At 34.4% G+C, this 40,461-nt stretch carries 35 protein-coding genes, 1 tRNA gene and 3 pseudogenes; 36 read left to right on the top strand and 3 right to left on the bottom strand.

Annotated features, from left to right (window positions below; translation table 11 throughout):
* The first annotated feature begins 93 nt into the window (after positions 1–93).
* The 22 genes and pseudogenes from HMPREF1252_RS04180 (at position 94) to HMPREF1252_RS04070 (ending at position 24,410) form a co-directional block, all read left to right on the top strand.
* Positions 94–169, top strand: a tRNA-Arg gene (locus tag HMPREF1252_RS04180).
* 20 nt (positions 170–189) lie between these two features.
* Positions 190–654: a rhodanese-like domain-containing protein gene (locus tag HMPREF1252_RS09250; protein WP_023059486.1), complete on the top strand. Its 465-nt coding sequence runs from the start codon at positions 190–192 to the stop codon at positions 652–654.
* On the top strand, positions 651–1,811 hold the full coding sequence (locus HMPREF1252_RS04170) for a CaiB/BaiF CoA-transferase family protein (RefSeq protein WP_023059507.1): 1,161 nt from the start codon (positions 651–653) through the stop codon (positions 1,809–1,811). The genes HMPREF1252_RS09250 and HMPREF1252_RS04170 overlap by 4 nt, the downstream gene beginning before the upstream one ends.
* 599 nt (positions 1,812–2,410) lie before the next feature.
* Positions 2,411–2,995 (top strand): annotated as a pseudogene (locus HMPREF1252_RS04165) (type IV toxin-antitoxin system AbiEi family antitoxin domain-containing protein).
* Between the two features lie 336 nt (positions 2,996–3,331).
* Entirely contained in the window at positions 3,332–3,565 is a 234-nt protein-coding gene (locus HMPREF1252_RS04160) for a helix-turn-helix transcriptional regulator (protein ID WP_036746871.1), read from the top strand.
* A gap of 110 nt (positions 3,566–3,675) precedes the next feature.
* A complete protein-coding gene (locus HMPREF1252_RS04155; RefSeq protein WP_023059503.1) occupies positions 3,676–4,647 on the top strand; it encodes a hypothetical protein in 972 nt (323 codons plus the stop codon).
* Between the two features lie 774 nt (positions 4,648–5,421).
* Entirely contained in the window at positions 5,422–6,318 is an 897-nt protein-coding gene (locus HMPREF1252_RS04145) for an alpha/beta hydrolase (protein WP_023059508.1), read from the top strand.
* Positions 6,319–6,507: 189 nt separating this feature from the next.
* Positions 6,508–7,017 (top strand): annotated as a pseudogene (locus tag HMPREF1252_RS09535) (recombinase family protein); the annotation flags it as partial.
* A 334-nt stretch (positions 7,018–7,351) separates the two neighbouring features.
* Positions 7,352–7,948 carry a TetR/AcrR family transcriptional regulator gene (locus tag HMPREF1252_RS04135; RefSeq protein WP_023059488.1) on the top strand — a complete coding sequence of 199 codons (597 nt, stop codon included), beginning with the start codon at positions 7,352–7,354 and terminating at the stop codon, positions 7,946–7,948.
* 23 nt (positions 7,949–7,971) lie between these two features.
* Positions 7,972–10,446, top strand: a complete 2,475-nt coding sequence (locus HMPREF1252_RS04130) for a PEP/pyruvate-binding domain-containing protein (protein ID WP_023059510.1) — start codon at positions 7,972–7,974, stop codon at positions 10,444–10,446.
* Position 10,447: 1 nt separating this feature from the next.
* A complete protein-coding gene (locus tag HMPREF1252_RS04125; RefSeq protein ID WP_023059497.1) occupies positions 10,448–11,830 on the top strand; it encodes an MATE family efflux transporter in 1,383 nt (460 codons plus the stop codon).
* A 283-nt stretch (positions 11,831–12,113) separates the two neighbouring features.
* Positions 12,114–12,399 (top strand): annotated as a pseudogene (locus HMPREF1252_RS10070) (sigma-70 family RNA polymerase sigma factor); the annotation flags it as partial.
* A gap of 140 nt (positions 12,400–12,539) precedes the next feature.
* Positions 12,540–13,538: an ORF6N domain-containing protein gene (locus HMPREF1252_RS04115; RefSeq protein WP_023059478.1), complete on the top strand. Its 999-nt coding sequence runs from the start codon at positions 12,540–12,542 to the stop codon at positions 13,536–13,538.
* 109 nt (positions 13,539–13,647) lie between these two features.
* The gene (locus tag HMPREF1252_RS04110; RefSeq protein WP_023059483.1) at positions 13,648–13,833 is read left to right on the top strand and encodes a transposon-encoded TnpW family protein; all 186 of its coding nucleotides are present in this window, start codon (positions 13,648–13,650) and stop codon (positions 13,831–13,833) included.
* A gap of 184 nt (positions 13,834–14,017) precedes the next feature.
* Positions 14,018–15,766 carry an ABC transporter ATP-binding protein gene (locus HMPREF1252_RS04105; protein WP_023059506.1) on the top strand — a complete coding sequence of 583 codons (1,749 nt, stop codon included), beginning with the start codon at positions 14,018–14,020 and terminating at the stop codon, positions 15,764–15,766.
* Positions 15,763–17,484, top strand: a complete 1,722-nt coding sequence (locus HMPREF1252_RS04100; protein ID WP_023059502.1) for an ABC transporter ATP-binding protein — start codon at positions 15,763–15,765, stop codon at positions 17,482–17,484. The genes HMPREF1252_RS04105 and HMPREF1252_RS04100 overlap by 4 nt, the downstream gene beginning before the upstream one ends.
* A 10-nt stretch (positions 17,485–17,494) precedes the next feature.
* On the top strand, positions 17,495–18,076 hold the full coding sequence (locus tag HMPREF1252_RS04095; RefSeq protein ID WP_023059490.1) for an MptD family putative ECF transporter S component: 582 nt from the start codon (positions 17,495–17,497) through the stop codon (positions 18,074–18,076).
* A complete protein-coding gene (locus HMPREF1252_RS04090; RefSeq protein ID WP_023059511.1) occupies positions 18,076–18,771 on the top strand; it encodes an energy-coupling factor transporter transmembrane component T in 696 nt (231 codons plus the stop codon). Before HMPREF1252_RS04095 ends, HMPREF1252_RS04090 begins: the two co-directional genes overlap by 1 nt.
* On the top strand, positions 18,765–20,156 hold the full coding sequence (locus tag HMPREF1252_RS04085; protein ID WP_023059495.1) for an ATP-binding cassette domain-containing protein: 1,392 nt from the start codon (positions 18,765–18,767) through the stop codon (positions 20,154–20,156). The genes HMPREF1252_RS04090 and HMPREF1252_RS04085 overlap by 7 nt, the downstream gene beginning before the upstream one ends.
* A complete protein-coding gene (locus HMPREF1252_RS04080) occupies positions 20,153–21,085 on the top strand; it encodes an AraC family transcriptional regulator (protein WP_023059489.1) in 933 nt (310 codons plus the stop codon). Before HMPREF1252_RS04085 ends, HMPREF1252_RS04080 begins: the two co-directional genes overlap by 4 nt.
* Positions 21,086–21,199: 114 nt before the next feature.
* The gene (gene murJ / locus HMPREF1252_RS04075; RefSeq protein ID WP_023059499.1) at positions 21,200–22,711 is read left to right on the top strand and encodes a murein biosynthesis integral membrane protein MurJ; all 1,512 of its coding nucleotides are present in this window, start codon (positions 21,200–21,202) and stop codon (positions 22,709–22,711) included.
* A 202-nt stretch (positions 22,712–22,913) separates the two neighbouring features.
* Positions 22,914–24,410, top strand: coding sequence for a carbon starvation protein A (locus tag HMPREF1252_RS04070; RefSeq protein WP_023059504.1), 1,497 nt, complete (start codon positions 22,914–22,916; stop codon positions 24,408–24,410).
* A 726-nt stretch (positions 24,411–25,136) separates the two neighbouring features.
* Here the strand turns inward: HMPREF1252_RS04070 and HMPREF1252_RS04065 are convergent.
* The 3 genes from HMPREF1252_RS04065 to HMPREF1252_RS04055 are packed head-to-tail and all read right to left on the bottom strand — an operon-like array spanning position 25,137 to position 26,070.
* Positions 25,137–25,415: a hypothetical protein gene (locus HMPREF1252_RS04065; RefSeq protein ID WP_023059494.1), complete on the bottom strand. Its 279-nt coding sequence runs from the start codon at positions 25,413–25,415 to the stop codon at positions 25,137–25,139.
* A 15-nt stretch (positions 25,416–25,430) separates the two neighbouring features.
* A complete protein-coding gene (locus tag HMPREF1252_RS04060) occupies positions 25,431–25,871 on the bottom strand; it encodes a hypothetical protein (RefSeq protein WP_023059481.1) in 441 nt (146 codons plus the stop codon).
* Positions 25,864–26,070 carry a helix-turn-helix transcriptional regulator gene (locus tag HMPREF1252_RS04055; protein ID WP_008901077.1) on the bottom strand — a complete coding sequence of 69 codons (207 nt, stop codon included), beginning with the start codon at positions 26,068–26,070 and terminating at the stop codon, positions 25,864–25,866. Before HMPREF1252_RS04055 ends, HMPREF1252_RS04060 begins: the two co-directional genes overlap by 8 nt.
* Before the next feature lie 1,900 nt (positions 26,071–27,970).
* Here HMPREF1252_RS04055 and metG point away from each other — a divergent pair.
* The 14 genes from metG (at position 27,971) to HMPREF1252_RS03980 (ending at position 40,456) form a co-directional block, all read left to right on the top strand.
* Positions 27,971–29,965: a methionine--tRNA ligase gene (gene metG, locus HMPREF1252_RS04045; RefSeq protein WP_023059479.1), complete on the top strand. Its 1,995-nt coding sequence runs from the start codon at positions 27,971–27,973 to the stop codon at positions 29,963–29,965.
* Entirely contained in the window at positions 29,965–30,732 is a 768-nt protein-coding gene (locus HMPREF1252_RS04040; RefSeq protein WP_036746868.1) for a TatD family hydrolase, read from the top strand. Before metG ends, HMPREF1252_RS04040 begins: the two co-directional genes overlap by 1 nt.
* Entirely contained in the window at positions 30,729–31,271 is a 543-nt protein-coding gene (gene rnmV / locus HMPREF1252_RS04035; RefSeq protein WP_023059484.1) for a ribonuclease M5, read from the top strand. The genes HMPREF1252_RS04040 and rnmV overlap by 4 nt, the downstream gene beginning before the upstream one ends.
* Positions 31,264–32,118, top strand: a complete 855-nt coding sequence (gene rsmA, locus HMPREF1252_RS04030; RefSeq protein WP_023059482.1) for a 16S rRNA (adenine(1518)-N(6)/adenine(1519)-N(6))-dimethyltransferase RsmA — start codon at positions 31,264–31,266, stop codon at positions 32,116–32,118. The genes rnmV and rsmA overlap by 8 nt, the downstream gene beginning before the upstream one ends.
* A gap of 18 nt (positions 32,119–32,136) precedes the next feature.
* Positions 32,137–32,466 carry a metalloregulator ArsR/SmtB family transcription factor gene (locus HMPREF1252_RS04025; protein ID WP_008901071.1) on the top strand — a complete coding sequence of 110 codons (330 nt, stop codon included), beginning with the start codon at positions 32,137–32,139 and terminating at the stop codon, positions 32,464–32,466.
* 57 nt (positions 32,467–32,523) lie between these two features.
* Positions 32,524–32,754, top strand: a complete 231-nt coding sequence (locus HMPREF1252_RS04020; RefSeq protein ID WP_023059496.1) for a glutaredoxin family protein — start codon at positions 32,524–32,526, stop codon at positions 32,752–32,754.
* A 254-nt stretch (positions 32,755–33,008) separates the two neighbouring features.
* Entirely contained in the window at positions 33,009–33,734 is a 726-nt protein-coding gene (locus HMPREF1252_RS04015) for a gamma-glutamyl-gamma-aminobutyrate hydrolase family protein (RefSeq protein ID WP_023059491.1), read from the top strand.
* A 9-nt stretch (positions 33,735–33,743) separates the two neighbouring features.
* Positions 33,744–35,123: an APC family permease gene (locus HMPREF1252_RS04010; RefSeq protein ID WP_023059501.1), complete on the top strand. Its 1,380-nt coding sequence runs from the start codon at positions 33,744–33,746 to the stop codon at positions 35,121–35,123.
* A gap of 137 nt (positions 35,124–35,260) precedes the next feature.
* Positions 35,261–35,839 (top strand): hypothetical protein, encoded by a 579-nt coding sequence (locus tag HMPREF1252_RS04005; protein WP_023059485.1) that lies wholly within the window; start codon positions 35,261–35,263, stop codon positions 35,837–35,839.
* A gap of 128 nt (positions 35,840–35,967) precedes the next feature.
* Entirely contained in the window at positions 35,968–37,152 is a 1,185-nt protein-coding gene (locus HMPREF1252_RS04000; RefSeq protein WP_023059492.1) for a M20 family metallopeptidase, read from the top strand.
* A gap of 973 nt (positions 37,153–38,125) precedes the next feature.
* The gene (locus HMPREF1252_RS03995) at positions 38,126–38,512 is read left to right on the top strand and encodes a GntR family transcriptional regulator (protein ID WP_036746866.1); all 387 of its coding nucleotides are present in this window, start codon (positions 38,126–38,128) and stop codon (positions 38,510–38,512) included.
* Positions 38,505–39,344 (top strand): ABC transporter ATP-binding protein, encoded by an 840-nt coding sequence (locus HMPREF1252_RS03990; protein ID WP_023059480.1) that lies wholly within the window; start codon positions 38,505–38,507, stop codon positions 39,342–39,344. Before HMPREF1252_RS03995 ends, HMPREF1252_RS03990 begins: the two co-directional genes overlap by 8 nt.
* On the top strand, positions 39,344–39,997 hold the full coding sequence (locus HMPREF1252_RS03985; RefSeq protein ID WP_023059498.1) for an ABC-2 transporter permease: 654 nt from the start codon (positions 39,344–39,346) through the stop codon (positions 39,995–39,997). Before HMPREF1252_RS03990 ends, HMPREF1252_RS03985 begins: the two co-directional genes overlap by 1 nt.
* Before the next feature lie 186 nt (positions 39,998–40,183).
* Positions 40,184–40,456, top strand: coding sequence for a transposase (locus HMPREF1252_RS03980; protein WP_023059493.1), 273 nt, complete (start codon positions 40,184–40,186; stop codon positions 40,454–40,456).
* Positions 40,457–40,461: the final 5 nt, after the last annotated feature.

The following is a 40,461-nucleotide window of genomic DNA, read 5'->3' as shown; positions in this document are numbered from 1 at the left end:
TCCGTGAAGGTGGAAGAACAGTAGCATCAGGAGTTGTTTCAAAACTTCTTGACTAAGAGAATTAAACGGGTTTTACGCCCGTTTTTTTTATAAGCGCCTATAGCTCAGTGGATAGAGCGTCAGTTTCCGAAACTGAAAGTCGGAGGTTCAATCCCTCTTAGGCGCTCCAATAAACACAAGGAGGAAAAGATGAAAGCACTAAAAAACATATTGATAGTAATACTTATTGCAGCACTAGGATTCTTAGGATACTTATTTTACAAAAATATAAGCGAAAACAAAGATACAAATAAAAATACCATAGTAGAAGAAAAAGAAAATCCAGAAAACGAAGATGAAGATATAGCCGTTGACGAAAAGAATATCAACGACCTAAAAGAATATCTTCTAGAAGATATCTCCATGATAATAGTTGACCTAAGGGACATGGATAGCTATAACGAAGGTCATATTGAAGGGGCAATCTCCATTCCATTTGAAAAAATAGAAGAGCTAAGCCAAACAAATCTACTGGACAAAGAACAAAATATCTACGTCTACTCAGGAACTAAGGAAGACTCAGACAAAGGTGCAAAAGCATTAACTAAGCTAGGATACACAAATGTTCACAGTCTAGGAAGCATCGACGAATACGAAGGAGAAAAGATAAATTGAAAGCACTGGAAAATGTAAAGGTTCTAGACTTCACAACTCTTTTGCCAGGACCATATGCAACCATGGTGCTTGCAGATTTTGGAGCAGAAGTTATAAAAATAAGCTCAAAATCCAAACACGATTTAGTTTTGGAAGCAGAACCAAAAGTAGAAGGGATATCACAGAATCAACTCTGGTTAAACAGAAATAAATCCACCATATCGCTTAATTTAAAATCCAAGGAAGCGGTGGAAATAGTAAAAGAGCTTGCAAAAGATGCGGATGTAGTGGTAGAACAATTTCGTCCAGGTGTGATGAAATCCTTGGGACTTTCCTACGAAGATATAAAAGAAGTGAACCCAGAAATAATCTACTGCTCCATCACTGGATACGGACAGGATGGACCTATGGCAAATAGAGCAGGTCACGATATAAATTTCTTGGCTAAGTCAGGAATCTTGGCGTCTTCAGGCAGAAAAGAAGAAGGACCAGTGCTATACTCAACCCAGCTAGGAGACCTTGCAAGTGGTGCAAGTAACGCAGTCATAGGAATACTTCTTGCTCTAAATTATAAAAATAAAACAGGCAAGGGACAATACATCGACATCTCCATGATGGATGGACTCATCCCACTTAACTCTCTATACGGAAATGTATACTTGGGAGGAGGAGAACTTCCAACTCTGGAGGGAGATTTCTTAAATGGAGGCTCTTGCTATGATTTCTACAGAACAAAGGACGATAGATTTATCTCAGTGGGAAGTCTTGAACCTAAGTTTTGGCAAATATTTACAAAGGCAATAGATAGAGAAGATCTAAAAGATAAATCCGCCTACGACGCTTCTATAAAAGAAGAAATCAAAAGTAGAATAAAAGAAAAGACTTTTAAAGAATGGATGGATATCTTTAACGGACTAGATGCCTGCGTAGAAGGAGTCTTGAACTTAAAAGAAGTGTTAGAAGATCCACATACAAAGGGCAGGGGAATGGTAATCGAGTTCAAAGTTAAAAATACAACGAACAAACAATTTGCAAACCCAATAAAACTTTCCAAAACACCTGCCATCTACGATCATCCAGGTAAAGAAATCGGTATAGACACAGAAAAGATATTGAAATCACTTAACTACACCGACGAAGAAATAAAAGAAATGGAAGAAAGAGACGTATTTAAATAAGGAAAAAAACCAAGATACTACTTCGTAACATGCCCAGACGGATATAGGGTAGAAGTAATAAGAAGAGATTAAATAGAAATCTAATAAAATTAAACTGCTACAATTGTGGCAGTTTTTTGGGTATGACGGGCATGTTCTAATGCTGGGGTGAAAATCCCTACAGAGTGTAGTTACCGACGAATCTAATAGCGACTTGCAAGTTTTAGATGGCGACATCTAGGAGAGAAGAACGGGTAGCGAAATCGTGGCTTGACGAACAGAAACAGAATATAAGGCATAACAGGTGGGCAAGCTAGTAACAGATAGCAAAGGGACAAAAGGTAACCGTAAACCCAAAGCATAGATTCTGCAAGTAAACGATGAAAGTATTAGGACTTATCCCGTGAGGTCTCATAGACGACACAGTAGTAACAACGAACTATGAGAAGTCAGCAGAATCCATAGTAGCGAGGAAGTTTCTGTAATGGAAATGTAGCGAAGGGAGGAACAATATTTATTGTAATATTTGAAAAGGATGCACTGTGACTTGATGGAATACAAGGAATGACGTATTCATCTATTAAGGTTAAGATACAAAAAGAATAAAGTTAAATAGATACATCAGTAATAAAGAATATATACAAGAAAATTTAGTGATTACCAACAAAGGAGCAGAAGAACTTGGATATACTAGGCATAATTTATCAGAATTAACAAAGAGTGGACAATTGGAGAGATTAAGACCAGGTCTATATCAATTAAAAGGAAAAGTAATAGACGATTTTGTCTTAATATCATCCAATAGTAATCGAATTATATTTTCCCATCAAACAGCCATCTACCTCCACGACCTATCCGATAGAAATCCAAATGTATTTCATATATCTGTACCCCAAGGCTACAATGCCAGCCATATCAAAAATAGGTACGAAGATCTACAAGTTCACTATGTAAAAAAAGATTTATAAGAAATAGGAAAGACAGAAATAAAATCACCGCAAGGCAATCTCATACCAGTTTATGATATTGAAAGAACGGTTTGCGATATCATAATTTACATAGAAAAAATAGATAAGCAAATTTTCACAGAAGTAATAAAAAGATACTTTAAATCACAAAATAAAAACCTAAGACGATTAATAAAATACGGTAGATTATTTAAAATAGAAGATGAAATTAGAAAATACATGGAGGTATTATCGTGATTAATATCGAGGAAGTCTGACAGAGAAGAAAAATTTAAATTTGCAAGAAGTTACTAAAAATAGTAAGACAAACAGAAAGACCAATGACTACGCCCTTATTCCTATTAATTGCAGTGTAACTTGGTCTTTCTTTTCTTGACATATTCCTACTAACAATTGGACTTGTAAATGATATGCTTCAAGAAAAGAATAACGATGAATATAAATACAAGGAAGTAGCTACAAAAGAAGACTTCGATAAATTCTAACAATTTTGCAAATATAATTGCATCATAAAAAAGAATATGTTACAATAAAGTCAAATTAAGAATGTTAGATAAGTAGGTTCAAAATACTTTGGAAAATAGAATAAAACAAATTAGGAAAGAAAAAGGATTAACTCAACAAGAATTAGCATATGATTTAAGCGTAACAAGACAATACATTAGTCTTATAGAACGAGGCGAAGCTCAACCAACGATTTCAGTAGCGCTGGAGATTGCTGACAAACTAAATACATGTATTTATACGTTGTTTGGTTTTGATAGGTTTGAGTGTGAGCAGTGTAATGAAGATATAGGAGGCAATTAAATGGCATATTTAAATCCACAAAGGTATAAGAATGGCGACAGTTAAATTATAGGCGTTTCAAAGTTTATAATATAGTGGTAAAACAATAAAAATAAGGAGGATCTTTAACAATGATAAAAAATGTTAAAAGGATATTATCGATTATAATCTCTGTATCAATGTGTTTTATTTATCCTGTTAATAGTTTTGCTTTATCTCAACAAATCCAAAAAGATGACTTGAATGAAAGTAAGTTATCAGAATTCAATCATGAATTTGAATTAGAAGAAAATGATATATGGGAAACTTATGATGAAATAGATGGTGTTAAATATTATTTTAAAGATACACCAGAATACACGTTAAATGTAATCAAAGATTCAATAACACGAGTTTATTTGAAAGATAAAAAAGCTGATATCCTAAAAGTGTATGAAGATGATTCTAATACTGCAACAACTGATAAAATGTTTAATACTATAGAAAAAGATGTTTTTAACTCTAATTATAGACTTATCAGTCAAGATATTAGACAATCTTTCGAAAAACTTAATTTAAAAGAAGAATATAAAGTTAGTGATTTTAAAATAGGTGAACTTAGAACTACCGATTATGAAATAGCTAAAAGAATTGATAATAAGCTATCGGAGTATTATGGATCACCTTATTCAAATAAACTTATTGATAGTTTGAGTGAAAAAGGAAAGTATGCTAAGTTATATGAAAGTATGCATTTTGAATGTTATAAACATCTTAATTGGTGGTTTGCTGCAGGCACAACAATTGGAGTTGTTGCCACAATAGTTTCATGGCCTTCAACAGTAATTGGTGCTATTTTTGCTACTTATACTACAGCTACTGGTGTTGCTAGTTTGGTAAATAGTTTCAATTCATATGAATACGTTGCAAATGTACATTGGAATAAAGAAGTACAAGTAGGTTCTATTTATCCTTATAGAGCAGGCAAAACAATAAAAGGTAGAGTCTTGGTAGGAGATATAGATGAGTCTTATAGAAAAGGAAAAACTAATAAGCATAGTGATTTTGATGACAATAAATTGCTAATGAGAACTGGCATTAACAATGCTATAAATTTCAACTAAAATGAATAGATCCCAAAATAAAAGATTATTAATATCTCTTTCATTGATAATTTGTTCGATTTTTATAGTAATATATCAATCAAATTATAGCGTTAGTGCTAAAACCATAGCAAATTTAAAAGATTTTGCTAAAGTTAATACTCTCTTTAGTATAAAGGTGAGTCATTCGGATATTAAAAAAATTACGAGAGAAGATAATAAATATTCGTTTACAAACATTGATAATAAAAATGTTGATAATTTCAAAGAATTGGGGAAAGTTTTCATGTTTGATAAGGATGGGGATTTGATTAATCATTTCTTGCTATTCAAACAGAAAGAAAAATATTTAATATACATGAGGGGCATATATATGTCTATAGGTTAAATTTACCCAAATAAATGTAAAAGGGGTCTGTTTACAGATCTCTTTTTGTATATTCATCATGATTTATAATAGATAGTAGTCATAAAGTAGAAAGGGTTAGGCAAAACTTAACACTAAAATAATGATGATAAATTGGAGATGAGGATATGGCTATAACAAATTTGAATATAAGAACAGATGATAGAGGCAGATAATAGCTGTAGGATAAAAATAGGAAATGTATAGTGTTAATATTTGAAATATTAGCTAGTAGAAAAAACCAAAGCGTGAAATATTTCACGCTTTGGTTTTCTTTTATAAATTTTTTGGACTGAAACTTAAAGGTAAACACAGATTATTGACGATAAAAAAATTTTGCAATATAATTATTTAATAATAATTATCAAAGTTTAAAGGGAGGAAGTAGTATGAGTTTTACATATAAGTTCGCAGAAACATTGGTCAAACTATCTGGAGCAAAGAAGCTATTCTTACTTCCGGAAGATAAAATTTTAAACTACGCGAGAAAGACGAACGCAAAACATCCATTTACCGTACCGACGGACAAAGATTTTATCTATGAGGTAGAAGAAATCGACGGATACAAGAATCTCGTCGTCAAAAATAACGAAGAAAAAGCAGGTAGTGCCATTCTATTTCTTTATGGTGGAGGAAATATAACCTGCCCGGACAAAAGAGATTTGCAATTTGTAAAGAGGCTCGCAAAGGAAACAAAGAAAGATGTGTGGTTCTCCCACTATCCGCTTTGCATAGACAACTCCATCAAGGTGACCTATGAATTTCTCTACAAGACCTACGAAAATATGCTTAAATATTATTCAGAAGAGAATATTTCCTTTATAGGATTTTCTTCTGGAGCGGTAAATGCGTTGGGGGTGCTTCTATATAACAATGATGTTGGCAACTTGCCCATGCCTAAATTAATCGTAGCCGTGTCCCCTGGAGCGGTCTTTCGCACAGAGAGAGAAAAGAAAATGGCGGAAGATTTGCGGGACAAGGATGCGATAATCGCACCGGACTACTTGTACAATGTTGAAAATATCGCCACAAAAGGAGAAGATATTCCTGAATACATGATCTATGGACCGGCAGGAGATTTTTCAAACTTCCCAATGACCCATTTTTATTATGGAACTCACGAAGTAATCTATGCCTTTGCTAATTCATTTGCAGATAGTTACGACAAGTACAAAGCGCCTTACAAGATGCACCTAGGCGAAGGTCTCTGCCATTGCTATCCACTTCTGACCTTCTTTCCAGAAGGCAAGGCAGCTCAAGAAGAAATAATTGAGATTTTAAAATAGAATAATATCCAAACTTTAAAAATTAATTGGAAAAAAGACGGTAGAAATCTATCGTCTTTTTTTGTAATTAGGAAAAAACCGGTTAGACTGGGAGTAATAGAATTAAGAAGAACACTTAATCACTATTTTAGTGAAATATGTACTTCTTAATTCTTTTTTTATTGAAAAATTAAGAGAAAAGGGATAAAAATGAGGAATTTTGAAAAGATAACAGCACTCTATGAGAGATTAAGTCGTGATGATGAACTGCAAGGAGAGAGTAACTCTATCATCAATCAGAAAAAAATATTGGAAGAATACGCAAGCAAAAATAATTTGTCAAACATCATTCACTTTACAGATGACGGAATCAGCGGAACACAGTTTGACAGACCGGGATTTATGGCAATGATGAACGGAGCAAATCAAGGAAATATTGGTTGTATCATTGTAAAAGATATGAGCAGACTTGGCAAAGATTATCTCAAAGTCGGCGGGTGTATGGAGATACTAAGACAAAAGGGCGTAAGACTAATCGCTATCAATGACAATGTAGATAGTTTTTACAGAGAAGATGATTTTACCTCTTTTAGGAATATCATGAACGAATGGTATGCAAGAGATATATCAAGAAAAATCTAATCGACTTTCAAGTCAAAAGGGGAAAGTAGAAAACATACGGCAAGCACACCACCTTATGGCTATATCAAAGATGAAGAAAAATAAAAACTTGAGGAAGAAGAAAGAAAAATAAAGGAAAGAAAGGACAAGCTACATCAAAATTACCTGAAACGAAAAGCAAATAGGAAACAACAAGAATATGAGGAAAGGTATAAGGAAAGGAGAGAGCAGAAGAAACAGGAGAAATTAAAGGGTTTGAAAAGAGTGGGGATACCATTATGTGAAATGTAGAGTTTTTTAACTGAATAATATATCCAAAGTCAATGAATATAAAATAAAATATTCATTGACCTTTAAATTTGTGGGCGTTATAATATCTATGAATAAAAAATGAAAAATTCATAGATTGGTTTGAGAAGTTTGGAGGTTAAAAATGTCAAAGGCATTTACAGAAGAAGAAAAGATAAAAATCAAAGAAAGTATTATGGAAACTGCTCTTGATTTATTTCATGATAAAGGTACAAAATCACTTAGTATTTCGGAATTGACAAAAAGAGTAGGGATAGCACAAGGAAGTTTCTATAATTTTTGGAAAGACAAAGAATCTCTTATCATTGATTTAATGGCATATAGGTCAATACAAAAATTGGAAAACATTGAAAGAGAATTTTCAAATTCACTCACGAATCCTAAAAAATTCCTTTCAGAGATAATTTATAAGTATTCGATAGATATGACTGAGAAAATTAAAACTCAGCCAATTTATCAAGAGGCATTTAGAATATTTGCAAGTCAAGATTCAAAGAAAGTGAATAGAGTAGAAAATCTATATGGTGATTTTTTGGATAGGTTAATAGATTATTGGTACAAAAATAATGCAGTAAAAAGCGTAGATAAGCAAGGCTTATCAAATGCTTTTGTTGGCAGCTTCGTTCTATGTTCAAATTATTTCCATTTTAATAAAGATACCTTTGAAGAAGTGCTTAATATTTATATACAAAGCATTGTTTTTAAATATATAGAAATTTAATTGTATAAGGGAAGGTGATAGCAATGATTCTGGATTTTAATGAGATAAAAAAGGAAGACGTATTAGTTGCTGGAGGTAAGGGTGCTAATCTTGGAGAAATGACTTCTGCTAAAATAAATGTCCCAAGTGGATTTGTTATAACAGCAGACGCATATAGAGATTTTTTAAAAGTAAATGCGATTGATATTCTCATTGAAAATGGAATTAAAAAATCAGTAGATGATGAAAGAAAACTTCTAAATGAAGCTGAGCATTTTAGAGGAAAGATAAAGTCTGGAAAATTTCCTGAAAGGTTAGAGAATGCAATAAGAGAAAAATATTTTAATCTTGGAAATAATACAAGAGTTGCAGTGCGTTCTTCAGCAACGGCAGAAGATTTGCCAGATGCCAGTTTTGCAGGACAACAAGAAACTTATTTAAATGTTCAAGGTATTGAAAGTGTATTGAATGCAGTGCGTAATTGTTATGCTTCGCTTTGGGGAAATAGAGCTGTAAGTTATAGATTTCATCAAGGTTATGATCAAACTTCAGTTTCTATTGCAGTTGTTATTCAAGAAATGATAGAGAGTGAAAAATCAGGAGTTTTATTTACCGTAAATCCAGTAAACAAAAAAGAAAATGAAATGCAAATAAATGCAAGCTTTGGATTAGGAGAAAGCGTTGTAAGCGGAAGAGTTACAGCGGATAGCTACATTATTGATAAATCAGGAAATATAATCGAAGTAAATATTGGAAGCAAGGAAACTCAGATTATATACGGGAATAAGGAAACTGTTGAAGTATCGGTAAACTCTGATAAAAGAAAAACTCGTGCATTAAATGATAGAGAAATACTTGAACTTATGAAGTGCGGTTTAGAGATTGAAAAACACTATGGTATGCCTATGGATATTGAATGGGCAATCAAAAATGATATTGTATATATTTTACAGGCGAGAGCGATTACCACATTAAAAAATTCCGGAAATGATCTAACTGGCAATGATTTAATAGAGAAGTATATAAAGGGTAAAAAAATCAAAAAGGATACACGAGAAGTAATGTCATTCTTTTTAGAAAAAATGCCTTTTGCACATAGAGTCCTTGATTTCGATTATTTAATGGCAATCAATGATCAGAAAGTAAACATTTTTTCAGAAGGTGGAATTATTTTACCAAGAAATCCAATTATAGATGATGATGGTATACAAACTTTTTCTGATGATGGAAAGCGAATTGGAAAGAATATTTTCAAATTTTTTAATATTTTAAAGAACATGAAAAATTTTGAGTTCTGTTATAAAAAGTGCAAAGATTTTATGAGTATATATGAAGCTGAAATAGAAGAAATCAAGCACTTAAATTTCGAAAATATGACATTAACGGAGTGTGGAAATTTTTTAGAAGAAAGTTATGCTATTTTGCAAAAGCTTGCTTATGATAGATTTAAGTATGCCTTATTTCCATCAGTATTAAATAGCAAGAAATTTACCAAAATAATAAAAAAAGTAAATAGCAATTATTCATCGTTTGATTTTTATTGGGACTTAGATAATAAAACATCGGTGATTACAAATGATGTCTATACAATGGCTTGTGAGATAAGAAAAAATGAAGATTTAAAAAGAGCGATAATTTCCGGAGATAATTTTAAGGAATTATATAAAAAGTATAATGATTTTAAGAATATAACAGATGAGTTTATGAAAGATAATGGCTTCAAATCTGATTATAACTGTTATTGTTTATCTGCAAAAACATTTCTCGAAGATCCTGATAGGCTGATAAATATATTACGACCTATATTAAATGAAAATAGTAATGAAAGTAAAGATATAAAGGATTTTTCTAAGCTTATGGAGAGTATAGAGGGAATCTATGGTAAAAAGTATCAGGATATAGAAAAACAGATAAAATATTTTAGATATTTTCATGTGGTTCGTGAAGAAAGTCAATATTTGTGGGAAACACTATTTTATTATGTTAGGAAGTGTGTTAAAAGAATTAACTTTATACTCTTGGGTGATGAAAACATAGAAATAGGAGTGGCTAATCTTTTTCATAAAGAATTACTTAAAGCAATTAACAGAGGTAATTTAAATGAATCAGATAAGGAAAAAATAAATAGGAGAAACGAAAAATTTCCTTTAGCAGTGAAAGTATGGGAAGCTTCAAAGTTATTGATTTTTAAAACGGATGGTGATGTCTTAAAAGGAGTAAGCGGAAGCACTGGTATTGCAGTTGGAAAGGTGTGCCTGATAAATAGTCCCAAAGAATTTTATAAAATGAAAAAAGGAGATATATTAGTTTGTCATCTTACAGATCCTGAGTGGACTCCATTATTTAAGCTGGCAAGTGCTGTTGTGGCAGATACAGGTTCTGCTTTAAGCCATGCTGCAATTGTTGCAAGAGAATATAATATACCGGCAGTTCTTGGAGTTGGTTTTGCAACTACCAAATTCAAAGATGGAGATACCATACAAGTAGATGGTAATACCGGCGAGGTCAAAGGCTTTTAATATGAAATCAAAAAATCAAATAGATCAAAAAGAATTGAGAAGGCAAAAAATTTTAAGTGAACCACTTTTACCTTTGATAGTAAAAATGTCTGTTCCAACAATTGTTGGTATGATGATTATGGTTATTTATAATTTGACAGACACATTTTTTGTCGGACTTTTAAATGATAAATCGATGACAGCTGCTATTGGTGTTGTTTTTAGCTTCGTGAGTATTATTCAGGCTATTGGTTTTTGGTTTGGATATGGCAGTGGGAATATTATGTCTAAAAAACTTGGAGAACAAGATGAGGAAGAGGCAATAATTATTTCTTCAATCGGAATAGTATTTTCTATTATAAGTGGATTTTTAATAGTTATAATGTCATGGATTTTTATTTCTGACTTGACAAAGTTCATTGGTGGGAATGCTTCTGTTAACTTATTTAAATTTACTACTCAGTATTTAAAGGTGATTATAATAAGCGTTCCATTTAGTCTGTATTCAATTACTATTTATAATCAATTACGACTTTGTGGAAATGTAAAAGATGGAATGATAGGTTTACTTTTAGGAATGTTTAGCAATATGATTCTTGATCCTGTATTTATGTTTATATTCAAGTGTGGGTTTGTTGGAGCTGGATATGCAACTTTGACAGGTCAAATAATTGCGTGTATTGCACTTACTATGTTGGCAAAAGGAAATGGTAATATTCCTGTTTCTTTGAAAAATGTCAAATGTAGTAAAGAACGCATATACCATATTCTTGTAGGAGGAATGCCTAACTTTTCAAGGCAAGCAATTACAAGTGTTTCTCTCATTTTATTGAATAGAGTTGCAGCAAACTTTGGTGACAGTATTATTGCAGCTTTAACCGTTAGTTCAAGAATAGTTGCCATAGCTTATATGATTATGATTGGATGGGGGCAAGGGTTTCAACCTATTTGTGCAATGAATTATGGTGCAAAAAAATATGGCAGAGTTAGATCAGCATTTAATTTGACAGTTGTTGTTGGAACTATATTTTTGATTATATCAGCAGTGGTGCTATATATTTTTTCGGAACATTTCGTTATTGCAATGTCTAAAGATAGTGAAGTTATTTCTATAGGAGTGCAAATACTTAGAATGCAATGTATAACAATTCCGTTGTTAGCCTATTATGCGATAAGTAGTATGTTGATGCAAAACATAGGTGAATATTTTTGGTCGTTGATAATTTCGATTTCAAGGCAAGGTATTTTCTACATCCCTCTTTTATATTTACTTACTAATTTATATGAGAAGTTTGGAATATATTTATTGCAACCTGTTTCTGATGTGTTGTCATTTGCTTTGGCTGTTTTTATAGTTTGTAAAATGAAATTTACTTGTTATAAGCTTCAAAAAGATAATATTTAAGGTTTACAGAATATTTATTTAGGAGAGAAAAAATATGTAACTAAGCAATGGAGGGATAAATAATGGGAACATTAAATTCGGTTGTTCATATAAGATACATTTATCCTTTTTTATGCTTGGAATTGCTTACACATAGCAATAATACTTTACCAGAAACGACCAAATAGAAAATTATATACAACATTAGTTTTTAAGCCGAGAGGACTTTTTACGCCAAAGTGTAGAAGTCCTCCTTTTTTATTCGCAAAAACAAATTAGAGAACAGGAAAAGGAGGAACACACAATGGATAAGAAAGAATATTACCTTTATGTAAAAGGCAAAGCCGTACCTGTAAGTGAAGAAGTATACAAAGCCTACTGGAAGATAACAGAGCATGAAAAGTATCTCCAAAGAAAAGATTAGAAGCATAATGTTATATAGTTTTTGCGCTGGATTATGACGGACACTTTGTAGATAACATCATAGATGAAAAAAATAGACTTAGAAAAAACTCTCGAAGTAAAAATGCAAATTGAAGAACTTCATAGAGCATTAAATACTCTCACAAAAGAAGAAAGAGAGTTAATCGCAACACCGCCGGCATTGATTGGCAGATGGTTTTATGAAAATGTAAATAAGAGACTTGTAAAAAATGTGGAACACATCGGAAAAGCTGAAGATGGAGTAGAAAAATATAAAAGAATTTAGATAATGTTGGAGGTGCATTTCATGGCAGATGAAAACAGAGAAATTGTAGTGATAGATGAAACTACAATGAAAAGCAAGATTTACTATATACGAGGTCAAAAGGTTATGCTTGACTTTGAACTTGCTGAAATATATGGGTATGAAACAAAAACATTTAATCAGCAAGTTAAGAATAACATAGAAAAATTCGATGAAGATTTTAGATTTCAACTTACCAAAAATGAATGGGAATTTTTGAGGTCAAAATTTTTGACCTCAAAATCAGATGAAGGTTCAGGCGGTAGAAGATATATGCCTTATGCCTTTACAGAACAAGGTATTTATATGCTGATGACTGTATTAAGAGGAGAACTTGCTGTCAAGCAAAGCAAGGCTTTAATACGAATGTTTAAGCAGATGAAAGATTTTATAGTTGAAAACCAAGACTTTATCACCTCGAAAGAATTATTACAAATAGCAGTACAGACAAATCAAAACACAAAGGATATAGCTGAAATAAAGTCGCAAATGGCTACAAAAGAAGATTTGAAAAAGGTTATGGATAATTTTATAGATCCGGACACATACAAGCATTTCCTTTTAATGAACGGAGATAAGATTGAAGCAGATGTTGCCTATACCAAAATATATAAGTCTGCAAAGAAAAGCATTTATGTAATAGATAACTATATAGGCTTGAAAACCTTAGAATTGTTAAGGGCTGCAAAAGACAATGTTGAAATTATAGTCTTTAGCGACAATGTGAAAAACAGGGATATGCTTACAAAAAATATCCTAAACGATTTTAGAAAAGATTACCCTAATATCAATCTTAAGATGAAAGTCGCAGGGAAAAAATATCACGATAGATATATTGCTATTGACTATGGAACAGACAGTGAAGCCTTTTATCTTTGCGGAGCTTCATCAAAAGATGCAGGAAATAAAATATCAAGTATTACAAAGATAGAGGAATCTTCCAAGGATATGTATCATACGATGTTTGGCGGAATGCTGAGTAATAAGGATTTGAAAATTTAATATGTAAATGCTAAAGCGTTATTCAATGAATAGCTATAAGACTTGCGAAAGGCGGTAGAAATAAAACTCTATCGTCTTTTTTAATTGCAACTAATAGGAGGAAAATAATATGCACGAAAATAAAAATGAACATAATACAGGAACAAAGACCATAAAGAAGATAGGAAAGGCAACTTACGAGGTTGTAGTCCATTTTAATGAAAATGCGACTGAAACCATGCAAGATAAATTGAAAAGGATACTGCTTAGAGAAATGGAGCGAGAAAAGGATAAAAAACCTCATAAAAATGATTAGAAAGTCCTTGACAAGTTGTTACCGGGGATTGCTACGCCGGTGGATTTTTTTTGTTACAAAAATTTAAAGACAATCATATTTTATTTGAATTTTTTGACAGAATAAATTTTTTTGACTAGACAATAGAAAAAAAAGAAGATATATTAATATTAATTATCAAATAGCACATAGAAAGAAGGTTAATATGAAACTTTATAAGAAATTATTTTCCTATATGCCTGAAAGAAAAATTCATGGAATACTTGCGGCGATGCTAGCTGCAGTTGGGAATTTATTACAGTTTTATGCTTATTATTTAATTTGGATCTTGCTTAGAGATGTATTTTGTGGAGAAGATCTAATGAATCTTAAGATTTTCTCTATAAAAATTCTAGCTCTCTTCGTTTCCTGTGGTCTCTTCTACTTTGGCGGTACATGGATGAGTCACTTAGCTGGATTTAGGCTTGAAACTAGACTTCGTGAAAAAGGACTTAGTCATCTACTTAGGGCTTCAAATACTTTTTTTGACACCCATAACTCTGGTGAGGTAAGAAAGATAATCGACAACAATGTGGAACAAACACACATGATTGTGGCTCACCTCATAACAGATCAAACTATGGCAGCTTTAACTCCTATACTTATGATAGCCTTGACCTTTGCAATTGACATCTATCTTGGAATATTTTTTGTAATCATCATTCTACTTAGTATGTACTTACTCTACAAAATGATAGGAGACCAATCATTTATGAAGAAGTACATGGAAAAACTAGATGAGATGAATGCAGGTGCTGTGGAATATGTAAGAGGAATGCCAGTGGTGAAGATCTTTAACACGCCACTTATCGGTTTTACAAAACTTTACGATTCAATCATGGTCTACAAGGACATGGTCTACAAATATTCAATGTCCTGCAGGATTCCCTATGTCCTTTTCCAATGGCTTTTAAATATTTTTATAATCACGCCAGTCTTTCTAGCGATATTTATGGTTTCAAAAGGACAAGATCCTAATGTATGGGCGGCAAAAATTCTATTTTTCACTTTATTTATGGGATTATTTTTCGTAGATCTAATGAAGATTATGTATGTTTCCATGTATGTTTTTCAAGCTAACTCTGCTGTGGATAATCTTGAAAATCTGTTCACTGAGATGAAAGAAAAAGAAATAGTTTTTGGCACACAAAAAGATTTACAAAAGAAGAATATAATCTTTAAAAATGTTGATTTTTCATATGATGGCAAGAATAAGATTTTACATAATTTTTCTTTAAATCTTGACGAGAACAAAGTATATGCTCTTGTAGGTAGCTCTGGATCTGGTAAGTCTACCATTGCCAAGTTAATCTCTGGACTATATCCTGTAGATTCTGGAGAAATTTTAATCGGCGACAGAAATATTTCTTCCTACGATGGGGAAAGCTTGATGAAAAATATCGGCATAGTTTTTCAAAACCCTAAACTATTCCAAGGAATTTCGATTTTTGAAAATGTAAAACTCGCAAACAAAGATGCAGATGATGAAGAGGTCTACAAAGCCTTAAAGCTTGCCCGCTGTGATGACTTTATAGATAAATTCAAAGACAAGTACGATGCGATAATAGGTGCTGAAGGGATAAATCTATCCGGCGGTGAAAAACAGAGGATCTCCATTGCGAGAATATTTTTGAAGGATCCAAAGATAATTATCCTTGATGAAGCTTCTGCTGCTGCAGATCCGGAAAATGAATATGAATTACAGATTGCATTTAAGGAGCTTATAAAAGATAGGACGACAATTATGATTGCCCATAGGCTTTCTTCGATTCGTGGAGTGGACGAAATTCTACTGGTAGAAGATGGAAAAATTCTAGAGAGAGGAAGTCACGATGAACTTATGAAGGAAGATAGCAGGTATAAGAAGTTTATCGAAATGTATAATGAAGCAAATGAATGGAGGGTTGATCTATGAAAAACTATTTAAAAGATAGATTTGCACTTACAGACAAAGGTGCAGAGGGAATCATCGTTGCAACTAAATATTCTGCCTTAAAGAGTCTATCCTACATGCTTCCTATGTTTCTTCTTATGTATGTCATGCAAGGTATCTTGGGGCTAGGCAAGTTTAATCTCAAGATTTCTGTCATTGCATATATAGTAATTGCCCTTATAATGATTTTTGTAATAAATAAAGATTACATCACAACCTATAATGAAACCTATAAAGAATCTGCAAATTTAAGGATTGAACTTTCTGAAATTATAAAGGATCTTCCCCTTAGTTTCTATTCTAAAAGAGATTTAACTGATTTTTCTCAAACGATTATGAAGGATGTAGAGGCAATGGAGCATGGTCTTTCTCATGCAGTTTCAGGTTTTTATGGCTTTATAATAAACCTAGTTATTATTTCCATTTTGTTGCTAATTGGAAATGTAAAGCTTGGTCTTGCAGTTATAGCTCCAATTTATATTTCTGCTATTTTGAATTTGACTTCCACCAAGATACAAAAGAAAGCGACGGCGACCTACTACAAAGAACAGAGAAAGTCTTCTAAGATGTTCCAAGAACTAATAGATCTATCCACTGAAATCAAATCCTACAATTTGACTGAAGAAAAGGAAAAAAGTGGCATTGACTTTGTTAGGTCCTTAGAAAAGAAACACATTAAGTCAGAACTGGGACAAGTTATACCCATTGTTTCTGCAACGGTTATAGCAAACTTATCCCTAGCCCTTGCAATCTATGTGGGACTAAATAGCTTGATAAATGGAGAAATAAATATCTTGTATTTTGCAGGCTACCTATTTGCTTCAGCAAGATTAATTGATGGAGTTGCTGCCTTTAACCAATTTTATGGAGAGTTAATGTACATGGATTCTCCAATAGAAAAGATAAAGGCACTTAGATCAGAAGAAATCCAACCGGGAAGAGAAACGGAATTTAAATCATTTGATATAGAAGGAAAGAATGTAGAATTTTCTTATCTCGATGACAAAAAAGTCATAGATAATATTTCATTTAGAGCCATCCAAGGCAAGACCACAGCATTGGTTGGACCATCAGGATGTGGAAAATCGACCCTAATAAAATTGGTGGCAAGGCTCTATGATTATGACAGAGGAGAAATCTTAATAGATAAAAAAGAAATAAATAAATCGAGGACAGAAGATTTATTTAAACATATTTCCATGGTGTTCCAAGATGTAATTCTATTTAACGGTTCTGTAATGGAAAATATAAGGCTCGGCAGACCTACTGCAAGTGATGAAGAAGTGCTAGAAGCTGCAAGGCTCGCTAGCTGCGACGAATTTGTAAAGAAACTTGAGAATGGATACGATACGGAGATTGGCGAAAATGGCTCTAACTTATCTGGAGGAGAAAGACAGAGAATATCCATAGCAAGAGCATTTTTAAAGGATGCAGAAATAATCCTACTAGATGAAATTGCGGCATCACTTGATGTGGAAAATGAAAAATATATCCAAGAATCTCTAAATAAATTAATTAAAAATAAGACTGTGATGATAGTTTCCCATAGGATGAAATCAATAAGAAATGTAGATCAAATCATAGTTATGAAAGATGGGAAGATAGAAGATTTTGGAAAACACGATGAACTTATAAAAAATAGTAAAACTTACCAAAAAATGATTGAATCATCTAAAAAATCTGAAGAATTTATATATTAAGGAGGAAAGAATGAATAAATTTGGAATTCGAGATTTAATAAATGCAGGAGTATTTTCACTTTTAACAGTAATGGCAACTTGGTGTGGAGGTATGATAGGTTTTATACCTGTACTTATGCCCCTAGTTCCATTTGCTTGCGGTTTACTTTCAGGACCTGTATTTATGCTTTATTCAACAAAGATAGATAAATTTGGAATGGTCTTAATCATGGGAATAGTATTTGGACTTGTATTTTCAATGTCAGGTCATGGAGCGATAGTTTTTCCTGCAATAGTTGTCTTATCCTTAATTTGTGAAATGATATTGAAAAAAGGTGGCTATAAATCAATAAAAACTGCAAGACTAACCTACACAGTCTTTATGATTTTTGCAGCTGCAAATTTAATACCAATTTATTTTGCTAGAGATGCCTATGTACAATTTTTAATAGATAAAAATTATGGTGCTGAATTTGCAGAAAAAATGTTATCTGTTATGCCAACTTGGTCCTTTATACCTGTAGTTCTACTAGGTATGCTCGGTGGATACATAGGATGTACCATTGGAATTAAAATCTTAAATAAACATTTTAAAAAAGCGGGAATGGCTTAATGAAAATTGATTTTAGGACAAAATTATTTTTGACAATCATCATAGGAATATCAGCAACAGAAGGTTCCATTAGTATGAATTATAAATACCTTGGAATTTTGTTAGCTATATTTCCATACCTGCTTGCCATCCTAGATAAAAAATGGTCCCTTATTGGTAAGGGACTTTTTTATACTGGGATAGCCGTAGTAGGACAGATAGTAGCATCCAAGTATCCAAATTCTTATTTAGGGATGGTCTTTAATCTCTACTGCGGAATAATACTTAGAATACTTCCAGGAGTGATGATGGGTTATTACACTGTGACAACTACTAAGATGAGCGATCTCGTCTATTCACTAAAGAAAATCAAATTTCCAGACTATATAATCATACCAATTTCTGTAATGTTTAGATTTTTCTATTCTATAAAAGAAGATTACAAAATCATCGGAGAAGCTATGTACATGCATGGACTTACGATGAAAAACTTCTTTAAAAATCCGGCGAAGATACTGGAATATAGATTTGTGCCATTACTTATGATTGTATCTCAAACAGCGGACAATGTTGCGATATCTGCCATGACAAGAGGCATGAAAATGAATAAAGAGAGGTCTTCCATATCATGTGCAAGGCTTAAAACGGCGGACTATGTCCTACTTAGTTTCGGAATTTATATAATAATATTATTTATAAGGATAAAAATATGCTAGAATTTAAGAATTTTTCTCTTTCATTCAAAGAAGATGAGGGAGAAAATAGAATACTTGAAGATATAAATTTAAAATTTGAAAAGGGATCTATAAATGTCATCACAGGCAGATCTGGATGTGGTAAATCATCTCTAATCAAGACTATAAATGGAATTATACCAGAAGTTGATATGGCAAAGATGGAAGGGGATCTTTTATTTGATGGAGAAAGTATTTTGAAGTTGGATATAACCGACAGATCAAAATTCATCTCAACAGTCTTTCAAAATCCAAAAAATCAATTCTACGCCATTAATTCTCTAGATGAAATCGCATTTGCCCTAGAAAATAGGAATGTTTCTAGGGATAAAATTTATGAAAAGATAGAATATTTTTCAAAACTACTAAATAGTCAGGATCTTTTAGATAAGGATTTATTCAAACTATCTGGAGGGCAGAAACAACTAATAGCTATAAATTCTGTGGCGGTTATGGACAATGAAATATATATTTTCGACGAATCATCCGCATCCTTAGACAGAGAATCCATAGAAAAATTGACCCACTGCCTAGAAGTTTTAAAATCCTTGGGCAAGATAATAATCATCGCTGAGCACAGGCTCTACTATTTAAAAGAAATAATGGACAGACTACTTATAATTGAAAATCGGAAAATTTTATCCTATAGTAAAGATAGAATCTCAGAAGAAATACTTGAAAAGCACAGACTTAGAACCCTTAAAGACATAGAAAAAGAAGAACTTATAAGTAAAAGCTACGAAGTGAAGAACCTATCCGACCACAGTTTCGATGAAGGAAAATCGCTTATATGTAGAGATTTTACCTGCCAATATGAAAAAAATCCAAAGCTATTTGATTTTTCAATGAGCTTTGATCCGGGAATATATTTCATAATAGGAGCAAATGGAATTGGTAAATCTTCATTTATAAGAAATCTTTGTGGTCTTAATAAGAAGCAAAAGGGAGAAGTATTTTACAAAAATAAAAGAATAAAAAACCATGGAGACTATATTTCTCTAGTGATGCAGGATGTCAACTACCAGCTATTTACAGAATCCGTTTTAACGGAGATGAAAATAGTAACAGATGACGAAAAAAAGATTGAAGAAATATTAAAGAAACTAGAACTCTGGAATAGGAGAGAAAGCCACCCACAGAAGTTATCTGGCGGAGAAAAACAAAGACTCGCTCTGGGACTAGCAATGGCAAGTCCTAAGGAAATCGTGGTGCTCGACGAACCTACATCTGGACTGTGTTTTGAAAATATGAAAAGACTAATAGACATATTAAAAGAGATGAAAGATGAAGGAAAGACAATAATCGTCATAAGCCATGACTATGAATTTATAAAAAATTCGAAAGAAAATATAGTGGAGTTTGTATGAAAGAGAATAGACTTAAATCTTGGGGGTTCGAAGAATTTCCTACAGAGGATCCTAGAATTATAAATTATATAGGCTTAGAAAGCCCTGAAAATAAGATGACCTCTTACGAAATATTTCCGGGGGTCTTTGTACTCTACATCAGTCTAAAGAAGAAATACAACGCCCATAACTCTTCTACGGAGGGAAATAGAGGCTATAGGATAGGATACTGCTATGAAGGCAATCATTTCACTTACATAAACAATAGCAAAGTTCTCATAACTACAAATGAAATATTCGTAGGAAAATCAATACCAAATTCAAAATTTTCTTCCACCACAAGTCATCGAACCACGGCATTTAACATAGTAATAGCAGATAAAATCTTGGATAAAAATTCCCCCTACTTTCCATACATTGGAGAATTTATATATAAATTTAAAAATGTAAAAGACATGGGATATGCCATTAAAAACGAAGATTTGGTAAAACTTGCAAATGAACTGATCCAAGCGCTTAAAGAAAGAGATATGATGTTTATAAAATTAAAATCCTTGGAACTCATATATAGAATAGGAAAAGTTGGCATAAATCCAAGTAAGACCAATTATTTCACGGCAGGAGGGGATAAACTAATGGAAGAAGTTGAGCAATATATGAAAGAAAACCTGGATAAAAATCTAAACTTAGATCATCTAGCGAAAAAATTTAAAATATCAAAATCTACTCTAAACACAAAGTTTACAAGATCCTTTCAATACACGCCGATGAAGTATATCCAAAGGTTAAAACTAATATATTCGGAGGATTTGCTTCTAAACACAGATAAATCCATACTAGAAATAAGCAATGATCTAAATTTTCAGAACCCATCTAACTTCAACAGAGCATTTAAAGATTTCACAGGACTTAGTCCTAGTAAATATAGGAAACAAAACGAACCTGAATAATAAAATTTAGGTTCGTTTTAGATTTTTCATAACAGAATCCAAAAAAATCTCATCTATTTTTTATTTCTAATTCTAAAATGGTATAATAGATAGACAGAGATTAAAGGAGATAAAATGAGAACTTCATATATATTAATGATTGTAACTATAATTTCAAAGGTATTTGGACTTTTGAGGGAGAAGACACTTGCATACTTCTTTGGACTTTCCGTGGTGGCTGATGCATTTTTGATTGCTTTTCAAATTCCTATGGCGTTTACCAATGTCATAAGCGGTGCAACTGCCAATGGATTTATCCCAATGTACAACCAAGCAATAGAAAAAAATGACAAGGACTACGCCGATAGATTCACAGCCAGCTTTACCAATTTAATATTTTTAATTACAGGGATTATTTCTATAATACTTGTGATTTTTGCAAAACAACTTGTGGTTTTGATGGCGCCAGGATTCGAAGGAGAAAAGCTAAGCCTTAGCATATTTATGACTAGGATGGGACTTCTATCACTTTCAGTAACTTCGATGATGAGCGTGTTTAAGGCATACTTACAGATTAAGAGAAGATTTGTAGTTTCGGTAGTTCATGCAATTTTGCAAAACCTACTGATGATGGGTTTTATGTACTTCGCCTACAAAAACGGCTACAACTACCTCGGAATTGGAATTTTGATTTCATTTATTTTCCAATATATAATCTTCTTTCCTTATTTAAAAAAGGAAGGTTACAGACATAGAATCTTGATCGACTTTAAGGACCCACATCTAAAGATGATGATGAGCATGATCCTTCCAATCATCGTGTCTACCTCTGTAATCGAGCTTAATTTTATGATTTCAAAGGCTCTCGCATCAGATATCGAAAGCGGAGTCTCAATCCTAAACTACGCATATAAAATTCAAGGATTCGTGACAGGCATAGTAATTACATCTGTAATAACAGCTGTGTACCCACAGATGGCAAGACACGCATCCCTAAATAATTATGAAGATCTAAAAAAATCTACATTAATGGGACTTTCAACCATTATGTTTCTAGTGATTCCTGCTACGGTTGGACTATTTATATTTGCAGGACCGATAGTTGAGATACTATTTGTCGGTGGTAAGTTTACCGTTGAAGACGCAATGAAAACCAAACCAGTACTTGCCCTATACGCCATAGGACTTATAGGAATCGGGCTTCGAGAAATAATATCAAGGGTGTTTTATACCTTAGATGACTCAAAGACTCCAGTTATAAACTCTGTCTTAATGGTAGTTATAAACGCAATACTCTCCCTAATCTTGGTTAAGAGTAGAGGAGTGGAAGGACTGGCACTAGCAACATCTGTATCATTTATTCTCGGAGGAATTCTACTTATCCTACCGCTTAAAAAGAAGGTGGGAAGCCTTATAGATAGAAAGACCCTTGTAAATATCATAAAGATTATAGTTTCATCTGCAGCTATGGGCGCAGCATCAGCAATAAGTTTTAAATTTACAGCATCTCGTTTCGGAGATAAACTCGGATTTTTAATCGCCCTTGCGGTAGCAGGAGCAGTCTACTTTGTATTTACATTTGTTTTAAAAGTCGATGAAATAGATGAGTTCCTAGTAAAAAAAGAAAAAATAAATAAATTAGAATAGTTTAAAAAAATAATAAAAATTATAAAGCTTCCTAAAAAGTAAAAAATCGTCTATAACGGTATACTTTAGAGGAAGCTTTTATTTTGTTAAATTGATAACATGATTATCATAAAATGCGGCGATTTACCCAGTTAAACGATTGCATTTAGAACTGTATAGTGATACTATAAATATAGCTAGTTTAATATTAAGAGGTGTAATTATGACATTATTTTTAGTCGGACTTGTCATATTGTTTGTAGGTGGATATTTCTACTCTAATCTATGTGAAAGACAAATAGAACCAGACGATAGAGAAACACCAGCAATTGCAAAAGCAGACGGTATGGACTTTGTCGGAATGAGCAAAAACAAAAACTTCCTTATAGAATTATTAAACATTGCAGGTACAGGACCTGTACTTGGACCTATCCAAGGAATTCTATTTGGACCTATTGCATTTATTGCAATACCTATCGGAAACATAATCGGTGGTTCAGCTCATGACTACTTCAACGGTATGATTTCCATGAGAAACGGGGGAGCACAAATCCCTAAACTTGTAAGTAAATATTTAGGCAATAATACTAGAAAATTCTACAACGTAGTAATAGGTATCCTACTACTACTAACAGGGGTAGTATTCGTATACACTCCTGGAGACTTAATCGCAAAAGATATTCTTGGAAAAGACCCAAGTGGAAGCGTAATTTGGATCATCTACGCATGTATCTTCTTATACTATATAATAGCAACACTATTCCCAATAGATGCTATTATCGGTAGAATCTATCCACTATTTGGAGCATTCCTAATTATCTCAGCAGTTGGAATCTTCTTTGGTATTATTGCTAAAGGATCAGGACACCTTGCATTTGAAGGACAAGGACTACTAGCACAACATCCAGATGGACAAAAGTTCATCCCTGCATTCTTTGTAACAGTAGCCTGCGGTATCCTATCAGGTTTCCACGGATCTCAATCAACACTTATTTCTAGAACAGTAAGACATGAAAAAGAAGGTAAATTCGTATTCTACTGGGCAATGGTTATGGAAGGATTCATAGCTATGTGTTGGGCAGGTGGAGCAATGGTTCTATTCTCAAATGGAACAGCACCACTTGACACAGGCGCAACAGCAATGGTAGGAGAAGTATCACGTGCATTCATGGGTAACATCGGTGGTATGCTAGCAGTAGTAGGAGTTATAGTACTACCTATTACATCTGGAGACACCGCATTCAGAGCACTAAGACTTATAATTGCAGACGAACTAGGAATCGAACAAAGAAGCTGGGCAAAGAGAATCTCTATCTCACTAGCAATATTTATCCCAGCATTTGGAATCCTATACTTTGCAAAATCAAGTCCAGGAGGATTCAACCTACTATGGAGATACTTCGGATTTACTAACCAATTCGTAGCACTATTTGCACTAGGAGTAGCAACAGTTTACCTATATGTAAATGGAAAGAAATGGATTATGCCATTAATTCCAGGAATCTTCTACACATTCATAGTATTCTCCTATATTTCACATATGAAGATAGGATTAGGACTAGAAGAAAGATTCCTATCAAAATGGAATCCTGCAATAGACCCAATGTCATACACTGGATCTTATGTAGTAGGAGCAGTTTTAGCAATACTATACGTAGTATTCGTATTAAAACATGCGAAAAACAACAAAGAAAAAATATTAGAAACAAAATTAGATTAATAAAACTAGCGTGGGGCGTAAAAGCCCCATTTTTTTTATTTTTTGAAAGGTTTTAAAGACCATGCAACTACAGTCATCCTGAGCGAACGAAGTGAGTCGAACGGATATAACCTCTGGTGGTCAAGTCCTTGCAAATGAATTATTTTCAAAAATAATAATAAATATTATTAAATATTATTAAATATCCTATACATAACCTAACCATATTCTTTCTTCTTCAAATCTTTTTTTACGAGGGAGAGGGAGGGAATTAACGTCTCTCGAAAAAACCTACGGTTTTCTCTTCGAGACTCGCAGTTCCCTCCCTTCCCCCTCGAGCTCCCCCTTCCACCTCGCATTGGGGAGGTTTTGGTAGTGATTTTCTTATTCGGCTAAAATTTTCCAAACTCGCTACACTCAGACAGTGGAAAATTTCTTAACGCCGAAAGCAAAAATCACCTGTTGTGTCTTAAGTTGTATCGACGAAAGGATTACAATTAAGGATTCTATGGGATAGATCGTAGGAAGGTTTTGTATCTGAAATTAATATAACCATAATGAATAATTTATTTTTGTAGCGGAAATCTAGGTTCCACAGCCGAGCGGTCGAGTTCTGCAAATCAGACTTCAAATAAACCTTCGAAACGCTCGCCATGAATTTAATAACAGGTATCACGCTCTACGTAGAACACCCAACAAAAAAACAGCAAATCAACTGACTTGCTGTTTGTAAATTTATAAGTAAACTTAAACATTGTATACCAATGTAACGATTGAAACTATAATCCCACCGATAGATAGGACGAGAAACTTCTTTTCTTTTTCTTTAGAAAAATAATATCCGATACCGCCACCGATGGATAATAATAATTGTGAGGCTATAGCTAAAGCTTTAGGATAAAAGTTAGATGGATTTCCAGACATATCTATTTGTACAGTTACCGTTTCTGGCAAAACCATGTAGCCATAAATTGAAAGCCCAACAGATACAAGGACCAAAACTATCAATATTATTTTTTTGTTCATTTTTAAATCCTCCATTTACATTTCTTTTTCAAATTTAGAACGCCAAAAGACTGCATATATTTGTATAGAAAGATAGATTGCAACTAGTATTATTATTTGCAACTTATCAACATCCATCAATGAAAACATAATAAGCATGGCTGCAAAGAGATAGGTCATTAAGTAGTAGGCTTTTGCCTTTGATTTTTCTGCAATCAATACGTTTCTTTCGTCCTTCTTATCAATTTCAAGCTGTCTGATTAACTCTTTGTTATTTTTTGTAGAGAAATATTTAATTATATTTCCCATGAAATGTCCGAAAACTCCACATCCAATACCGATAAATAAATACGGAATAGCGAGGACTGTCTTATTTACACTATCGATGCTTTTGTGAAGATAAAGTCCGGTTAAAACCAATGCTAATCCTAAAAACACTAGCATCCAGTCTCTTAAAATATTTTTGTTTCTATTCATTTTCTTCCTCCTCATAAATAAAAATGTCTTCAATTGTCAATTTAAAAAATTTAGCAATTTTAAAAGCTAAAATAATTGAAGGATTATACCTTCCATTCTCTAGAGAACCGATGGTCTGCCTTGACACTTCAAGGATATTTGCCAGTTCTTCTTGAGTAATTCCTCGACTTTTTCTAATTTCTTCAAGTCTATTTTTCACATTTAATTACCTCCCATCAAATGACAAGTTAACTTTACATATAGTATAATTATTTTCATAACAAATGTCAAGTATACTTTCCATAGTTTTTTGTGAAGATGAATTTTATTTATTGTGGCGGGTTTATTTTCATTTACAATGGAAAAGAATTTTAAAATTTAAATAAATATTAAAACAGATGCTATCCAGATAGCGCGTGGCATAATTATTATTAATCGTACTTTATTTGTCGAGACTTTGTCCTCTGAAGTTATACCCATTCGAAGCCCTAGCCGAAATCTTTGATTTCGTAGCAGGTCTCGTGCAAAGAGTTCCAAAGAAGACAAGCGTAGTGCAGGCTGATTTGCAGAACTCGACTGCTCGGCTGTGGAACCTAGAAGGTTCCGCTACGGGGATAAATAGAAATAATGTTTGTTTTACGGCTTCGCCTGATTAAAAAGAATTTAGTATTTAGGTTAATGGAAGCAGATTGCTTCCGCTACAAATATAAATCGTAATTTATATTGTCGTACGGCTTCGCCTGATTTTAATTTTCTCTATGCAAAATTAAAAGTTTATCTAGAGATAAAGCATAATACAAATTACGTAAATATAATCTTTAAACCTTGTTATGACCTACCGATGCAACTTCTGTGATTTTCCATGAGGCGTTAAAAAATTTGGGTGTCTGAGCGTAGCGAGTTCCCAAATTTTAGCCGAAATGTGAAAATCACTTCCCTGATAATGCGAGGTGGGCAGAGGGAGCTCGAGTGAGAAGGGAGGAAACTGCGAGTCTCGTCCGTAAAACCGCAGGTTTTTCGGTGCCTCCCGCCCCCTCGTAAAAGAAAATTTGAAGAATATAGAATATGTTTTAAAGAAGTGTTGGATATTTATTTACATTTTTGATGCTCTACGTAGAGCATGGGAGATAATTATTATTAATTAATAAATAAAATTATTTCACTTGCATTAACTTGACCCTCTGAGGTTAGACCCATTCGACTCCAGAGCCTTGCGGCTCTTCCGCTCAGGGTGACTGTAGTTGGGATGGTTTTTGTAGCCTTCGGCTGTGGAACCTAGAAGGTTCCGCTACGAGATGGAAATAAGATTTTGATATTGTCGCACGCCTGACGGCTGAGGAAAAAGAGTTTAGTATTGAGGTTTATGGAAGCAGATTGCTTCCACTACAAAAATCATATATGTCTTACTTCACCAGGGTTATACCCGTTCGACTCCAGAGCCTTGTGGCTCTTTCGCTCAGGGTGACTGTGCTCCAGAAGGTTATCTTTTAAATGAATTTTATAGGTGGTTGTCACCCTGAGCGAAGACGGCATCGCCGTCGAAGTCGAATGGGTATAACCTCCGATGGTCAAGTTAACGCAATGGGTTTTCTTTTTAAGAGATCCTTCGAAGCCCTAGCCGAAATCTCCCGTTTCGTAGCAGGTCTTGTGCAAAGAGTTCCAAAGAAGCCAAGCGTAGTGAAGGCTGATTTGCAGAACTTGACTGCCCAGCTGTGGAAGCAAAAAGCTTTCGCTACGGGGATCATACATGTTTGACCCCACCAGGGTTATACCCGTTCGACTCACTTCGTTCGCTCAGGGCGACTGTCTTCCTTCAATTATCTCTATTAAGTGACTTCACCTTCAAAACCCACATATTGCAATAAATCCGCCTTTAATGTATAATGTTTCTAGAATATTTAAAATTTACAGTGTTTTGAGTAAGCTTTTCTATTCTTTACAGAGAATGGTCATTTGGTGGAAGACCTAAGGATGATTTGCTGAACATGGATTCACTTTATCCCGAAAGGGCGGCTAAAACCGTTATATTTTTAGAGGTCTTTTAGACAAATTAGAGTGGTACCACGATCCTTCGTCTCTAGCGGAGGATTTTTTTATTTTACAGATAAAAGGGAGGAATTATGAGTAAAAAATATTATTTAACCACACCTATTTACTATCCAAGTGACAATTTACACATTGGTCACACCTATTGTACCGTTGCGGCGGACGCACTTAAAAAGTTCAAGACTCTTCAAGGCTACGACGTTTACTTCACTACTGGTTCCGACGAACACGGTCAAAAACTTATGCAAAAAGCTCACGAATATGGCATGGAACCAAAGGAATACATCGATCATATCGTGGATAATATAAAGGCTCTTTGGAAGACTATGGACATCGATTATGATTATTTCATCAGATCTACCGATGAAATTCACGAAAAAAATGTGCAAAACATCTTTCAAAAGCTTTATGACAAGGGCGAAATTTACAAGTCTGAATACGAGGGATACTACTGTACTCCTTGCGAATCTTTCTGGACTGAGTCTCAACTTGGGGAAGGTCACACCTGTCCTGACTGCGGTAGAGAAACTCACCTTGCTAAGGAAGAAGCTTATTTCTTCAGACTTTCAAAGTACAGAGACAAGCTTATCGAGCTTTACAACGAACATCCTGAATTTATAGTTCCAGAATCAAGAAAGAATGAAATGGTTAAGAACTTCCTTGAAGGTGGTCTTGAAGATTTATCTGTTTCTAGAAGTTCTTTTAAATGGGGAGTTAAGGTTCCTTTCGATGATAATCACATCGTATATGTATGGATCGATGCTCTTTCATGCTACTTGACTGGTCTTGGCTACGGTTGGAATGACGAACAATTTAATGAATTTTGGCCTGCTGATGTACATCTAGTTGGTAAGGAAATCATGAGATTCCATACTATTATTTGGCCTGCAATTCTAATGGCACTTGATATGCCTCTTCCTAAACAAGTATTCGGTCATGGTTGGATTCTATTTGACAATGACAAGATGAGTAAATCTAAAGGTAACGTAGTTTATCCTGAACCAATTATCAAACTTTACGGAGTTGACGCTCTTAAATACTTCTTATTAAGAGAATTTTCTTTCGGTTCTGACGGAAGTTTCACCAAGGAAAAATTCATGGCAAGACTTAACTCTGACCTTGCAAACGACTTAGGAAACTTAGTTTCAAGAACTGTTTCCATGATTATTAAATATAATGACGGCGTAATTGAAAAGACTGATGCTAAGACTGAATTTGACGATGGTTTAATCGAACTTGCAACTTCTATCCGCGCTAAGGTTGAAAAGGCTATGGAAACCTACCAATTCTCCGATGCTCTAGAAGCTATATGGACCTTGGTTAGACGTGGTAACAAGTACGTTGACGAAACTACTCCTTGGATCCTTGCAAAGGACGAATCTAAGAAGGACGAACTTAACAATGTTCTATACAATCTTGCTGAATCTCTAAGAATAGTATCAATTTTGATCAGCCCATTCTTAACCAACACAGCCAAAGAAATTAGAAGACAACTTGGCATTGAAGGTGAAATCAAACTTGAAGATGCTAGCGAATTTGGACTTCTTGCAAGTGGAGCAAAGGTTACTAAAGGTGATGTAATCTTCCCAAGACTTGATATCCAAGAAGAAATCAAGAAGCTAGACGCTGAAAACAAGGCTCTTGCAGATAAACGTGAAAAAGATCTTGAAGAATGGATTGCAAAGGCTGGTGGCAAGAAACCTGAAGCGAAAAAAGTTGAGGAAGCAAAAGAAGATGAAGCTGCACCAATTACCATCGACGATTTTGGTAAAGTAAAGATAAAGGTAGCTCTTGTTGAATCTGTTGAGGACCATCCAAACGCAGATAGACTCTACGTTTTAAATCTAAAGATTGGCGACGAAAGAAGAGTTATCGTTTCAAATATCAAGAGCCATTACACAAAAGAAGAATTAACAGGAAGGAAGATCCTTGTGATTACAAACCTTGAACCTAAGAAGTTCAGAGGAGTGGAATCTCACGGAATGCTAATGGCTGCACAAACTGAAGACGGCAAACTTTCCCTTGCAACTGTAATGGAAGATATCCCAGATGGAGCAGTGGTTAATTGATGATAGATTCTCACGCTCATTTAGACGATCCGAAATTCGATCTAGATAGAGATTCTTTGATAAATAATTTAGAAAAACATGGCATAGAATATGTGTTTAATATAGGTGCAGACATTGTAAGTTCTAGAAATTCTGTGGATCTTGCGGATAAATATGAAAATATATATGCAGTGGTGGGCATCCATCCCCATGATGCAAGTAGCTATGACGAAGAAATCGAAAACGAACTTATAGAACTTGCTAAAAATAAAAAGGTGGTGGCGATAGGAGAGATTGGTCTCGACTATTACTACGACAACTCTCCTAGGGATATTCAAAGGGAAGTGTTTGAAAAGCAAATAGAACTTGCGGCGAAGTTAAACCTACCAATAGTGATCCACTCTAGAGACGCCCACAAGGACACCTTCGACATCTTAAAAGAAGCTCACGAAAAATATCCGAACATGAAGGTGCTCATCCATTGCTACTCAAGCTCTGTGGAAATGATGAGAGAATACATGAAACTCGGATTCTATATAGCACTTGGCGGTGCTGTGACCTTTAAAAATTCCGTAACTCCAAAAGAAGTTGCAAAGGAAGTGCCGCTAGATAGACTTCTACTTGAAACCGACTCACCATACATGGCTCCAGTTCCACTAAGGGGCAAGAGAAACGAGCCGATGTTTGTAAAATATGTGGCAGAAGAAATTGCTAGTCTAAGGGGTATAAATGTAGAAGAAGTTATAGATAAAACTTCAAAAAATACTAAGGAGTTTTACGGCATATGATAAAGGAAGTCATAGTTGTAGAAGGAAAAGACGATGTAACTGCGGTAAAAGCAGCAGTGGATGCAGAAGTAATAACCACCCACGGGTTTGGATTCGGCAAGAAACTTCTAAATACCCTAAAAGAACTTCAAAAGAGAAGGGGCATAATCATCTTCACCGACCCGGATCACACAGGAGAAAAGATCAGAAGAGATATAGAAAGAGCAGTACCCGGAGTGAAGCATGCCTATCTTCCTAGAAAAAAAGGAGAAAAGGACGGCAACATCGGCGTCGAAAACGCAAAGCCAGAAGATATAAGAGAAGCAATAAGCCGAGCAAAACCACTGAGAGAAGAGTACGAAGAAATCTACGACAATAGAGATCTTGTAAGACTTGGCCTCACCGGTTCCAAAGAATCTTCAATGCTTAGGGAAAAACTCGGAGAAGCACTGGGCATCGGTCACGCAAACGCAAAGATATTTTTAAAAAGACTCAACTCATTTAAGATAAAAGAAGAAGAATTGCTAGAAAAACTTGAAGAGGTAAGAAAAAATGGATAGACTATTTAAACCCTCCGTACTGGTACAAATCCTAGAAGAATTTGGATTTAGATTTACCAAAAGTTTGGGACAGAATTTTTTAATAGATGGAAATATAGTTAGGCGCATCGCCGACGGAGCAGGAGTGGAAGAAGGCTCAAACGTACTGGAAATCGGACCAGGAGTGGGCACACTTACAGAAGAACTCCTCCTTCGCGGAGCAAATGTGTTGGCGGTGGAAATCGACAAAAACTTGGTGGACATCCACAAAAAAACTCTAAACTACGACAGGGTTAAAATAATCTACGACGACTTTTTAAGACTGGATACAGAAGAGATAAAATCCTATCTAAAGGGACCGATAAAAGTGGTGGCGAACCTGCCATACTATGTAACCACCCCGATCATCACCAAGATTTTAGAATCGGATCTAGAAGTAGAATCCATAACGGTGATGGTGCAAAAAGAAGTGGCGAATAGATTTGCAGCAGAGACAGGCACCAAGGATTACGGATCACTATCAGTCTTTATAAACTACTACGCAGAGCCAAAATACCTATTCAGCGTGCCAAAATCAGTCTTTATGCCTAAGCCAAACGTGGACTCAGCGGTAGTAAAACTAGAAATTAAAAAACACAGAGAAGACATAGACAAAGACAAACTATTTAGAGTGGTAAGAGGCGCATTTAGCAAAAGAAGAAAGACCATCTTAAACGCCCTATCCACCTATGGATTTAAAAATATAACCAAGACAGAAATAGCAGAAGCACTGAAAATATCGGGAATAGATGCAAACAGAAGAGGAGAGACCCTAAGCCCAGAGGAATTCATGGTGCTTTCGATAAACTTTCCAAAAATAGAAGATTAAAAGGAATAGAGGAGAAAAATGGACTTAGAAAAAATAAAAGAAGAAGTAGACAAATTTACCAGAGATGAAAAAGTCTTAAACCACCTATCTGGAATTTTCAAAGTACTTGCAGATCCTACTAGACTTAGAATAATCTACACCCTATCCATGGGAGAACTATGTGTAACAGATATTTCAGAAACACTGGAGATGACTCAATCTTCCATCTCTCACCAACTTGCAATTCTAAAGAGTAGAGACCTTATAAAAGTAAGAAAAGTTGGCAGAAAGAGCTATTACTCATTAGACGACGACCACGTCCTCTCACTATTTGAAGGAGGATATGAACACGCGTCCCATAAACATTGAATAAAATAAAAATAATTGGGTATATTGAGTTATAGAAGAAAAAAATGGAGGTAAATAATGGAAAAAATAAAAGTTTACACATCAAGTACATGTCCTTACTGCGTAATGGCTAAAGAATACCTAGCAGAAAAAGGATTAGAATATGAAGAAAAAAATGTACAAACAGATAAAGCTGCAAGACAAGAACTAATGAAGATGGGCTACACAGGAGTACCTGTAGTAGTAATCGGCGACGAAGAAATCGTAGGATTTGACAGAGCGAAAATCGACGAAGCATTAGGAAAATAAATTACAGCGGCATGGTGACCTGAACCCCAAAATCCGGAATAAGGATGGAGGGGTTTTTTGATGTCTTAATTTCGGGAGATAAACCTCTAATCTAAATTCAAAAAATTTCTGTGGAATTAAAAAGAAAACATGTGATAAAAAATTTTTATTTTGTGAAATTTTTTTGAAAAAATTTTAACGAAATCATTTAAATAGATTAAATATTATGTTAAAATAAAAACACTGCAATTCAAGACACTAAGAAAGGAGCACGCATGAATAAACCAATTATAGGAGTATCTGGAAACTTTCTAATCGACAAAGAAATGTTTTTAGGATATAAAAAAGTATATGTAAACGAAGATTATATATCTGGAGTTATAAACGCTGGAGGAGTACCTATTGTACTACCTATGACAGAAGATGAAGAAGTAATAGATAGCTATATCTCTTCAATAGATGCACTTATTTTAACTGGAGGACAAGATGTCAGCCCAGAATTCTATGGAGAAGACCCAATGCCAAAACTAGGAGTGGTTGTTCCAAGAAGGGATAGATTCGATCTAAGCCTTTTGAAAAAAGCTAAAGAAAAAAATATCCCAATACTAGGCATTTGTAGAGGAGTTCAAATCATAAACGTAGCCTACGGCGGAAATCTATTCCAAGATTTGTCCTACTCAGGACTAAACTATCTAAAACACAGTCAAGGACATACTACAAACCTACCTACTCATAGAATATCAGTGGAAGAAGAATCACATCTTTACGAAATTCTAAAAGAAAATGACCTAATGGTAAACTCATTCCACCACCAAGCAATAGACAGAGTTGGAGAAGGTCTAAGAGTAGTAGCAAAAGCACCAGATGGAATAATAGAAGCAGTTGAAGACAGAAATTACAGATTCTTACTAGGAGTTCAATTCCATCCGGAAATGTTACACATGGTAATGGAAAGTATGCAAGGAATCTTCAATAGACTTGTAGAAGAAGCAAAAAAATAAGGAGATAACATGAAGAAAAAATTAGGATTCTATTCGATTGTACTACTTACAATCAATTCAATTATAGGAACAGGTATATTCTTATCACCAGGTTCAGTTGTTGCAAAATCAGGAAATAAAGCGCTTATGGTATATGCGCTAGCAGCAATATTTTCAGCAGTTTTAGCAGTTACATTTGCAGCAGCAGCAAAATATGTATCTAAAGGGGGAGCAGCCTACGCCTACACAAAGGCAGCATTTGGAGATGACCTTGGATACTATGTAGGTATAACCAGATATGTAGCCGCAGGCATAGCTTGGGGTGTAATGGGAACAGCAGTAGTTAAAACAGTATTAAAAATATTTGGACTTAACTACGAAAGTCTAACCACAGTAACCATCGGATTTATGGTACTTATGGGTATTCTTATGATTATAAACCTACTAGGAACCAGAGTATTCGAAATCATAAATAACCTATCAACCATAGGTAAGGTAGGCGCACTAGTAACCACCATCATAGTAGGACTAGTAATGGTACTATTCCTAGGAGAAAATAATTACTCTGCAATAAACAACCTAACAGACGATGCAGGACAAGTGCTAGGATCAAACCTAGATATAACAGGATGGGTAACAGCAGTAATAGCAGCATTCTATGCATTCACAGGATTTGAAAGTGTCGCATCTGCATCAGAAGACATGGAAGAACCAGAAAAGAATCTACCAAGAGCAATTCCACTAGCAATTGGGATAATAGCAGTAATATATATGGGAATAGTTGGAATAGCAATGGCTATAAACCCAGAAGCATTAGTAACATCTAAAGAAGTAGTAGCCCTTGCAGATGTATTCTCAAACAGAATCATAAGAAATCTTATAATAGGCGGAGCATTGGTATCCATGTTCGGTATCAATGTGGCAGCATCATTTGGAACACCACGTATCCTAGAATCTATGTCAAACCAAGGACAAGTACCTAAGATATTCTCAAAAAGAACAGAAAATGGATTCCCAATAGCATCATTCTTAACAACCATAACCATAGCAGTAGTAATACCACTAGCATTCAAATTCAATATGGCTAGCATCATGATTATAAGTTCAATATCAAGATTTATACAATTTGTAATTGTACCAATATCAATAATCATGTTTTACTATGGAAAACAAAAAGAAGAAGTAATGCCAAATGTAAAGAGAAACTTCGCAACAGATGTAATCATACCAATAATAGCCCTAGGACTTACCCTTGTGCTACTATATAAATTCAACTGGGTTGGACAATTTACAACAGTAGATGACAGCGGACAAACACACGCAAATATGTTTGCAATAATATCTATGATAGTAGGATACGTTGTTCTACCAGCATGTTTAATGACATGGAGCAAAATAAAAAGAAAATAATCTGTAAAGATAAAACTAAAAATTAGTGCTTGAAGCATAACAAACTACCCACAAAGGGTAGTTTTTTTATGAAATAATTTGCAAAAAAGAAAAAAAAGACATATAATTACATTAACAAGTTAGCATAGGAGGGTAAAATGAAAAATAAAAAGTTTATAATTTTTCTTGCCTTGCTATTAGTATTTTCAGTGCCTGCTTATATATCAGCAAAGGGAGAAAGTAAGAATAAGAAAAGTTTAAGCTTTTCCGATGTAGAAAAACACGAAAAATATATAACTACTACGAAAAGCTTCAAAATCGATGGAGAAATATTGGACGAAATTCCATATAAAGAAGGAGAATTCGAAGGAAAACTTTCAAGACAGAAGTTTGTAGATATTGATTACGACAAAAATATCAAAACCTACAAATTCGGAGGTTGGATCCAAGATAAGGAATACAAAGAAGTAGCCGCTGCATTTGAAGCCCAATCCAAAGAAGCTCAAAAGAATACCGAAGAATTGCCGATGGATATAGTAAAACTATCAGACGGAAGGTATCAAAAACATATTGAAGTTGAAAAGACATTTGCGCTTGAAGTAGAACCACCTTATGAAATCGAGTACTCAGAAGGAAATATGGAAGGTAAATTAAGCAGACAGAGATTAGTAAATCGAGATGAAATATATAAAACCAAAACATTCGTCTATGGTGGTTGGGTAGATATTAAAGATTGATCAGATTCTATAAAATCTAAAAAATTAAATTTAACTTGCTAACTTATGTAAAAAAAGGGCTTCGAGCCCTTTTTGTTTGCAATTAATTTATAAAACTTTAAATGGTATAATTTACATAGGTGATGAAAATGAATATATTAGAAGAAGTAAAAAATATTGAAGAAGAAATAATAAATTTTAGAAGAGATCTACATAGAATCCCAGAGCTTCAACTAAATTTACCGAAAACCATGGAATACATCGGAAAAGTTTTGGATGAAAATGAAATCTCATACAAAAAATTAATGGAGGGCAACGCAATTGTAGCAGAGATAAATGGGCAAAATCCTGGCGGATGTATCGCAATAAGAGCAGATAGTGACGCCCTTCCAATAGAAGAAGAGACGGGACTTTCATTTAAATCTGAAAATGGATGCATGCACGCCTGTGGACATGATGGACACACTGCAATGGCACTGGGAGCAGCACTCATATTAAATAAAAATAGAGACAAATTTGACGGAACAGTTAAAATATTTTTCCAACCGGGAGAAGAATATCCGGGAGGAGCACTGCCAATGATAGAAGAAGGCTGCATGGAAGATCCAAAAGTAGAAAGGGTCATCGGACTACACAACGGACAACTATTTCCGATAGAACCGGGAAAAGTAGGATTTATGCCAGGAGAAATGATGGCAGCCATGGACAGATTTAAAATCACAGTCATAGGCAAGGGCACTCATGGAGCAACACCGCACCTTGGAAAGGATCCGATCCCATGCATCTGCGAAATAGTAAACGGACTTCAAAAGATCGTATCGAGAATGGTAAACCCAGCAGAAAAAGTGCTCCTATCAGTGTGCCAAATCCACGGAGGCTTCACCCAAAACATAATTCCAGACACAGTATTCGTAGAAGGAACGGTGAGAACCTTTGACGACGAAGTGAGAAAAAATATAGCAGAAAATATAAAAAATATTTCAGAAAACATAGCCAAAGCATACGGCATGGACGCAGAAGTTGAGTATGATTTTAAATATCCAGCGGTAATAAATGACGAAGAATTCACAGAATATGTGGCGAATTGTGCAAGGGAAATCTTGGGAGAGGACAGAGTAGAATACTTAAAAGAACCATCCTTCGGAGGAGAAGACATGGCGTATTTTCTACGAGAAGCAAAGGGCACATTCTTTGCATTATCCAATCCAAAAGTTCACGAAGGCGGCAAAATCTATCCCCACCACAGCCCAAAATTTGACCTAGACGAAAGCAAACTCTATATGGGCACCGCAATCTTTGTAAAAGTATCAATGGATTATTTAAACGAGAAATAGAGGTTAGAGAGTTGTAAATAATCGTAGCGGAAGCTTCCCAACTGCAGTCACCCTGAGAGGCAGTCGAGTTCAACAAATCAGCCTTCGCAAGGCTCGGCTTCTTTGGAACTCTTTGCACGAGACCTGCTACGAAACGGGAGATTTCGACTAGGGCTTCGAACGGGTATAACCACGGTGAGAACAAACACGGATGATTATTTATCCCCGTAGCGGAACCTTCTAGGTTCCACAGCCGAGAGGCTACAATAACCCTCCCAACTACAGTCACCCTGAGCGAACGAAGTGAGTCGAACGGGTATAACCTTGGTGATGTCTACTCCCCACCAATAGTCATCCTGAGCGAAGACGGTTTACCGTCGTAGTCGAAGGATCTGACCTATATTTAACCTACTTAGGAGAAAAAAGTAAAATAATAAATATAAATAAATATTTTACACTTCTTTAAAATCAATTCTTTCTACTTCCAATTTTCTTTTACGAGGGAGAGGGAGGGAATTAACGTCTCTCGAGAAAACCTGCGGTTTTCTCTTCGAGACTCGCAGTTTCCTCCCTTCTCCCTCGAGCTCCCTCTACCCACCTCGCATTGGGGAGGTTTTGGTAGTGATTTTCTTATTCGGCTAAAATTTTCCAAACTCGCTACGCTCAGACAGTGGAAAATTTCTTAACGCCGAAAGCAAAAATCACCTGTAGTGGCTTAAGTTGTATTGGCGAAAGGATTACAATTAAGGATTCTATGGGATAGATCGTAGGAAGGTTTTGTATCTAATATCTATGTAGACTTGATGGAGGGTTTAATTTTGTAGCGGAAGCAACCTGCTTCCATCAACCTTGGCACTAAAATTTTTTACTCAGCCGCAAGGCGTGGTGAAGTCTTAGCTCCTATTGACACTTTTAATGAAAATTAAGTTTAGAGACAATGAAATCTTGACAACAGTTATGCACTGTTATATACTGTTATATAAGAGGTACAATTATGAAAATATTATTGTTAAACGGAAGCAGCACTCCAATCTATGAACAAATAAAAAATGCGATTAAGGAAAATATAGTTCAAGGTCTTGTATCACCAGATGAGCAATTACCTTCCGTCAGGCAATTATCAAGCGATCTCAACGTCAGTATATTAACGGTTAAAAAAGCTTATGACGCCTTGGAAGAGGAAGGTTTTATTGTAATACGACAAGGCTTAGGTACTTTTGTGGCACCTATGAATCCGGACATCTTAAAAGATGAAAAGCAAAAAGAAATAGAAACGCACTTAATTGCTGCGTGTCAAATTGCAAAAACAATCAGTATTAGCCAAGATGAGCTTATAGAATTGATACAATATATTTATCAGGGGGATTCATATAATGAATAAAATTGAGGTACAAAACTTGTGTAAGGAATATCCTAAATTTGCATTAAAAAGTGTCAATTTTTCCATACCGACTGGATACGTTACGGGCTTCATTGGCAAGAATGGTATGGGAAAAACCACGACAATAAAATCAATTCTTTCGCTTATTCATTTTAAAGGAACAATCCTTTTCAAAAATAATGATACAATCACAGAACCTTTAAATCAAAAAATCGGTGTTATTATGGATGATTCTTTTCTTGCAAAAGATTGGAATATTGATTTAGTGAATAAAGCTATGATGGTAGGATATAACGAGTGGGACGAAAATTTATTTTGGCAGAGTCTAAACAAGTTCGGTATAGACAGAAAATTAAAAGTTAAAGAATTGTCACGAGGAATGAAAATAAAATTAATGCTTGCAATCGCCTTATCTCATAAAGCTGAATTATTGATTCTTGATGAGCCGACAAGTGGCTTAGATCCGAGCATGCGAGAGGAATTTTTAGAAATCATTTCTGATTATATGAAAGACGAAAATCACACAGTCTTATTTTCCACACACATCACACAAGATCTTGAAGCTATCGCTGATTATATAATCTTTATTGATGATGGGAAAATTGTGTTATCTATGGAAAAAGATGATTTTCTAAATTATTTTATGATATTAAAGAGTGATTCAAATAATCAAAAAAATATTGATGAAGATGCAGTATTAGGAAGAAAGATAAGCGAATACAGCACGGAATATTTGGTGAAACGTGCGGATATAAATAACATACATCCAGGCTATGTTGAAGATAAAATTTCGATTGATAGAATCATGATTCTGTACGGGAGGAAAAAATAATGGACATCATTAAAGTTTTAAAATTAGACCTATTGTCTGTTAGACCTTACTTGACGATAAAGAACTTGATTATACTCACAGCATTAGGAACTTTCTATGGAGTATTGTCGAAAAATTCCTTAACAGTACTGGCTATAGCTCAAATGTTTGCCATGCTTTTCTCAGGTTATCCTTTTTTAGTAGGAGAAGAATCTGGTATAGATCCTTTATATAAACTCTTTGGAATTGAATCAAAAGATGTAGTAATTGGGAGATACTTACTTGCTGCGATTTTTGTTGGAGTAATGCTTATAGTTGGTGCAATGTTGGCGCTGATTATAGCGAAAATATGGCCAATGGAGAATGGGAGACAGGGTTTATTGCTTGCAGCACTGGTTACAGGAGCTGTTTCCTTGTTTATAATTTTTATAGAATATCCGATTTATTTTAAACATGGGTATAAAAAGGGAAAAACTCTTGCGATGATTCCATTTTTGCTTGTTGGTATTGCGGGTTTGATTGGTACATTTTTTGGCGAACAGTTTAAAACAGTTTTACGTATGGTTTTTATGAATAAAACTGTCAGTGCAATGGTCGCGCTTGTCATCTGGGCGTTTGTATTATTATTATCATTTCAACTTTCTAAAAAATTTTATTCAGAGAGAGACTTTTAAGAGGTGCGAACTTTTGGTTCCACATTGGAGTTTACGCTCAAACAAAATTCGGGTTATCATAAGGGTGACGACTACCTAGAGAAATTGTTTAAAGAAAAGAACACTAAAGGACATAATCAATGAGCCAAGTAACCTGGTATAATAAGACTATAAACATCATAGATAAAATAAAAGAAAGGAAGATCAATGTCAAAAGAAAAAAGACGAACATTCACACCAGAATTTAAATATAAAATAGTAATGCTGAAATTTAAAAATATGCCAATCAAGGAAATATGCGAGAAATATGATTTGCACCCGCAAACCGTCAATAGATGGGTCAAAGAATTTAAAGTAAAAGGCATGTCAGGCTGGGAAGAACAGGACAAAAAACTGAAAATGCAAAAAAGAATAAAAGAGCTTGAAATGGAAAATGAAATAATGAAAAAATTTAACGCGCACTTTGGAAAGAATAAATAAAAGCA

This window comes from Peptoniphilus sp. BV3AC2 (assembly GCF_000478945.1).
Lineage (GTDB): Bacteria > Bacillota > Clostridia > Tissierellales > Peptoniphilaceae > Peptoniphilus_B > Peptoniphilus_B duerdenii.
Note: the sequence above shows the minus strand (reverse complement) of the source record. Positions and strands in the feature narration are given on the sequence as shown.

Excerpts from the sequence above, each read along its gene's own strand:
- HMPREF1252_RS09250 (WP_023059486.1), top strand. The coding sequence starts at position 190 with ATGAAAGCACTAAAAAACATATTGATAGTAATACTTATTGCAGCACTA.
- HMPREF1252_RS04155 (WP_023059503.1), top strand. The coding sequence starts at position 3,676 with ATGATAAAAAATGTTAAAAGGATATTATCGATTATAATCTCTGTATCA.
- HMPREF1252_RS04145 (WP_023059508.1), top strand. The coding sequence starts at position 5,422 with ATGAGTTTTACATATAAGTTCGCAGAAACATTGGTCAAACTATCTGGA.
- HMPREF1252_RS04135 (WP_023059488.1), top strand. The coding sequence starts at position 7,352 with ATGTCAAAGGCATTTACAGAAGAAGAAAAGATAAAAATCAAAGAAAGT.
- HMPREF1252_RS04130 (WP_023059510.1), top strand. The coding sequence starts at position 7,972 with ATGATTCTGGATTTTAATGAGATAAAAAAGGAAGACGTATTAGTTGCT.
- HMPREF1252_RS04125 (WP_023059497.1), top strand. The coding sequence starts at position 10,448 with ATGAAATCAAAAAATCAAATAGATCAAAAAGAATTGAGAAGGCAAAAA.
- HMPREF1252_RS04115 (WP_023059478.1), top strand. The coding sequence starts at position 12,540 with ATGGCAGATGAAAACAGAGAAATTGTAGTGATAGATGAAACTACAATG.
- HMPREF1252_RS04110 (WP_023059483.1), top strand. The coding sequence starts at position 13,648 with ATGCACGAAAATAAAAATGAACATAATACAGGAACAAAGACCATAAAG.
- HMPREF1252_RS04105 (WP_023059506.1), top strand. The coding sequence starts at position 14,018 with ATGAAACTTTATAAGAAATTATTTTCCTATATGCCTGAAAGAAAAATT.
- HMPREF1252_RS04100 (WP_023059502.1), top strand. The coding sequence starts at position 15,763 with ATGAAAAACTATTTAAAAGATAGATTTGCACTTACAGACAAAGGTGCA.
- HMPREF1252_RS04095 (WP_023059490.1), top strand. The coding sequence starts at position 17,495 with ATGAATAAATTTGGAATTCGAGATTTAATAAATGCAGGAGTATTTTCA.
- HMPREF1252_RS04090 (WP_023059511.1), top strand. The coding sequence starts at position 18,076 with ATGAAAATTGATTTTAGGACAAAATTATTTTTGACAATCATCATAGGA.
- HMPREF1252_RS04085 (WP_023059495.1), top strand. The coding sequence starts at position 18,765 with ATGCTAGAATTTAAGAATTTTTCTCTTTCATTCAAAGAAGATGAGGGA.
- HMPREF1252_RS04080 (WP_023059489.1), top strand. The coding sequence starts at position 20,153 with ATGAAAGAGAATAGACTTAAATCTTGGGGGTTCGAAGAATTTCCTACA.
- murJ (WP_023059499.1), top strand. The coding sequence starts at position 21,200 with ATGAGAACTTCATATATATTAATGATTGTAACTATAATTTCAAAGGTA.
- HMPREF1252_RS04070 (WP_023059504.1), top strand. The coding sequence starts at position 22,914 with ATGACATTATTTTTAGTCGGACTTGTCATATTGTTTGTAGGTGGATAT.
- HMPREF1252_RS04065 (WP_023059494.1), bottom strand. The coding sequence starts at position 25,415 with ATGAACAAAAAAATAATATTGATAGTTTTGGTCCTTGTATCTGTTGGG.
- HMPREF1252_RS04060 (WP_023059481.1), bottom strand. The coding sequence starts at position 25,871 with ATGAATAGAAACAAAAATATTTTAAGAGACTGGATGCTAGTGTTTTTA.
- metG (WP_023059479.1), top strand. The coding sequence starts at position 27,971 with ATGAGTAAAAAATATTATTTAACCACACCTATTTACTATCCAAGTGAC.
- HMPREF1252_RS04040 (WP_036746868.1), top strand. The coding sequence starts at position 29,965 with ATGATAGATTCTCACGCTCATTTAGACGATCCGAAATTCGATCTAGAT.
- rnmV (WP_023059484.1), top strand. The coding sequence starts at position 30,729 with ATGATAAAGGAAGTCATAGTTGTAGAAGGAAAAGACGATGTAACTGCG.
- rsmA (WP_023059482.1), top strand. The coding sequence starts at position 31,264 with ATGGATAGACTATTTAAACCCTCCGTACTGGTACAAATCCTAGAAGAA.
- HMPREF1252_RS04025 (WP_008901071.1), top strand. The coding sequence starts at position 32,137 with ATGGACTTAGAAAAAATAAAAGAAGAAGTAGACAAATTTACCAGAGAT.
- HMPREF1252_RS04020 (WP_023059496.1), top strand. The coding sequence starts at position 32,524 with ATGGAAAAAATAAAAGTTTACACATCAAGTACATGTCCTTACTGCGTA.
- HMPREF1252_RS04015 (WP_023059491.1), top strand. The coding sequence starts at position 33,009 with ATGAATAAACCAATTATAGGAGTATCTGGAAACTTTCTAATCGACAAA.
- HMPREF1252_RS04010 (WP_023059501.1), top strand. The coding sequence starts at position 33,744 with ATGAAGAAAAAATTAGGATTCTATTCGATTGTACTACTTACAATCAAT.
- HMPREF1252_RS04005 (WP_023059485.1), top strand. The coding sequence starts at position 35,261 with ATGAAAAATAAAAAGTTTATAATTTTTCTTGCCTTGCTATTAGTATTT.
- HMPREF1252_RS04000 (WP_023059492.1), top strand. The coding sequence starts at position 35,968 with ATGAATATATTAGAAGAAGTAAAAAATATTGAAGAAGAAATAATAAAT.
- HMPREF1252_RS03995 (WP_036746866.1), top strand. The coding sequence starts at position 38,126 with ATGAAAATATTATTGTTAAACGGAAGCAGCACTCCAATCTATGAACAA.
- HMPREF1252_RS03990 (WP_023059480.1), top strand. The coding sequence starts at position 38,505 with ATGAATAAAATTGAGGTACAAAACTTGTGTAAGGAATATCCTAAATTT.
- HMPREF1252_RS03985 (WP_023059498.1), top strand. The coding sequence starts at position 39,344 with ATGGACATCATTAAAGTTTTAAAATTAGACCTATTGTCTGTTAGACCT.
- HMPREF1252_RS03980 (WP_023059493.1), top strand. The coding sequence starts at position 40,184 with ATGTCAAAAGAAAAAAGACGAACATTCACACCAGAATTTAAATATAAA.